The organism is Salinibacillus xinjiangensis, assembly GCF_009649735.1.
GTDB classification, from domain to species: Bacteria; Bacillota; Bacilli; order Bacillales; family Alkalibacillaceae; genus Salinibacillus; species Salinibacillus xinjiangensis.
The window spans coordinates 1-45,167 of record NZ_WJNH01000019.1 but is presented as its reverse complement, the minus strand read 5'-3'; the positions used below and the strand labels follow the sequence as shown (position 1 = coordinate 45,167).

Genomic DNA, 45,167 nt, shown 5'->3' with positions numbered 1-45,167 from the left:
TTCTACGGAGTTAGGATCTCTCTTTGACTTCCCCATCAAAATCACTCCTTTAGCTTTATATTTATTCTACCAAATAAAAAGACTGTGCAAGTAAGAAACCGTACGCATTTCTTACTTACACAGTTCATATTACACTCCCTTTTTTAGATTATTTCACTTCCACAACAATACTTTCAGAGAATTCCCTATTAATATAAACTAGTATATTCCATACGCCTGCAGATGGAAAATCCATGTTAGATGGCATATTGACACTATTTTCACTTACTTGTGCTCCTTTATCAAACGTTCCTGTATGGAGTTTGATTAGATCATCTGTACCTTTTTTCAATCCAATCACTTCTACCGATTTACGATAGACATTATCTTCTCCCCAATAAAACCACATGTGTTTTTTTGGTTCACTAGCAACTAACTCAGTATTTGTGAAACCTATTTTCCCTTCTTTTCCGATGATTGAATAGATGTGTTTATCCCCTTCCTTATCTGTAACTGTGTGCTCAAATATGGGTGATGGCTTCCAACTAACTTTTGGAATGTCATAATTATTCCATTCCTTTAATGTTTCTAACAATCCATTACCTGTTATTATTATTTCCTCTATTTTACCGTCTTCGTTTACATTCGCCTGACCTTTAATGAAAACAGTCTCTGATTCACTACTTTCTTGTTGGTATTGTATCTCTATCGAAAAATCATAAATGTTATTTTTTACCGATGACGGTTTCACATCGATATGCATAACTTTTAACTCAAAATCATTCCAGTAAGCAGGTCGTAAATAAGAGTATGCGTATGTTGAAATGTAATCCTGAAACATATCTTCCGTAAAATATTGTTTAAATTTTTCCTCGGAATACTCTTCTAAGGTAATTCCTACTCTTTCGCTCACATCCTCACCATTTTCAATAGCTTTCCATATGTCTTTCAACTGCTCGTCTGGACCTGTTAAAGTGTTCTCTAAAACAGTCTTGATTGTATTTATATTTTCGTCGCTTTGTTGATCAGGGCTTAGAGCTGTATGATCATCATTCGTAATTGTCCAAACTACAAATGAGAAGATAAGCAAAGCTGCAACACCAAACAATCCAGCTGAGACTCGGTTCATAAATGCACCTCTCTTTTGCTTCGATTTGATTCTTTCTGACGCCTTCATCAGGTTTTCATGGATTCTACTTTGTGTTTGCGAATCGAACTCTTTTTCATAGTTTGGTTCAGGTAAGGAATCTAGCTCATCTATTATTTCTTTATATTGTTCATTCTCCCTCATTTAGGATTACCTCCTTCCTTCTCATCAACGCTTTCAAAGCTCGATGATACGTAATACGCACTTTATTTTCATTCCAGTTTAAAATCGTTGCCGTTTCGGATACCGACATTTCTTTAATCGCCCTTAGTAAAATAACATCCCGATAATTGACTCTTAAAGATTGAATCGCTTGATAAAGAATTCTATTTTCTTCATTTAATTGAAGTATTTTTTCGGGACTTTGATCATCTTTTGGCTCATATTTGCCAACGCCTATTACATGTTTTACTTTGGAGCGCTTTCTTTTTCTCACTTCATCAATTCCAACATTTCTTGCAATAGACAATAGCCATGTTTTCGGACTTGATTTTTCCTGATATGAATCAAGCCCTTTCATGGCACGCAAAAATACCTCTTGAACTAGGTCCTCTATATCACCAGAGCCAACGTAGTATAACAAGAAATGGTAAATATCTTTGTTATATTCATAAAACCATTCTGAAATCCTGCTCGTATTCATCCATTCATTTCTCCCCTGTATCGAAAAATCTTAATAATTAGTCGAATAATTAACTTAATTATTTCACTTTATATAACCTTTTTACATTTTTTCAGAATAAACAAATAAAAATAGCCACCTAAATAAGATGGCTATTTGATCATATTTTTCCTTCAGTTTTACAGATGTACTTACAAATACCAAGCAAATTTAATTAACACTATACAAAGATACTAGCTGATAAATACATATCGTTTGATTATTAGAAAAGGTGATTTTATTCACAATGGCTGTTCCAATCTGGTCAGAATCCTCGTGACGCATGATATCGATGGGCGCGTCAATCGGAAACATTTTATAGCCAGGAAAGGTTATTTGAAAAATATTCTCCTTGGCATTAATCCGTTTCTCTTGTCCTTCAGTAATAATCCGCCACTCAATGGATAAAGGTACTGACATGATTATCCCCCCTATTATTAAATCCCTATGCTAAGACAACGACAGTGATACTTGTGAACCTGAATGCGAGGTTGTAATATTCAGTTTCGCCCTAATTTCTTCCTTTAATTTAGGTACGTGTGAAATAATCCCAAGCATTCGGTTTCCTTTTTGTAAATCGCTTAAGCAATTTAATGCCTGTTCAAGCGAAATCTCATCAAGCGTTCCAAATCCTTCGTCAATAAACAGCGTATCAAGCTCGACGCCACCTGAATGGGCTTGTACCACATCAGCCATCCCTAATGCTAAACTTAAAGCTGCTTTAAACCCTTCACCACCTGATAGGGTCTTTACAGATCTGTTTTGACCTGTGTAATTGTCAATCACTTCTAGGTCTAACCCACTTTGTGCACCACGTTTTGCAATTTGATCACTTCTTCTAAGCTGATAACGATGGTCTGTCATTTGATCAAGCCGAATATTGGCCTGAAACAAAATTTCATCTAAGAAGGAAGATAATACATAGCGTTCAAAAGATAAACGTAGTTGATTATCCCCACGTGCAAGCTTAGCTAATTCACCAATATCATAGAATACTTCCTCTAATTCTTTTTTCTCACTAGCTAAATCCTCAAGTCGTTGCGCAGTAGTTTCATGACGGTCAATCTGTACCTGTTGCTGCTGTATTTTCTTAGCATTTTCATTATACTCTTCATTTAATTGTTTGAGTCCAGCTTCGATGGATTCCAATTTAGGTCTTTCTTTTTCAGCCAATGTGATCGTTAATTGCTCATAACGGTTTTGAGTAATGGAGAGCTCCTCTTCAAAGGTTTTAATCTCCGTTTCTAGTTTTTGTTGCTGGAAATCTTCCATTTTCGCCTTCATATAGCCGTTATAGTCGGCAAATCCCTTCGCTTCCAGTTCCGCTTTAAACTCTTTTTGTGCTTGCTCATAAGCTATTTTGGCAGCCTCAATTTGTTCTGTAAGTGATTTCAGTTCGACTTCAATGGTTTGTTTTTGCTCCTTAATGGCTTCATAATCCTTTTGCAGTTGGTTCCATCGATTTACTTGACGCTGATATTCTTCTTCTGTCTTGGTAATCTTTTCTTTAAGCTCTTGCTCATTGGCCTTTGGATCTTCAATATTTTCTAATACACTTTCCAGCTGTGATTGAATTTTAACAAGATCCTCTTTAAGCTTTTGAACCTTTTCGAATGTTTTTTGCTGTTTCGTTTTTAGTTCAGCCAGCTCTTGTTTTCCGTCTTTAATCGTTTGTTGTTTTTTTTGCACTTCAAACAATCGTTGCTCCAACTGTTTACGTTTATCGCAAATGCCTTTCAACTCATGCTCCCATGCTTCTAGCCGTTGATCCAATTCATCATCATCTACACTTAAACCAGAAGCTTGAGCAATCTCTTGCCGCAGATTTTCAACAGACTTATTTTGCGATGTTCCGTTTGACCTGATTTCGACATATTGATTTTGAAGCTGATTTAACTGGTTTTCACTCTTTTCAAGTGTATTCCTTCGAGCTGCAATCAACTCATCAGAAATAGATGTATCATGAAATTCAGCCTTTTGTGGATGATGGTTGGACCCACAAACAGGACAGGCTTGTCCCTCTGCTAAGGTTTTCGCTAATACTGCCGCTTGTTCCTGGCGCTGTGCATCCTCTAGTTGCTGCAGCTCTTCTTTCACCTGTTTAACATATTGTTGTGCTTGCTCATACTCTTGTTTGATTTCTCGAAATCTTACTCGATATTTATTCAGTGTTTCTAATTCACTTTTTAATTGTTTACCCTTCGCTATATATTGTTCAAATTCCTTTTCTTTGTTAGCAAATTCATAAAATTGTTCTGTTGTTTCTTGACCTTGGCTTACTTCCTGCTCTAGTTTTTCAATGCTTTTCTCTTTAGCTTCAACTGTTTGATCCAGCTGCTCTAACTGTGGCTGCTCTTTTTTATAAACCATAGTAAGGTCCTGCTTCTGTTTACGGATAACATTTACTTGCTTTAGTTTTTCCAGCTGCTCATTAAGAATCCTGACAGAGTCCTTTAACGATTCTCGCTCTTTCTCCTGAACCTTAGCTGTCAAATACTCTTTTTCAATCGTTTCAAATTGATTGGTAACCTTACTTAACTGTTTATTTTTTGCCTGTAGAGAGTTTTGTAGCGTATCGAATTCTTGTTTTCTTTGTGTGACTTGTTTTTCATAGCCTTTAATTTGTGTTGCATCTTTAGCCTGTTTTAATTGCTGCTTTTTCGTTTCTATTGCAGATTGCTGAGCTTGAAGTTTTGTTCGTTTTTCCTTGAGTTGTTCAAATTCAACAAACAGCTTTTCAAGTTCCTTCGCGGCATAATAGTGGTCTTGCGCCTTTTGCTGTTTGTTTTGAATTTCCCGAAGCTTTTTTTCCTGTTGCTTTAGTTTTTCCTTTTCCTTCTCCAATAATGATTGAAGAAGCTGTCTTGCTTCTTTAGGTGATAGATTCTCCGCATCATAGCCTTCTGGCCATTGAATATAGGAAATTTCCTGGTTTTCCTGGCTAGTCATTTGCTCTAGCTGCTGCTGAATGCTTTTACTTTCCTCAGCGAGTCGCTTTGTCATTTGATCATAAAAATAGGTGTGAAAAATCTTCTGTAAGATTTCTTCTCGTTCCTTACTATTCTCTGATATAAGGCGTCGGAATTCCCCTTGTGGAATCATCACCATTTTACGAAACTGCTCATAATCTAGCTGCAGCATATCCTCTATAGCCTCATTTACTTCCTTCACTTTTCCATATCGTAAATGCTTTTCTCCGTTTATAATTTCATAGATTTCGGCCTGTGGCGGCTGTTCTGTGTATCCATCTCCTCGGGCTTTTCGTTTCATCTGTTTAGGGCGACGGATGATTTCGAACTCTTTTTGATGAATCGCAAATCGAAATGCAACCTCTGTTTGTTGATCAACAGGTGCAAAGTGGCTTCTAAGGGTATCATGATCGCGGTCATCCCCACTAGCCCTTCCATATAAAGCAAAGCACATGGCATCAAAAATCGTTGTCTTTCCAGAGCCAGTTGGACCTGTAATTAAAAATAACGTTTCCTCACCAAGCTGTGTGAAATCAACGGTTTGCTTTTCTTTGTAGGGTCCAAACGCACACAAATCTAGTGTTAAAGCTCTCATTTTATCGTCCCCTTTCCTCTTCAATCACATGTTGAACGACTTTTTCTACGATTCCCTTCCTATTTTCAGGAATGGGTTCACCTTTCATATTTTCATAGAAGGAAGCGAACAATTCTAAATGAGACATTTGCTGCCTTTCCTTAACACGTTTTAACTCATGAAGATGGGAAGCCCCAGTAACCTGTCTTTCTAATCGAAGAATATTTGGATACCACTTACGTAATTTACCAATAGGGTCCATAATCTCTCCATCATCTAACAGCTTAATGTGACAGTAGTCTTCGCAAACCTCATCTACATTAAGTAAATCGTCCATATATCCTTCCATCCGCATCATATCCCTTTGTCCTTGCATTGGCTGCAGTTCCATTCCTTCAATACCCTCTTTATTTAAATTCAGAACGGTAAAGGACTTTTTGTGATTCACTTCTGAGAAGGAATATTTAAAAATAGAACCGGAATAACGAATATGATCATACTTCACTTTTTGTGGTTGATGTAAATGGCCTAATGCTGTGTAGGTGAACGGTTTAAAAAGCTCAGCCTCCACATATGGAGTTCCACCAATCATCGTAAGTCTTTCCTCTGATTCAGTTTCCATCCCACCGGCCAAGAAGGCATGTCCAACAAATATATGTCGTTCCTTCTCCAAATCATATTTGTCCTGAATACGTTTTACAATCTCGGCCATGGCCTCATGATGTGAATGAATATCATCCTGTTGTAAAATCGTTTTTGCCTCTGCTGGCTCCATGTAGGGAACTAAATGAAAATAAACAGGACCATGCTCATCCTCTAAAACAACAGGCTTGAGCTCTGGGTCCAGTTTGGTTTGAAGGTACAACTGATTTTTTCTAAACAGCTCTGCTCCATAATTCATTCGTTCCGCACTATCGTGATTTCCTGTTATCGCTAATATTGGGATATTCAAATCATGTACAATTTTCGTTAAAATCCTATCTAATAGCTCAACCGCTTCTTTAGGCGGGATGGCTCGGTCGTATAAATCTCCGGCAATAATCATAGCATCAGGATTGATTTTTTCTACATCCTGTAAAAATTGCTGTAAAACATATTCCTGATCCTCTGTCATATAAACGTTGTGCACAATTTTTCCTAAATGCCAGTCTGCTGTGTGTACGATTTTCATATAATATACACTCCATCTCTATTTACTTACTTTTATTTTAGCATGAATTAATGGACAGGGATAATTGAAAAAATGAGGGATTTCGTGGGTTAAGAGTGTGGATTTTTCCATTTTAGGCTCTCCTTTTCTTCGGAATCATAGCTAAAATTTGCTCCTTTTTGAAGCTTCGATAATTTTTACGTAAATAACAATAGCCGAAGATCTTTGTTTTATTGGAACCATATACTTTTACGACCCGTTTTGTCAGCTCGCCTGTTTTACTTTGGTAAATCATTTCCACTAACTGATCAGCCTTTACCTTTTGATTGGTAAGCATCTCAAACACCTCCTACCATTATTATACACGAACATCTGTTCTTTATCCACTTTATTTTGAACATATGTTCGGTTATAATAAAAAAAGAGGTGATAGTATGTTAAGAGATCGCGGAAATATCAAGTGGACATCACTCATGCTCCCTGAACACGTCGAAGAGCTTAAGAAGCTCTGGAGTGAAAATGAAAAAGAACCGATGCCTATTTTGGATGAGCAAGAACTAATGGAGCTGAACCAGAAGTGTAAAATCGCCTATGATCAGCAACAGACTGTTCTGATAACGGTCCATGAGGATGGAGTGAGAAAAACATTAGAGGGAACCATTAAAAAAATGGACCAACACCAGCAGTTGATCCATTTAACGACCTCGGAAGGTATCCATAAGATTCCTTACCAAAGGTTAATTTATATTGAGATTTAAACTTGTATCCAACCAATAATGAAGGGTGAGACAAACAGAAAAATGGAACATCCAATTAGGGTACGAGTTATTCCTGGTGAGAGTTTTTCTGTTCCCTTCCCTTTATACCACCCAGAGATTTGAAGCTTATTGCGGTATAACACAAACAGCAAAACAAGGATGGCAACTCCACCTAGCCATTCAAAATCAGTATGGATAGCATCAGTCGCGTAGAGGTGATGAACCAATTCCCCGAGCAAACCACCCAAAATCGCAAAGATCAGGATAATCCGAAGCAACTCTAAAATCACTCTCACCATTCCCACTCCCTTTTAAAAACTATATACCTAGAATTCTTCTGCCTCGTAAACCTCCCACAATTGATCAAATAAATGAAGCGCAGACGAAAAGGGACTGTTCCACTCTAAATAGCGGCTAATTTCATCATAGGAAGTAGATTGTTTCGGAAAATCATGATCCTCAAACATCCAATCTGCAAGCCTTCTTTCCTCTGAGCCCTTCCCCATTCCTCTATACTTCATCATAAAATGGTAAAATGAACGCACAAAACTGTCTCTCCCTTTTCCACAACTAATAGTTCGTTTCCATCATTCTACTGCAAGTTCTTCCTCTTTGGCAATTTTTCTTTTATAAACAAGCTGCGACATCACAACCGCAACTTCATATAAAACGATTAACGGCACTGCTACGAAAAGCTGTAAAATAAAATCAGGTGGCGACAGCATCGTACCTAAAATCACTAGTACTAAATATGCATATTTACGAACCTTTTTCATTTTACCTGGATCAATGATGCCTAGACTTGTTAAAAACATCGCAATTAAAGGCACCTCGAAAAAGAAAGCAAATGGCAATGTCGTGGAAATTAAAAAGCGGAAATACTTGTCTGCCGTAAACATATTTTCAAACATGCCTTCACCAAGCGACATTAAAAAGCCGAAAATCAATTCTTGAATCACGAAATAACCAAACAATAATCCCCCAATAAACAGGAGAAGCACAGCTGGAACATAAATCAACGTTACTTTACGTTCCTTTGATGTGAGCCCAGGTCGAACAAATAACCACGCTTGAAAACAAAAGAATGGCAGTGTTGCCGAAATGGCAATTACGGTTGCAACCATAATATGAATCCACATAATTTCCCAAGGACTCAGTACAACGAGTTGAAAGTCAAGATTTCGCGTAAAAAATGTATATATGTCTTCTACCAAAACTAAACCTGCTGCAAAAAATGCAACGAAGAAGAACAGAATCCATAGGAGGCGTTTCCGTAGTTCGCCGACATGCTCCATGACTTCCATTTCTTCTCCTGTATAGGTTTGTTCATCCTGTGTCATCATCATTCACCTCACACACTCACACACAAAGAAGATGTAAGGAGGATGCCTTACATCTTCTGAAAAATCAAGTTAGCTTTTATCTTTTGAATCAATTTTTTGTGACTTTTGGTCTGATTCATCATCAGACATAATCCCACTGGCTGCTCGTTTAAACTCCTTTAACGACGAACCAACTGCCTTGCCAATTTCCGGTAGCTTTGACGGGCCAAAAATGACAAGTGCTACAATCAAAATTAAAATCAATCCTGGGATTCCAATTTGTCCCATATTCTCTCACCTCAAAGGGAATTAAGATTTTTTCGAATCATTTGAAGTGATGTCTTTTACTTCCTTCACTTCATCTGTTACATCTTCAGTAAGTTCACGGGTTGACTTCTTAAATTCCTTTAATGTTTGACCTGTCGCACGTCCTAGTTCTGGAAGCTTTTTCGGGCCAAAAATGACAAGAGCAATAATCAAGATTAAAATTAATCCTGGAATTCCAATTTGCATCATTCTGCTCACCTTCTAACCTATATTTTCGTTTATACTAAGTATTCGTCTCTTCCTACGATTGAAAACCTATGTCCTTATCTACACCCATTTTCTCGCAAATGGCCAAGGTTTGCAAATGTTTATTTAAATTGTGACAAAAAGTTCACGAAGTTTTCCTGTCGTACGTGCAATAATAGTAATCATACGGGTTTTTCTCGTTTTTGATTCCCTTTTCTTTATGGGTTAGTTCCCATTCAGATCGATCAAAGGCTGGAAAAAAGGTGTCACCTTCAAAGGCTTCATCAATTTCCGTAATATACATACGATCAGCAAAGTGAATGGCGTCATTAAATAAATGACTCCCACCAATTATGAACACTTCTCTTTCTGGAGATTCTTCATTCCACTTTTTAATTGTTTCCCATGAATGGATAACTTCACAGCCCTCTGCCTGATAGTCGGGGTCTCGTGTCATCACCACATTTTTTCGACCAGGTAGTGGACGTCCTATTGACTCATACGTTTTCCGCCCCATTACAATTGTATGTCCCATTGTTGTTTCCTTAAAAAATTTCAAATCATTGGGCAGGCGCCATGGCAAATCATTATCCTTGCCTATGAGACGGTTTCGATCCATCGCTACTAATAAAGAAATCATGACAAAACTCTCCTTTTACATCAAACAGCTACAGGAGCTTTGATGGCTGGATGTGGGGTATAGCCCTCTAATTTTATGTCCTCAACATCTAAGTCAAAAATAGACTTGTTCTGTAAATCAATTTGAATAGTAGGTAGTTCTCTAGGTTCACGACTAAGCTGTGTTTTAATTTGTTCAAGATGGTTCACATAAAGATGAGCATCTCCAATGGTATGAATAAAGTCTCCTACTTCAAGCCCACATTCTAATGCAATAAGATGTGTCAATAGAGCATAGCTTGCAATGTTGAACGGGATGCCAAGGAACATATCCCCACTTCGTTGGTAAAGCTGGCAGGAAAGCTTACCATCTGCCACATAAAATTGGAACATCGTATGGCACGGAGGTAGCGCCATGGACGGAACATCCTCTGGATTCCAAGCAGATACAATTAACCTTCTTGAAGTTGGATTCGTTTTGATTTGATCAATCACATTCTTCAGCTGATCAATCGTTTCCCCTTGTGTAGTTTTCCAGGCTCTCCACTGTTTTCCATAAACATTTCCTAAATCTCCATATTTAAGCGCAAACTCATCATCATGTAAGATTTTTTGTTTGAAATTGTCCATTTCATCTTTATATTGCTTATTAAACTCTTCATCTTCTAAAGAGCGCAATCCAAAATTAGTCATATCCGGCCCTTGATATTCAGGACTTTCCACCCAATTTTTAAAGGCCCATTCATTCCAAATATTGTTGTTATGCTGTAATAAATATTTAATATTTGTGTCACCCTTCATAAACCAAAGAAGTTCACTGACGATTAATTTAAACGGAACCTTCTTGGTCGTGAGCAATGGGAAACCCTTGGAAAGATCAAAACGCATTTGGCTACCAAAGACGCCAATGGTGCCCGTTCCAGTACGATCTTCACGTCTTGTCCCATTATGTAAAATATGTTCACTAAGTTCGAGATATTGTTTCATCATTTGTTCCCCACTTTTTTCACATTTTTCATTACATTATTGTAACATGTTTTTTCTTTGTACATAACCATTTTTAAATGGACATATAAATGTTTTAGCTAAATTGAAAAGGTGGTGTATTGGATGCCAGGAATCAATAAACACCCAGTTCTATTTGGAACACTTGCTAGTAGCTTAGTACTTACGCAGCCCTTTTCAGCTTATGTGGACGCAGATGTCCAAGAGCAAAATGAAGTGCTAACAAACAGTGAAACACTCACATATGGTACCCATAACGAGGCTGTTAGTGTTTTACAGAAAAAGATGAAAAATTTAGATATGTTTAAAGGTGAAACCGATGGTAAGTTTGGCGTCATCACAGAGCATTACGTAAAAAAATTCCAAGCGAAATATAATTTGAATGAAACTGGACGCGCAAATAAAGAAACGATTTATAAATTAATTGAAAAGGAGCGCGAGCATCATTTAGAACCCCTTAAAAACCTCGAGGAAGAATCCATTGATATTGGCATGTATAGTGAGGATGTCAAAAGGATTCAGTCAGCATTACATTATTTCGGTTATTATGATGCTGGCATTGATGGTATCTATGGTCCATTGACAAAAGAGGCTGCAAAGAAATTTCAAGAGGATCATGATATTCCAGTTAAGACAGAGCTTGACCGTCAATTTGTGCAAGCGTTGGAGAAGAACAGAACCGAAGAACAAACCGCTATAGTCCAAACCGTTAAAAAGACACCGAAAAAAGAAACCGTTAAGGAAACAGCTCCCATTGCATCTTCAAATGTTATTGAAGTGGCAAGGTCTTATTTAGGGTCCCCATATGTTTGGGGTGGAGAATCGCCGAGTGGATTTGATTGCAGTGGATACTTGCAGTTTGTTTTCAGTCAAACAGGAGTACAGCTCCCTCGCACAGTATCAGATATTTGGAATGCAACCGCCCCAGTAGAAAAGCCAAGTGTAGGAGATCTTGTCTTTTTTGAAACATATAAACCTGGGCCCTCTCATGCTGGCATATACTTAGGAAACAACACATTTATCCATGCTGGAAATAATGGTGTGGAAATTAGTGATATGGGGATTTCCTACTGGCAGCAACGATATCTTGGAGCAAAAAGAGTGTTAAAATAAGATTGTTTATAAGTGGGGATGACGGTCATTTAGCAGTCATCCCCTTTCCATTCAGTATAAAATTGTTGTAAAAAGTCCTCCATAAATTGGTGGCGGCTTTCAGCAATGCTTTTAGCCGTTTCAGTATTCATCAAGTCCTTTAATTTGAGTAGCTTCTCATAGAAATGGTATATAGTCGTTTTATTTGAATCACGATAGGCAAGGTGCTCATGCTGTTCGTCTGTTTGGGGTTCATACATCTTTGATCCCTTGTTTCCTCCGTAGGCAAAGGTGCGAGCAATACCAATTGCACCAATCGCATCTAGACGGTCTGCATCCTGGACAACCCTTCCCTCCACTGTCTCTGGGGTCGTATGATTGCCTTTAAAGGAGACATCTTTAATCGCCTTCCATATGGCATCAATTTTATCATCACTAATTCCTTGGTCATCTAAAAAGCTTAACACCTCTTGTTTAGCTGCATCGATATCATCCGTTAATTTTTCATCTGGTATGTCATGAAGGTAGGCGGCCATTTGACAGATAAAAATATCTGCCTGTTCTTCTCTTGCTATTTTATCTGCTAGTTGAACGACTCGTTTAATATGCCAAACATCGTGACCGGTTGCATCACCTGAAAACTTTTTCTGAATCCATTGTTCCGTATTCTTAAATATTTCCTTATGAACCATCAGAGGCCTCCATCAAATAAGTCCATTTGTCTTGGGTTTAAACCGTGATACTCAATTCCTAATAGTTCGATAAACTGCTTCGCATTATCAGCAGCATCTCCACCCGAATTGTTATTAAATAGAATAGTAATGTCCTTTGTATGTTTTCGTAACGCATGCAGTCGTTGCACCCATTCACGCAATTCGGTTTCATTGTACCTATATAGGAATCGGACCGCACGCCAGTTTTCATTGCCATTTTTGTTCCAACCATGAACATTCCTACCGTGGAAACGAATCAGGGTTTGGTCAGCAGTCGGTTCCAGTACAGTCGGCACAGACCCCTCTCCTGCTTGTGGTTCATCACAAATAGAGTGAATCCACTTCCCTTCTTTCATAAAGGCAATGGTGTTATCCTTATACTCTGACTTAAACCATGACTGATTCCGAAACTCTAAGGCTAGCGGATAGGAGGATAAATACTCACGAATAAACCGCAGATATCGAATATTTTCCTTACTTACCGCAAACCAGGGCGGAAATTGAAATAGAATCGAATTAAGCTTATTTGCTTCCAGAACTGGAGAAATGGATTGGGCGTATGCAGCTAGTAATTCCTTTAAATCCCCGACATTCCTCTCTATTCGATCATGCTGTGTTAAAGCATTAAAAGCCTTAATGACAAACGAGAAATTTTCCGGAGTTTCCCGCACCCACTTTTCATAATTTTTCTTAGCTTGGATGGCATAGAAGGCCGTATCCACTTCTACTACTGGAAAGTGAGAGGCATAGTCTGCAAGTTTACTTGTAGATGGATTATGTTCATAAAGTGTGGGATGGTCTCCCCACCCTGTAAGTCCGATATGTATTTTTTGCATGATAATTCCTCCAAGCGCACCATCATTCTTGGTATATTATAGCAAAAAATATAATTAGAATTGTAAGCAAACAACTCTCACTTGATCTATCTTCTACAAATTAGACGTTCAATCTCATCAAAACGTTACCTGTTTTCCTTATTTTTGTTCAATTAATCCAAACGCAAGCCCAACTGGATCAACTAAGTATGCAAGATAAAAGTCATCAAATTCCATCTTATCCCTGACCACTTGTGCACCATGTTCCTTAGCTAATGAAATAGCTTGTTCAATGGAATCTACCTCAATTTGAATTCGTGTCCCATGTGGATAATCATGAGGACCTTTATCAATACCACCGCTTAATCGGGAATCTGCTCCTTGTTTCAGATGGACTGGCCAGTAACCCCACCTCGGGTCACCCATTTCCCATCCGAACACATTTGAATAGAAAGTAACAGCTTTTTCAGGCTGTTGACTGCTTAATTCAAATCCTACTACTCTTCCCTTTATCATGTTCATCCCTCTTTCGATACATTTTTTTCATCAGGTTCTAAGTCCTCTGACACTTCCTTTTTACGCTGATAATCCTTGTATAAACTGAAGCTTAATATAAGTAAAAATCCCACCATTGTTAACGGAATGACCCACATATAATCAAGTGGCAGATCCCAGCCAATTACAACCAACAAAACGGACATAATTGGTGCACCAAAATAGTAAGCCTTTGCATTATAAAACCAGCCATATGGATAAAAGTGTGCACCCGTAATAACAGCAAAGAACAAAATCATTTGTTCTGGACTATTGGCGAACGCCCAAAAGATAATCGGAAAATACATCAACTGCGCAAGATTTAAATATAGTCCTAAAACTCCAAGCGGATTGTCATTTGACTTCCATTCCGCTTTACATAACTTGGACATTAGGACTGCCAAAGGGAACATTAATCCAACTGTCCAAAGCATAAAAATGTTTTTCTGGATGACTTCGTTAGGAAAAATAAATATAATCGTAATAATTGTCCAAATCACAGTGGCAGCAAGTAAAAATGATACGCCATTCTTGCTTTTGATTGATAGTTGATTTCTTAGTGCATCTATTTCCACCTTTTCCATCTCCTTCAAAATATTGCTAATGATTATAGTTTACCACATTGCAGAATTTTCCGATATTTATTAATAAGAATTTGAGTCCTTTGTTTGACTAGCGTTTTCAAACGCGCTATAATAAGTACTACAAATAGGATGTAAGGGTTCATGAAAGACAGGTAACTTCTATAGAAGTCAATGGATTTTGTGTCCTTTTACTTCTATCAGGAGTTACCTTTTTTCGTGGATGACCTAAATTCTTATTTGTGAAATACGCACATTTTTTGTGAAAGATTTTAGGAGGATTTAACATGCAAAACGGTGTAGTAAAATGGTTTAACGCAGAAAAAGGTTATGGTTTTATCCAAGTTGAAGGTGCAGATGACGTATTCGTTCATTATTCCGCTATTCAAGAAGAAGGATTTAAAACTCTTGAAGAAGGTCAAAACGTTGAATTTGAAGTAGTTGAAGGCGATCGTGGACCTCAAGCTTCTAACGTAGTTAAAAAATAAAAACAAACCATAGATGAAAACGGCGGCAATTGCTTTTATGCAATTGCCGTTTTTCATTTTTTGTCTTTTTCGTAATCTTCTTTGCTTGTTTTACTTTGCAGTAGATATAAAATGCGACATAACTTTTAGCTTAATTCGTTTTCAATATGATGAGTGCAAACCCATCGCTCCGGAAATACACTTCGCTATAGACAGTGCCTCATTCGTTTATTTAGAGGTAAACTATTGGTTGGTTAATTGAAAGGTTTTTACTGAGTAATCATCAGAACACTCTAATAGTGGAGGCAGAATACGGAGACTCCTATGGGAGGAAGCGTGGTGAAGACCCCGCAGGAAGCGGTCTTTGCTTCTAAGGAAGCTGAGGCCGCGCCCATGGAAAGCGAAGTATTCTGCCGGAACGGTATACATGCAGTCCATATTAATCAGAACGATTTAAGCAACACTAAAGAATCTACTTACGTCACAGTTTATACCTTTTAAGTCAAAACAAATTCTATTATATGTGAACATCCTTTTTATTTTAATTGCCTAATTCACCTCTATTAGGTAAACTATTATTATTGATTGTGAATGTAAAAGGGGTAAATCATATGGACGTAAGATTCTTACAGAGTTTGATGCAGCTTAATGCAATGTCAAACTTCTCATCCAATTCGAATTCAAATCAGACAAATATGTTAACTACTGCCTTTCAACAAATTATGGAAAGTCAATTGTCAGCTATATCTAATCAACCAGCAACCAATAAAACTACATTAGATTCCACCACTTTAAACAAAATGTACCAGACAAATAGCCTACCATATCGTCCTATAAACTCTATCTCAGCCAGTCCATCATCTGCAGAAATAGATTCATTGGTTCAAAAGGCAGCGGACTTATATGGGATAGATGCAAAGTTAATTCGTTCAGTTATTAAAACAGAGTCGAACTTTAACGTCAATGCTGTGAGTCATGCGGGTGCACAGGGACTGATGCAATTAATGCCTGATACTGCTAGAGGACTTGGGGTTACCAATGCCTTTGATCCTGAACAAAATATTATGGGTGGAGCCAAATACTTAAAAGAAATGCTCGATCGCTATGATGGGAACAAGACCCTAGCCTTAGCAGCTTATAATGCCGGACCTGGTAATGTGGATAAACATCAGGGTGTTCCACCATTTGAGGAAACGCAAAATTACGTAAAAAAGGTTATGGGCTCATATTTTGCTTAGAATTACGCTTAGATGCTTGCCATCTGGGCGTTTTTTTGTCAAGAAATGAATATAATAATTGTAAAACCTGCAAAAACGATATATAATATAGACTTCGCAGTTCGAAACCATCCTGCGTTATCAAAACTAGGGAGGAATTATTATGTTTAATGAATGGTTATGGGGCGGATTTGCCATCGTCAATTTCGCGATGATTTTAGCCATTTACAAAATCTTCGGCAAGCCCGGATTATTTGTATGGATTGGAATGTCCACTGTTGTGGCCAACATCCAGGTTTTAAAGACTGTTGAGTTGTTTGGCATCACCGCAACACTTGGCAATATCATCTATGGTACTGCCTTTCTAGCAACCGATATTTTAAATGAAAAATACGGAAAAAAGGATGCCAAAAAAGCAGTATGGCTCGGTTTTTTCACGTTAATTGCGATGACTGTTATGATGCAAATTGCTCTACAGTTTACCCCAGCTGAAAGTGATACTGTACAGGGGTCACTAGTGACATTATTTAGCTTAGTACCAAAGGTTGCGTTAGGTAGTTTAGCAGCCTACCTGATTAGTCAGTATTTTGATGTTTGGATTTTTTCGAAGCTGAAAAGCAAATTTCCTGATGATAAATATCTATGGCTACGAAATAACGGAAGTACAATGATTAGTCAATTGTTAGATTCGGCTGTCTTCTGTACCATTGCCTTTTCAGGTATGCCTTTAAATATTTGGTTAGAGATTTTCATTTCCACGTATGTAATTAAGTTTATCGTGTCCTTCCTGGATACACCTTTCTTCTATATTGCTAAGAAAATGAAAACGACAAACTAATGTAAAAAAGAGTATCTAGTTCTTATGGCTAGATACTCTTTTTGTATGATCATGTAGTAGTTTCAATAGGGTTAGCTGGGTTTGAGATCCAATCACTCCAGCTACCTACATATAGCTTCACATTGGGTAGTTGAGCTTCCCATAAACCTATGACATTAGGAGTAGCTGTAACGCCTGAACCACAATAAACGATGATTTCCTCATAGTTAACGAGTCCTTCAAAATGTTTTTTCAAGTCACTAGATTCCTTCCAATAGCCTTTCTCAGTAAATAAATTCACCCAGTCATAATGCTCAGCCCCAGGAATGTGGCCAGCTTTTGCGTCGATAGGTTCACGGTTTCCTGCATATCGTTCAAAGGACCTAGAATCAATGAGTGCAGTATTAGGATTCGTACGATTTTCCTTCACATATTGTTGGTTAACTGCTAGATTTGTCTGGATAGTAGGTTGAAAATCCCCTTTTTCTTTAGCCTTTGTTTCGGTTTCAGTTGGATAACCTTGGTCCACCCACTCTTGGTAACCTCTATTTATTACATAGGTTTTTTCATGCCCTAAATAGGTCATCAACCAACAAAAGCGACTTGCAAATGGGTGGCCTTGATCATAGGCAATCACAGTTGTGTCATTTGATATGCCTGCGTTTTGCACCTTTTGAACAAACTGCTTAATATCTGGTAGCGGGTGCCTTCCCCCTGTGCTTCTCACCTCACTGCTTAAATCCTGATCTAAATCAAAATAGACTGCACCTGGTAAGTGATCCGTTTCAAATTCCTGTTTTCCTTTGAGTGGATCCTTTAAATCAAAACGACAGTCTACAAAAATAACGTCTTCTCCCGTTTGCCACTTTTTGTAGGCCCAAGTGGCGTCTTTTATAAACTTCATTTTTTCTCCTCCCCCTTATTAAGTACTTACTCTTTCCCCAATGCCTTTAATGCTCTTTCCTCCAGCGGTATTCGAATTGACATTAAAGCAGCGTGTAAAATTGGAAATACGATAGCTGCTATATATGCGTGGAACAACAATGAAATGACGAAAAATTCCAGCCCAACAATGACATAATTCGGGTGCCGAACGTATTTGTAAGGACCTCTTTTGATCAACTCCACCCCAGGTATCACGATAATTTTGGTGTTCCAAAAGCGTCCAAGCGAGACCAGACACCAAACTCGAACCCATTGCAGCAATACAAAGGCCGTTAAAAAAAACCCATTAACAGAACCTGTCATTTGGTGACGCCAATTCGCCTCTAAAATGATAGCCGACAAGAAGGCTGTATGGGTCAACACAATCCAACGATAATGACCCTCTTTCACAATTTTGGCTCCATTTTGTTTCATCCAAATTTCATTTCGTTTCGCAATCAGAAGCTCTACCATTCTTTGCATTATGACGACGCACCATAGAGAAAGATAAATCATGATTTTTTCCACTCCAACATGACGATTTCTGAGCTGAATCCAGGTCCTAACGCGGTAAGCAAACTTTTCGTTCCTGTTGGTGGGCTTGATTCCATTGCCTCTTTTAACACGTATAAGACTGTAGGAGATGACATGTTTCCATGCTCTTCAAGAATCTTATAGGAATAGCGAAACTTTTCCTTTTTCGCTTCTAAAATCCTCTCCATAGCCTGCAATACTTTGGTCCCACCAGGATGTGCAGTCAAAAAGGGAAAGTCTGTTGTTTGATGTTGACTTTCCTGTAAAAAATCCTGTAGGTGTTCATACCAAAAGGTTTCAACTAACCTTGGAATGCTTTTGGCGAAAATGACATGAAAACCACTATTTTGAATATCCCATCCCATGACATCAAGTGCACCCTTTTTCGTTCGAGAGCTCGTTTTCATAATGTGAGGCCCTGTATGTTTAAGCCGATCCTGTAGCGGGCTTTGATCGCCCATGATTAAGGTGCAAGAAACTCCATCTCCAAACAAAGCAGAGCCGATAAAATTACTTTTTCGCCGATCATGCTTTTGAAAGGCTAAGCTACAAAACTCTAAATTAATGAGTAAAGTGTTTTTGTCAGGGTGAGCCAAAAGCCATTCTGATGCCCTTGCCAAGCCTGAAGCACCACCGGCACATCCAAGTCCCCACAAGGGAATCCGTGTAGTATATTCAGAAAAGGGCAATTCATTGATGAGATGTGCATCTATGGACGGTGTTGCAATTCCTGTGCTAGAAGCGAAGATGATGCAATCAATTTCTCGTGGTGAAACCTGTTCGTTTAAAAACTTGCTGTTATGTAAACAATCTTCGACGGCTTCTATGGTATATGGAATCGCTTCTTCAAGGTACTTTTGGTTGCGCTCGGCTAAGGTGTGAGCCTCTTTAAACCAATCAATCGGAACTACCATTTGTCTTTCCTTTATAAAAGCATGATCAAATACGGGTAATAGTCGTTCCAGTTGCTCAGAATCACGAGGAAAGATTTCACGGATTAATTCCTTTGCCTCTTCTTGAGGAATGCGATAGCGGGGTATTCCAACACCAACAGATGCAATCACAGGCATCAAGCATCATCCCTTTTTTCGCCTTAGCATCCCACCCCACTACCAGATTATTCACCCTTTACCCCTTTAAAGCGACGGGGGACAGACCCCAACTTCGCTAATGCGTTAAAGGGTTAAAATCCGTAGATGGTCATTCCGCCGTCCACAAACAAGGTTTGTCCAGTCATATAGTCGCTCGCTTCTGTGGCCAGAAATACGGCTGTACCTGCTAACTCTTTTAGCTCTCCAATTCGTTTTAGTGGTGTTTGGGCCAATATATCATTTACATAGTCTTCATCCTGCAATAATTTTTCCGTTAGGGCTGTTGGGAAGTACCATGGACCAATAGCATTGACTCGTATCCCATGCTTTCCCCACTCTAGTGCCAAGGTTTTGGTCATTTGTATTAAGGCTGCCTTTGTCATGGCATACACAACCCCTGTTCGTAGGGCTACATGACCTCCAACAGACGACATATTGATGATCTTTCCATAGCCCGAGGATTTCATTTTCTTCGCGGCATATTGAGAAAAGAAAAAAGCACTTTTCATATTGGTTTGTACAATTTGATTCCATTCTTCTTCGGTCACCTTTTCCGCTTCACTACGGATATTCATGCCGGCATTGTTGACCCATACGTCAATTGTTTTATCTTTGTACTGTTCTTCAATTTTTCCGATGATCTCTTCATATTTTTGAACGTCCCCTGCTACCGTAAAGACCTTGGTTCCCCTTGCTTCAAGTTCTTCTTTAAGTGATTCCAAATCGCTTTCTGTTCTGGATACGAGAATCAATTCTGCTCCAGCCTCTGCATATGCAATCGAAATGGCTCGTCCAATTCCTTTCGTCGCACCTGTAATTGCAGCTACCTTCCCCTTTAAATCAAATGATGGTAAATAAGATTCCATTCTTTAAAACCCCCTCTTTATGTATGTTCAGTAACCCTTTCATTGTACCATTTCCCACCAACACTTTAACACTTTAAAGGATGTGGGGTCTGACCCCACATCCTTTAAAGTGTTAAAGCAATTCTTATTTATGAACAAAATTAGTCGGTAAAATGAACAATTTGTGAATCCTCTTTGGATTATCTATCCAAATACATAGCTTATTAGTACTATGATATTGTAATCATTCTTATGAAAGGGGATGAAGGTTTTATGAGCAAACAATCCGCTCTAAAACAAAGCTCTGCACATGATGTTCATGAGGTTGAGGATATAGAAACTCACGAAGAACCGAACTTAAAGGGCACATTTGCTGCTGTTATGTTCATCGGAGTATTTATCGTCGTTTCATGGATAGGTGTTTATGCACTTTACATGTATCGTTAAAAACTTAATTGGTTAGGGGGACCAAGCTATGCATGTGCATAAGTATGAAAAAATCTGGCTGACTTTTGGTATCGGATCTCTACTCGTATTTCTTATTGTTTTAGGATGGGGAGCCTTCTACCAAGGTACACAGCCACCAAGTTGTTTAGTAACATTAAATCCACAAAACGTTCAAGCGCACAACTCCTTTAAGGAGGAAAATTTAGGAGTACAGCAGGTTGGAGAAAATGAATACGTCGTCAACGTATTAGCTAGTGCTTTTAATTATGATTTAGGAAAGGACGAAGAAGGTGCACCTGTTAAAAAAATCCGTATTCCAGCAGGGGCAAATGTTACCTTCCAAGCTACAACATCTGATGTTGTGCACGGTTTCCATCTATCTGGAACCAACGTCAACATGATGCTAGAACCAGGCTACATCAGTGATTATGAAACTACTTTAGATAACCCCGGAGAATACACACTCGTCTGTAATGAGTACTGTGGTGTAGGTCACCACATGATGTCAGCAATCGTGGAGGTGTATGAATAATGTTAAAAAACAAAATTCCAAAACCAGAATCTAAAATCGCGATGGCCCATATGTACGTTGCATTTATAGCTCTATTAGTTGGGGGATTAATGGGTCTTTTACAAACATTTGTGAGATCTGGTGAATTTACACTTCCATTTGGGATTGGCTACTATCAAATCTTAACTGTTCATGGTGTTGTTTTAGGCTTGGTATTAACTACTTTCTTCATTATCGGGTTCCAATATGCGTTAATGAGTAAAAGTGTTGGCATGTCAAAAGGTCATAGAAAATGGGCCTGGATTGGCTATATTGTTACATTAGCCGGTACAATCATGGCTGCTACCATGATTTTATTAGGGGAAGCTAATGTCCTTTATACCTTTTACGCACCTTTACAAGCACATCCACTTTACTACATTGGATTAGCATTATTCGTAGTCGGTACATGGATTGCTTGTTTCATAAACTTTAATCAGCTCTATCAATGGAAAAAACAAGATCCAGGTGAAAAGTCACCATTAATGGCTTTCATGGTTGTTATTAATATGCTCATCTGGTTCATTAGTACATTAGGTGTTGCTTCCACTGTACTATTCCAATTCATTCCGTGGTCACTCGGAATGGTAGATGAAATTAATGTGCTTGTAAGTCGTACCCTCTTCTGGTACTTTGGACATCCACTTGTATATTTCTGGTTACTACCTGCTTATATGGCATGGTATACCATTATTCCAAAAATTATCGGTGGAAAAATCTTTAGTGATGGCTTAGCAAGATTAGCTTTTCTCTTGTTCCTACTTTTCTCCATTCCAGTTGGTTTTCACCACCAGCTAACAGAGCCTGGTATTGATCCATTCTGGAAGTATATTCAGGTTATCTTAACCTTTATGGTTGCCATTCCATCTCTTCTTACTGCATTCTCAATGTTTGCAAGCTTTGAAATGGCAGGAAGAGCTAAAGGACATAAAGGATTATTCAAATGGTTTAAAGGACTTCCATGGAAAGATGTTCGTTTCCTAGCACCATTTATCGGAATGGTTGCCTTTATTCCAGGTGGTGCAGGTGGTTTGATCAACGCATCGAACCAACTAAATGGTGTTATTCACAATACCATCTGGGTAACAGGACATTTCCATCTAACTGTTGCAACAACGGTTATGCTAACGTTCTTTGGACTATCTTATTGGCTAATCCCTCACCTAAAGGGACGTACATTAACACCAAAGCTTAATAAACTCGGACTTATTCAAACATGGGTATGGACAATTGGTATGTCTATTATGTCTGGCTCCATGCACATTCAAGGCCTATTAGGCGCACCAAGACGTTCAGCTTTCTCTACTTATGGCGGAAGTGAGCAAGCACAAGAATGGGTTGGATACCAAATTGCACAAGCTGTAGGAGGATCCATTCTCTTTATCGGGATTATCTTAATGGTTTATATTTTCTTTAAACTATCTTTCGGTACGCCAAAAGGTGATCAAGAGTTTCCAGTTGCAGAATATGCAGATGTTAACGAAAGAACACCAATGGTCTTTGAAAACTGGAAGCTATGGATTGGAATTGCAGCAGTTTTAATTCTGTTTGCTTATACCATTCCATTTATTGATATCATTCAAAATTCACCTCCTGGTTCACCAGGATTCCAGTTCCCAATTGGAAGAGGATAACAAAAAAAGGGGCTAGCACACATCTCGTGCTAGCCCCTTCTATTCCCTTTTTACCACTTATAAATATCCTTGTATTTTTCCTCTAGATAATTAACCAAATAATCCGCGTTTAAACCTTCACCTGTCACATCCAGCAAAATCTCTAAAGGCTTCTTCGTCTTCCCGTATTGATGTACGTTGTCTTTTAACCATTCTTTAATTTTATTTAACTCCCCATTTTCAATTGCCTGGCTAACATCAAATTGCTCGTTCATCGCATTGTGCAGCTGTGCACCATACATATAGCCAAGGGCGTAGGAAGGGAAATAACCAAAGGCACCGCCAGCCCAATGAACATCCTGTAAGACCCCTTCACCATCATTTTCCGGACGAATACCTAAATATTCCTCCATCTTATCATTCCATAGCTTCGGCAAGTCCTTGACCTCAATCTCCTGATTAATCAAGCCCTTCTCCAGCTCATAACGAATCATGATATGAAGTGGATAAGTCATCTCATCGGCTTCGATTCGAATAAAGGATGGCTTCACTTCATTCACAGCACGATAAAACTCCTCTTTGGAAAGCTCGCCAATCTCTTTTGGAGCATATTCCTTTAGCTTCTCAAAATAGCGCTCCCAGAAGGCTCGACTACGTGCAACATAGGTCTCCCAGAATAAGGATTGTGATTCATGAATGCCGTTTGATGTACCCGTTGCGAGTGGTGTATCGATTAAAGACTCATCCAAATTTTGCTCATACAAGGCGTGCCCACCTTCATGGATCGTTCCAAACACTGCCATCCGAAAGTCATGCTCATCGTAGCGTGTAGTAACACGAACATCATTTGGATTTAAAGCAATCATAAACGGATGAACCGTATCATCCAAGCGGCCCGCCTCAAAGTCATAGCCCATTTCCTTAAGGATTTCAAGGCTAAACGCTTCTTGTTTTTCCTTAGCAAAAGGAACAAGAATATTTGACGTGTCAGGCTTGTGATTGGATTGCTCAACCTTTTCAATAAGTGGTGTTAAAGCATCCCTTAGAGCTGGGAAAACCTTGTCTAAGGTTGCAACTGTCATACCCGGTTCAAAATTATCAAGTAAAGCATCGTAAATGTTTTCTTTATATCCCCAATAATTAGCAAACTTTATATTATATTCTACTAATTTCTCTAAATACGGGCGAAACATTTCAAAATCGGACTTCTCTCTAGCCTCTTCCCATACTGATTCTGCCTCTGATTGTAAAATCACATACTTTTTGAACTCGTCTTCAGGAATTTTGGCATTTAATTCATATTCTCTTTCACTTTCTAAAACAGACTTTTGGATAATTTCATCGTCTGTATTGTCCTTTAACTGATCAATAAAGGCTTTCATTTGATCGGAAGTAGACAGCTGATGAACCTTTTGTGAAAGCATTCCAATGGTTTCAGAACGCTGTTTGACACCCTTTTTAGGTGCCTTTGTGCGCAGGTCCCAATACATAACACTAATCGCTTCATTGTAAGATTGGATTTCTTTCAAATAATCCAAAAATTGTTGCTCAGTTTGCGTATAGCTTTTAGACAAATTGTTCAACCCCTTAATATTTCTATATATGTTCTGAATCTATTATAACGTTTTATTCCCTTTTCTGCTTGTAAGAACTAGTAGAAAATGAAAATCCTTCCACGAGTTACTCGTTTGACTTTGCATCCACTTCAACTGCCCCATCATAAAATTCACTGAACACATCTGCAAATGCCTTAGCTGTATTCTTTAATTCCTCTTCGGTATTATCTATTCCACCAACTTCTATTAAGATAGCTTTTTCTGAAATATTTTGGTTGTAAACACCATTTCCATCGTATTTATCCTTCACGAATATCCCACGGCTAATGCCTGGATATTTCTCTTCAAGCTTTGTATTTAACTTTTTCATGAATTCGCGATTTTTCTGATAGTCTTTGTGCTCTTTCCCAACAATAAAATATAATCTTGCATAGCTTTTACCGTTTATTTTCTTGGTCGTAACATCCCTACCTGCTGCATCACGGTGCACATCAATAAAGTACTCTAGCTCATTATGTTTGGTTGTAGCGGTTTCTAATATATCTTTAGAGGCTTTATATGAATCAGACCATTGTAATCCTTTAGCATTTAATGCCTTAGCAATATTGGTTTGGTCATGAATAGTTGGTATACCGTGTTGTTCTAGTTCCTTAGAAATCATAGAGCCCACATGCAGTATATTTTCTTTTGGATCAACGCTGGAGGAATCACTAGGTTTTTCAGCATCCTCATCCATTAAAGGACGAAACGCCTCCCAACTATGACTGTGATAAATAAATACCGATGCGTTTTTCGGTTGATCCTTTGGCTCCTCAGGCTCTTCCTTAGGCGTAGATTCCTCATCCTTTAACAATTCATCAAAATCAGGCGGGGGTGACTCAATCGGTAACGTCGAATAATCCGTCCCTTCCCCAGCCACATAGATTTCGGTGCTATACCGATCAAAGCCAGGTAGACCTTTTCCTAGTATCGTTGATAATTCAGTCGGTTTAATCCCAGTTGTAATTTCAAAGGCTAATGTTGAAAGGGATGGTAGCTCGATTCTAGATTCAAATGAATGCTCAAGTTCAGGCATCTCAGTACTCATTGCCGTTAACAGCATATTAGTAATCGATTCTGAACTCGTCATTTGCTCTATCGAATTTAGATGAAATACTTTATTTTGAAATACTGGTAATGATAGTAGACTAATCACCAAAATAAACGCTAATAAAAATATATAAAACCTCATCAGTAAAGGGCGTATTTGACGATCCATGGGCTTCTTTCGGTTCAAGACTTTGTTTTTCATTTTCCACTTCATAGCTTTACCCTCCTCTACTAGTAAACCTATGATAGGAAATAAAATAATAGAATCACACTTTTGGTAATTTCTAAGAATAGGAGTATTAACATACAGGAAAGGTATCAGCTTTGTTCCATTTTCTCAAAGCTGATACCTTTCTACATACTATTTCTCTCTTTTCCCAAAGTACTGATAATAATCGGTCCGAATAAATCCATTATAAGGCTTACGTTTCTTCGTTTCTTTTTCCCATATATTTTTTCAAAATCCTCATAGGAAGTTAAAATTTAAACACTCCAGCTTGGATGCTGTTCTATAATCGAGCATAGGTCTTTTAAATACCAAAATATTCTTTTTCAGTATTAGTATATCAGTTATGAAAATGATTAAAGCCCCTCTACAAAAATAGAAGGGCTTTTTTAAATTTTAATATCGTTACAAAAGAACTAAAACTTAAACAAGATTAATATTTATTAATAAATGCGTTTAATTCATCTTTTCTAGCACCATTAAAAGTATTTAATGCCCATTCACGGTATTCACTATATTCACTATCTGAGTTCATATTATTAAACTCATTAATAATCTCGTCCTCTAATTTATCATAATCAGAAGAAATAATAGATGGAATAGCTACAAACTTATATTCATTATCTACTTCTATAAAACTCCCACTGGCTTGAGCATAACCTAATACTTCTCCATTTGGTTTAATAACCTCATATCCAAATGCAAACTTCACTAAATCATCAATCTGGTGATATGCAAATAAATTTTCATCAAACTTAAAACTATACCCATCCTCTTTAGCACTTACCGGATTGTACCCAAGGTCGACTTTACTATATTCCTCTTTTTGTGTTTCACTATAAAAATTAATATCAGACACATTACCTGTAAAAATGTTCTCAAACAAACCTACAACAGCTTGTTCAACTTCTTCGGTGTTATCACTCGTAATATCCTCTTTTTCTTGATTGACGACCTCTTCTTGATGTACTTCTGATTCTTGATTTTCCTCTTCTTGTGTAGTGCTTTCTTCATCATTACTACATGCTACTAAATAGATAATTGCAAGAAATAGTACTCCGAGTAATACTTTTTTCATGTTGTAAAATACCTCCAAATTATATGTATTTTAAATTTCTGTTTAATCATACCAAAAACAGGGTCTTTTGGCACCCTTTTTTTAAAGAATATGTTAGTTTTTGTCATGATTAAACCCATTTAGAATGAGTCTAATTATTCATTCTCTTATTCCGCTAATTCCTTTTTCAATTTGTTACTCATGGTGCTCCTGCCTGTTTAACGTTTTTTCCATACACCCGAATAACTGCAAAATAATTTTAACAACAAAAAAGACCACATCCTTTTCCTAATTTATAAAGAAAAGAATCTGGTCAACTTGACAAGATCTAGATAAATATTAAACAATTATTTTAATGCTTGTAACCCTTGATATAATGGGATTCCTACTTTTCTCTTTTCCCAAAGTACTGATAGTAATCCGTCCGAATAAACCCATTATAAAGCTTACGTTTCTTCGTTGCTTTTTTCCCATACATTTTTTCAAAATCCTCATACGAAGTTAAAATATAAACACTCCAGCTTGGATGCTGGTTCATGATTGAACCTAAGTCACGATAAATCTGCTCGACCTCATCTCGTTCTCCTAGGCGTTCACCATAAGGAGGATTTCCGATTAAATATCCATTGGGAACTTTGGGATTTAAGTCTTTAGCCTGCATTTGCTTCCAATGGATTAAATCAACAAGTCCCGCTTCTTGTGCATTGGCTTGGGCAAACTCAATCATACGATGGTCGATATCAAATCCCGATATATCTAATGGCTGGTCGTAATTCGCCTCATCTTCTGCTTCTGTTAAGGCCTCATCCCATATTTTTTGAGGTACAATTGGCCATTCTTCAGCCGCAAATTCCCGGTTAAATCCAGGTGCAATATTTTGACCAATTAGAGCAGCTTCAATTGGTATTGTACCAGAGCCTGTAAAAGGATCGATAAACGGATCATTAGGACGCCAGTTGGTCAGCTGAATGAGAGCTGCAGCTAACGTCTCCTTTAATGGGGCCTCGTTTTGTTTAATTCGGTAGCCCCGTTTATGTAGTCCAGTCCCTGAGGTATCCATTGAAATGGTCGCCCTATCCTTTAGTAAGGCAACCTCTACTCGATAAAATGGACCGTTCTCTGGTAGTCTTCCTACCATGCCATGCTTCTTGGTCATACGATCCACAATTGCTTTTTTGACGATAGCCTGACAATCTGGTACAGAATGGAGCTGGGATTTAACGGATTTCCCTATTACAGGTATTTGTCCATCCTCAGGTATGTAATCCTCCCACGGAAGTGCCTTTGTTCCTTCAAACAGTTCATCGAAGGTTTTTGTTTCAAATTCGCCCATGACTAGCTTTACTCGATCTGCTGTTCTTAGCCATAAATTACTTCTAGCAATACCAAGCGCATCTGTTTTATACATTACTCTTCCATTTTCTACTTCGACATCAGTATACCCTAATGCTTTCACTTCATTTGCTACAACTGACTCTAGTCCAGCAGCAGATGTAGCTATTAACGTAAATGTTTTCACCATTTAAGCGCACCTTCCCTTGCAGCATATAAAAAGCCTTTTCTAAACCATGGAACGCTCGTTTAGAAAAGGCTTCTGTAAGTCATTAAGTATTTGGACCAAATGAATGTTCTGTAAGCCATGTTTTGTACCATCGTACTACAAACGGCGGTCAGGCCTCGTACTCAGGTGGTAATCATCTATCTACAAGCGTTATCCGCTTGTCCCTCCCTTGGTTCATTTCCCGCTAGGAGAGTGCCCCTACCATTATTTGGGTTGCTCACTCGTGGGGTTTACCCGTTCCAGTTCAACTATTTCTAGCTGAAATACGTCTCTGTGGCACTTTCAAGGTACTCATCCCATATCCAGAATGGACGTAGGTGATTTTCCCTGCCGTTAGCCATAAAGGCTACCCTGACTTATGAATTCGTCAGGCACGAACACTACAGACATCGCAGTCTGTGTGAGCATGGACTTTCCTCTGCATGATTCAATCATACAGCGATTACCCGAACATTCATTTTTGTTTTTTCCACTTTTTAATCATGGAATGAAATTATAACATGATTCCTATACGTTGCAAAATGTAATTTTTGCCAGCCTTAATCGGCATATTTTTTTCCAAATACAGCTTTTTCTAAGTTTGACAAGCGCTTTAAGATATCATAGTTCACATGTCCAGTGTTTGCGCTTTGTGTTTGTCTCACTCTAGTTTGTCCATTTTGTGTACCTTTTAATCGGGCATTTTCTTGTTTTAAACGCTCGATTTCATTTTGTAATGCTTCATAGTCTTGAATCACAACATCTAAAAATTGATCGACTTCTTCTTGATTATATCCTCTAATTGCAGTTTTAAAGTCTTTTTCTAAAATTTCTTTACTCGTTAATTGAATACGCTCAACCATTTTTATTCACCCCATAACATACACTTATACTTATTTTTTCAAATTTCGACGTAATTGTCAATTTGCAAATGGATTCACTCCATAAATCCAGATGAACTTTCCTGAATTTCTCGCACGGTTTCTTCTAAATCAAAGGAAGTAATGTAGTAAACCGGCAAGTCCTTCTTTTGACTTTTTTCCACCTCCTGCAAGAAAAAGATAGGTGTACCTTTGTTTTCTTCATCGTAAAGAACTAAACAAGCATCACTTTTTGCAATCAACCATCGATCCTTTTGTTTAAACTGATATGGTCCCTCATATTCTTTTTCAACTAGTGGACGAAAAAAATCAGCCTGACTGACCACGGATTGGTAAAGCTGTTGCTGGTCTTCTTTCCACCTTTGTTCTTGGTTCATAAATGGAGGAATTACTCCTAGCTTTACATCATACTCTTCTTTAAGATCCAGCACGATTTGGCCTGTCCAAAGCTCGACACCAGCTTGTCCTGAAATTAAAATCCATTCAATGCCCTCTTCAATTAAGGGAATTAACCGACGTTTGATAGCTTCTTTAATAAATTCGATTCGTTTGTCACTGTTATTAAATATGTTTAATTCCATTGGTTTATAACCTGTTACAGCTAAATTCTTCATCTAATCACTCCAATATTTTAGGAGAGGCCTATGTGGCCCCTCCATACAGGTATGCCTTAGCACCCATGGTAAGGCTTTTGGTTCATGGTTGCAGGAGAAACAGCTTGTGGTGGTCTGCCTGGCCCCATTGCTGCAGGTGAAACAGCACTAGGTGGTCTACCTGGCCCCATATTGACGTTTTGCTGATTCACTGTATTCACAACTGATTGAGTATGAGGATAAAAGTGTTTATTTTTCACCATATGATGATTCTGTATTGTTGTATGAGTTGGATGGATATGATTCACTTCATGTGGTATATAGTTGTTCTTCACACAATGCTTTGTTGGATAGACCACATTTTGTGCAGGGCTAACCATGTTTTGAGCTGGACTCACAGCAGATGGGTGACAACCCTTATGGTGATGGTGATGATGACGATGATGCATCGTATCCTCTCCTTTCATTTACTGTACACTACTACTATATTATTGCGGAGGGAGACATGTACTAAGTCATCAACCTAATTTTAGGTATAAATTTAATAACGTAAAAATGTCCCCTTATTTAATAACAAGGGGACCAAGCATATTACTTCGATTGACCATCTGATAAATCATCTGGTGTGAATGAAAAAGGCAATAACTCTTCAACCGTCATCGTCTTTACATCACCTTTTAAATTCCCAATATGTACCTCCATATTCGGGTTAAAAAATTCACTCATCACTTGGCGACAGGAACCACATGGTGGCACAGGACGGTCCGTGTCCGCTACTACCGCTAAACTGGTAAATTCTCTTTCCCCTTCTGAAATGGCTTTAAAAATAGCCACTCGTTCCGCACAGCAAGTTACAGGATATGCTGCGTTTTCAATGTTACAGCCCTGATAAACCTTTCCACTTTTCGTTAATAACGCGGCACCAACATTAAAATTTGAATAGGGTACATATGCTTGATGCCAGATTTCTTTCGCATGTTTCATAAGGTCTGTTTGCATCAATAGACTTCCTCTCAAAAAGTTTCTACTCTTATCATCATTCATTTGATCAATTTTAAAACATAGTCAATGGAATGATATAATTCCATAAATCGTTTTCTTCTCACATCTATATAATAGCTGTGAAGAAGAAGTAATTCCATATTTTCTTTTGTGTTCTGAACCTGATTTGGAAATATATCAAGGCGATGAATATTTTCCATCACCTCATCCTCCCATTGGTCAATAAGCTTAAAAACGTGCTTTGTTTCTCTTTTTACGCGTTCAAATCCTTCTCGATCTTTTTTATCTACCGCATCTCCTTGATTATAACGCTCAAGTCCATTATTTAATATTTGATCATAAATTTGGTCAATCATTTGATGTAATTTCTCTGACATTTTGGACATCCTTTTACACAAACTCGTAATTACGAGTGTTCTTTACCTATATTTTAACATTCTATGTCCACATTTTCACCCATTGCGTAAATCTTGTGACAAAAGGAAATGAACGCTCTCGAACTTTCGGCTCCTCCTTTGCCATCCTATTTTGTCGCTTTTGAATCACATCAAGCTTTTCATAGATTTCCGCTAAGCTTAACTGCATTTTACGAATTTCTTTTTGCTGTTTATACATTAAACTTTCTACCGTTTGATCAGCCTTAACGGATACGTTCTGATCGATCACACGTACTTTTTCCTCTAGTTCCTCCAAGGCCTTTTCCACATGCAATCTCGATACCTTTCTATCCATCTTACGCTCAACCTTTTTATATGCCAAGTTCATTTTCATTTCCTCCTTTAAAAGAAATACTGCCCATTTTATACCGTCTATTTCTTCCTAAAATAAAAAACTCCTTTACGTCCGACAAAGAAAGAAGAAATGTTACAACACATTCGATTTATTTCAAACGAAGAATAGAATTATCGACATGTTTCAAAATAGTAGTGAAGGAGGTTTTGTAGATGAGTAAAAAAAATAAGCAAAAGAATCGTAAAAATACGAATGTAGAGGAACAACCCGTACGTAAAGGATGGAAAGGTGACGGAGATCCGAAGCTCGACGGACCAAACCGTCCATCTACCTGATACTTATGCTTAGTCATGGTGGCTGATAATCAGCCACCGTTTTTCATGTATGATATCTTTTCTCGTAGATTAGCAACCCTTTTAAGAAGGTTTCGCTTCTTATAAAAATGTTCCCCTATTGGTCTAGGTGTGATGGATACATTGTTCCACCATTTCTCTTTCATACCTGAATGAACATACCAATCTTTTCTCACATTGTTTTCATGCTCGATAGTCGGGTAGCTCTGTTCAAGGGAAGGAGCACCGATTTGCTTTTGCCCTGAGAATTGTTCATATTCAAATCTCGTTCCCGTTGGATTAACAGTCAAGGCAAAATCCTTAAATTCCTCATATAGCGAATCAGAAAATAATATCGCCGCTAACATTTTGCCTGTTTCAATTCGTTTTGTAAGTTTCGTGAATTTTTTAATGGACAAGCCATATAATTTACCGGTAATAGTTGGAAATAAAACTGCATTAAGGTGAATTTTTTCTTGTAATACATAAGGAATATTACGAAATACCCTCCATTTAAAAAAAGGTTCTTCGATAACCGGTTTTTGAATCAGGTTTTGTTCATTAATAATTAAAGCCGTTCGAAGTCTTTTTTGATTTTGGTGAAACCAAAAATGCATCCATTCGTCTATCATAAACGTAGAAACATAAAAGTACTTTAATAAATGGAAAAGTGGTTTTTGCTGTTCAACAGAATGTTTATACAAAAGTAATTGGGGAAATGCATCAGAAAAAATAAACCAATTGGCTCGTTCGTACGTCATAAATAAGTAGTCTAGCATTCGACTAGAAAGAAGGTTTTGATACGTATGTGTCTTTAAATCAGTCATGTTCCACCCTGCATTTCGTGACACCATACTGGCTAGAAATGCCCATTCAATTTCTGGGAAATGCTGATAATAATCAAGATAGGCGATAGTTCGTGTTATATTATTCTGATTATGCTGTAAGGTCTTTTGTCGGATATCATTTATCAATTGATCCATTCTAAATCCTCTTTCTTAGAAAAGATTTTCTTTTTTCTTATCTTTTTTGCTAAAAGTTTGGTATGATACTGCTTGATAGGGGAGGATTTTATGCGTTATCCGAATGGAAGAAAAAAGACAAGATACAACAATCAACTCAAGCAGAGAAAAACAAATTTTGGAAAGCGTGGGATGACCCTCGAAAGCGAAATTAACGAGACGAATCTATATTACTTAGAAACGAATCGCGCTGTTGTCCATAAAAAGCCGACGCCAGTGCAAATTGTTCAAGTAGACTATCCCAAACGTAGTGCCGCAGTTATTCGCGAAGCCTATTTTAAGCAAGCATCAACAACTGACTACAATGGATTATATAAAGGAAAATATATTGATTTTGAGGCCAAAGAAACACGAAATCGAACCTCACTACCCTTAGCCAACATTCATCAACACCAGGTCGATCATATGAAGTCAGTCATAGAGCATGATGGCATTTGTTTTTTGATTATTCGTTTTAACCATCAAGGGGAGAGTTATTTATTACCTGCTGAACATTTCCTTGATTTTTGGAATCATCAATATGATGGCGGACGGAAATCCGTACCCTTAGAGTCCATTCAATCAAAGGGCTATAAAATACCCTTTAGTCTACAAGCAAAAGTTGATTATCTTAAAGTATTAGATCAGGTCTATTTATAGACGGGAGGAGATTACAATGGCAGAACAAGGCCAATCTCGCATGCAACGAAGGCAAGCAAAAAAATCAAGCAACAATAAAAAATCAAAAATAAACTGGAAAAAAATATGGATCGCATTCGCTATTATTGGTGCTATTTTATTTACTGGTGTTACCGGTACTTTTATCTATTATGTCTCAGGAGCACCAGAATTAGACGCTGCGAAATTATCCGATCCACTTTCTTCAAAAATTTACGACCGAGATGGGGAACTAATTGCTGATTTAGGTGCGCAGAAACGGACGAAAATTGAATATAGTGATATCCCACAAGTTTTAGAGGATGCCGTCATTGCGACCGAGGATTCACGATTCCGTGATCATATTGGAATCGATTTTAGACGTATTCTAGCGGCCGTTTGGGCAAACGTAACAGAAGGATTTGGTGCACAGGGAGCAAGTACCATTTCTCAACAGGTTGTTAAAAATGCCTTTTTGGAATTCGACAAAACAATCAAACGTAAAGTTCAAGAACAATGGCTAGCTATTAAGCTTGAACAAAAATACTCTAAAAATGATATCTTGACCATGTATTTAAACAAAATTCACTATGGGAACTCTACCTATGGTGTGGCAAAAGCAGCAGAAGTATACTTTGGTAAAAAGAATCTAGATGACTTAACCTTACCTGAAGCGGCACTACTTGCTGGTATACCTCAGCTTCCAAATGTGTATGATCCCCTACAGCATCCAGACAATGCTGAAGAACGTAAGGATATTGTGTTAGACCTAATGGTTCAGCACGGGAAAATTACCGAAAAAGAAGCTGCTGAGGCGAAAGATGTAAAAGTAGAAGATATGGTCGTTGATAACTATAAGACGAATATTCCTTATAGTGATTTCTTAGAGCACGTTGTAAAAGAAGTCCAAAATGAATTAGGCGAGGACGTCGATATCTATCAGGATGGACTGAAAATATACACTACCTTAGATACCAATGCTCAAGAATATGTTGAATTATTACTGAGTGACAGTGAAGATAACCCAATTAAAGGCTTATACCCGGATGATCAATTAGAAACAGGGATTACGGTCTTAGACACCAAAACAGGTGAAGTACTTGCCATTGGTGGTGGTCGTAATGGAAAACCTGGTTTAGGCGCAGATTTTAACCATGCTATACAAGGTGGAAGTCAGCCTGGTTCTACGATGAAGCCATTGATTGACTATGGTCCATTGATCGAATACCAGCAAAAATCCACTTACTATCAGATTAATGATGAACCATATAACTATAGCCAAGGTAACAAGCAAGAGATTAAAAACTATGATCTAAGCCATACGGGATGGCAATCCATGCGCTATCATATTTATCGATCTCGAAATGTTCCTGCTCTAAAAGCACTTCAAGAAGTTGGCCTTGACCAAGCAGCACAGTTTGTGAAAGGACTCGGAATCCCGGTACCAGAAAGTGGAATTGTTGAGTCTGACTCAATTGGTGGCGGTCATATTCAGGTAAATCCTTTCCAAATGGCTGGGGCATTTTCTGCATTTGGTAATGGAGGTTTCTATAATGAACCACATACAGTCCGTAAAATTGAGTATAGAAATAAGGTTGTTGAACTAAAACCAGAACCAACAGTAGCTATGAAGGATTATACAGCTTATATGATTACTGACATGTTAAAAGACGTAGTAACCTCATATGGTACTGGTGGAAATGCTGCTGTCTCAGGACTACCTATCGCGGGTAAAACAGGAACGACAAATGATGATAAAGACTCCTGGTTTACAGGTTATACAACGAACTTTACAATATCGGTTTGGACTGGTTACTCTCAAGAGGAGAAACCGATTGAAGGCAATGGAAAGGCTATTCCGCAAAGTATGTTTAGACATGTGATGCAGCATATTTCTAAAGGAGTAGAAACGAAAGACTTTGCAAAACCTGACTCTGTTGTAGAAGTTGGCGTTGAAAAAGGCACTCGACCAGCAAAACTACCAAGTGAATATACACCAGATGACGAAATTGCTTATGAACTATTTGTAAAAGGACATGAACCAGAGAAAACATCTGAAAAATACGATCAAATTGACCCAATCGAAAATCTTCAAGCAGAATATAACGAAAAAGAAACTGCAGTCAACTTGAGCTGGGATCATAAATCTGAAAACGACAAAATTAAATACGAAGTCAAAGCTGGGTTTGAAAATTCAGATCTAACGACAATTACAACGACCGATAAACGTAAGGTGAAGGTTACACAAATTGAACCTGGTCATAATTATGTATTTGAAGTGACCGCTGTGGATTCCGAAGACCCGGAAAACAATCGAAGTGAATCTGTGAGAGTAAAAATTGAAGTTCCTGAAGAGGAAACGGAGCCAGATGACCTGTTGCCTGGTGAAGGGGAAAACGAAAACGAGAATCCTGAAGAAGATGATGAGAACTCTGAAAATAACGACGGAAGTCCTGAAGATGAGGGCAGGAACCCCGGTGAAAACGGCGGAGAACCTGGAGATGATGATGAAAACCCCGATAATAACAACGGAAGTCCTGAAGGTGAAACGCCCAATAATAACAACGGAGGCCCTGAAGATGAGGGTGAAGCGCCCGATGAGGGTGGCGCTGCAGGTAATATATTAGAACGTCAGGCAGGATAGCCAAGATAAAAAGCCAGACCCAAATGGGTCTGGCTTATTTTTTGGCCGCCTTTTTCATTCGTTTCTGACCTTCTCGACAAATATCTAACAGCGGGCATATTTCACATTGTGGATTTTGTGCCTTACAGTGATAACGGCCAAAGAAAATCATGCGATGATGTGTATCTCCCCACTCATCCTCTGGAACCTTTCGCATTAACGTTTTTTCAACCTCTAATACTGAATCTTTCCACCTACAAATACCTAGGCGCTTGGAAACTCGTTCTACGTGGGTATCTACTGCGATAGCTGGCTTTCCGAAAGCAACAGATACGACCACATTTGCAGTTTTTCTGCCTACGCCTGGTAAATCCACTAGTTGTCCATGTTCATCAGGAACCTGTCCATCATATTTTTCAATTAAAATTTCACAGAGCTTACGAATATTTTTGGATTTATTACGATATAGTCCAATTCTCCGGATATCATTTTGAAGCTCCTCCAACGAAACGGCTAGGTAATCCTCAGGTGTTTTATATTTCTGGAATAGATCCTTTGTCACCTTATTGACAAGTGCATCTGTACATTGCGCCGATAACACAACCGCAATTAATAATTCAAATGGATTTGTATGAGTCAATTCACATTCTGCCTCTGGAAACATTTCATCCAATGTGTCCAAAACACGTCTTATTTGCTTTTGATTTAACACGACCTTTCTCCTCCCTATTCTCCTTCTTCATCCAGCCAATTATAATAGACAGAAGTGTCACGTTTTTCTTTTTTCGGTTGGCCTGGTTTCACATTCTGTCTAAAGGATTGACTTACTTTACGAGCGTCCTCTACGGTTTTTACTCCCTTTTTTGTCCATTCAATTAAAATTCGATCAACATACCGAAAATTTAATTTTCCCATTAAGACAGCTTCACGTAGAGCTGCTTTAATAAGTGCTGGTACAAGTCGATCATCGTCCAGCCAGTGGTTTATAGTTTCAATTTCAATTGGGGACAAAGCTCGTCCAAATTCCTGTTCAAACAAGAGAAATAAATTCCCCTCATTTTCTGCGTGCTCTTCTATTTGCTCTGTGTTATATAGTTTTTTCCATAACGGCTCCAGAGAGTACCATTCATTGATAATATGGTCCTCCTGATATTGCTCAATTTTTAAGAAGCCATTTTTCATCAGTTTTTTCAGGGATTGTGCCACCTCATGCTCCTTCAAACTCATATATTGGCTAATATCCTGAATCGATGGCAAACGGCTTCCTTCAGACTGAAGACGATATATTTGTAAAATGACAGCAAGTTCATTTTCGTTTAATCCCAATGATTGATACTGTAATAAAATACTTTTTGGTAATGTCATTTGATCAAACAGTAATTGATGATAAAAAAACGATTTGTCTGGCATTATAATCCCACCTTAAAAACCATTATAACATCAAGTGTTGTCGAATCGTGCATGAAACGCATTTGGGAAGTAAAAAGCTCCCCATTCAGGGAGCTTTCACCATTATGGATATAAGCGATTTAACAAACGAGGGAATGGAATTGTTTCACGAACATGCTCAATTCCTGCAATCCATGCCACAGTTCTTTCAAGTCCTAATCCAAAGCCAGAGTGTGGCACACTACCATACTTTCTAAGCTCTAAATACCATTCATAGGCTTCACCAGATAATCCGTGCTCTTCATAGCGCTGTGCCATTAGGTCTAGATCATCAATACGCTGTGAGCCTCCAATGATTTCCCCATAGCCTTCAGGTGCGATTAAGTCTGCACATAATACTACATCAGGGTTATCTGGGTCAGGCTGCATATAAAAAGCTTTTAATTTCGTTGGATAGTGCGTAATAAACACAGGCTTGTCATAGCTTTCTGCAATTGCTGTTTCGTGTGGAGCACCAAAGTCATCTCCCCATTCGACATCATCAAAGCCTTGTTCCTTTAAGAAGGCTAAAGCTTCGTCATATGTAATGCGAGGGAATGGTGCTTTAATTTTCTCAAGCTTTGATGTATCTCGTTCAAGTGTATTAAGCTCAAGCTTACAATTTTCCAATACTGATTGAACAACGTAAGAAACGTATTGCTCCTGTAGCTGTAAGCTCTCTTCATGGTCCATAAAGGCCATTTCTGGTTCAATCATCCAAAATTCAATTAAATGACGTCTTGTTTTGGACTTTTCCGCTCTAAAGGTTGGTCCAAAGGAAAAGACCTTTCCTAATGCCATCGCAGCGGCTTCCATGTAGAGCTGTCCACTTTGAGATAGGTAAGCATCCTCATCAAAATACTTTGTATGGAACAGCTCTGTTGTACCTTCTGCTGAAGCTCCTGTTAGAATAGGTGGATCAACCTTTACAAATCCTTGGTTATTATAAAATTCATAGGTCGAACGAATAATTTCATTACGAATTTTCATAATGGCATGCTGTTTTTTGGAACGTAGCCATAGATGTCTATGATCCATTAAAAATTCTGTTCCATGATTTTTTGGTGTGATTGGATAGTCTATCGCCTCATGAATCAATTCTAAATCTGTAACCTGAATTTCATAACCTAAAGGTGACCTTTCATCTTCCTTCACTACTCCAGTAACATATAAAGATGATTCTTGGGTTAGTTGCTTTTTGGCTAAATCAAATACACTTTCATCAACATCTGCCTTAACCACAACGCCTTGAATAAAGCCAGTGCCATCACGTAATTGTAGAAAGGCAATCTTTCCACTTGAACGCTTATTGGCTAGCCATCCCCCTATTTTCACTTCTTCTCCTACATGTTTATGAACTTGATTAATTGTTGTTTTCATAACCTTTCCTCCTGTTACGCTGTATGGTTCGCGATAAAACGTTTGATTCGTTTTGCCGCTTCTTCTAGCTGGTCTAATGATGTTGCATAGGAAAGACGAACGTTTTCATCTGCTCCAAAGCCTGATCCTGGGACTAAAGCGACTTTTTCTTCTTCCAATAACGCTTTTACCCAATCATCTACGTTGTTGAAACCGCAATTAGTTGCTGCCTCTTTTACGTTTGGAAACAAATAAAAAGCTCCCTTTGGCTTGACACAGCTAACACCAGGTAAATCTGTTACCCACTCATATAACTTATTTAGTCGTTCTTCAAATGCCTTTTTCATTGTTTCTACCTCTTCTTCTGATGAAGAGTATGCCTCTAAAGCCGCATATTGTGCAATTGAGGTTGGGTTTGATGTTGAGTGTGAAGCCAGGTTTGTCATTGCCTTAATAATAGCCTCATTTCCAGCAGCATATCCAATTCTCCAGCCTGTCATAGAATGAGATTTTGACACGCCATTGATTATGACTGTTTGATTCTTTAAATCCTCAGACAGCTGTGCAATGGACGTATGCTCCACATCACCGTAGATTAATTTTTCATAAATCTCATCAGAAACAATAAGAATGTTGTGACGAAGACATACATCACCGATTGCCTGCAGCTCATCTCTACTGTAAATTACACCAGTTGGATTACTTGGTGAGTTCAGGATGATAGCTTTTGTTTTATCGGTAATCGCTGCCTCAATTTGGTCTGGCGTTAATTTGAATTCATTGGATTCTTTTGCTTCAATAACAACTGGTTTACCTTGAGCTAATTTGATTTGCTCTGGATAACTGACCCAAAATGGTGCTGGAACTATCACTTCATCACCAGGATTTAATAATACTTGAAATAATGTATATAAGGCATGCTTAGCCCCAATAGTTACAATGACTTCGCTTTCCTTAAAGCTAAGCTGTTGGTCTCGTTTAAATTTAGCTTGTATCGCTTGCTTTAATTCGACCATTCCACCTGATGGGGTATATTTGGTTTTCCCCTCATCCATGGCCTTTTTAGCCGCATCTAAAATATGCTCTGGTGTATTAAAGTCAGGTTCACCTGCTCCTAATCCAATCACATCATGCCCCTCTTGCTTTAAGGCTTTTGCTTTTGCTGTAATGGCTAACGTACTAGAGGGGGTTAAGGCTTGAACTCGTTCAGCTAATTTCATTATTTAAGTTCCTCCTCTTACTTATTTTCTAAATTTAAATTGCTCGTATAGCTCTCCACTTTTAAATAAATATGATTCAAATACATATCGCTCATCTTCATTTCGGTAAACAATTTCCCATATGATATGCCCGTTATCGATTCCAGGTGTCACACTTATTAACTCACAAGACGGACAATTGGAGCGCCAGGAAGACGTGACTTCTTCTTCGGTGACACCATCACTCTCTTTGACGTATGTAATCTTCTCCTGATTTTCATCTTTAGCTTCATCTTTTAAAATGGGCACAAAGGCTATTCCCTTACTATCATCCTCAGATTGACCGAACACAACATCATAGGACTTTTCCCCATTATACCTTACTACTTCATCAACACTTTCAATTGGTGTATTTTGGATTGTTTTTTGTTTGGATGTGGAAAATGTTTCTTCTTTATCATCCATCGCGACCTGATAAATATAGATAAATGCAATAGCGATGAACAAGAAAAGGATTAAAAGAGCAATGCTGCCCCATTTTATTACCTTACGTTTGGTAGATGGTAAATACGGCTGTTTTTTCATCATTTTGATCCAACGATAACCCAAACATTAAATCCTTTTCTTTTAAGGTACGATTTAAACAATCCACAATTTTATAAAGGTCATCCGTTTTAGAAACACGAACCGTTGAGAGTGTTTCTACTTTATCTTGCACCATAGTTAACCTCCTAGACTTGCCTTCAAAACCGGAAATGAAAATTTTACCCAGTATATATAGATGGATGATTCGCAAACTAATGAATGTCTGAAACCTCCACGTTATATATTATAACAATAAATTTCAGTCGCAATAAACCAAAACCATGAAAACAGTAAAAAAACAATCACCCTAACCCATACCAAAATGAAAAGTCTTACCTTTAAACACCTTTTTCAATTATGTAAGGGTCGTGTTTACACAATGTAAACACGACCTTTTTTATGTTAGAACATAGAGCAGATGAAGGTCTTAACACAGTAACCTATGATTGTAGCTCATAATCCTCGGGTGTACAAATAATCTGGATCGTCCCTACTCGTTTTAAATGGTACACATCAATCCAAGATTCCCCAAGACGCTCAAGCAAGCCTGCATGAATATTGGGCTCCTTTAGATTATAAATAATCGCTATATGTGGGTCTAGTTGCGTTAAGAGCTCTTCACTTGGAAAATCCTTTGATGCATACTCAGGGATTTTAATCATTTCTGTTTGGTTAGGGTACTTTTTGATAACTTCTTCAATTTCTTCACTACCCTCTGACATAAAAACAAGAGAGTTCTTACCATACGTAATGTAAAGTGACATGATGTCTGAGTCTTCACTTACCTTTAGGGTTCTGAGTTGTAGTCCTGGACTCAGCTCATATGCCTTTTCCTTCTCCCACACAACTGACTCAACTGAATCACTCTGAATATTTACACATGGTTCTGAAGTTGGACTAATTACATTTGTTACATGAAATTGGTCAATGACTTGGTCTGCGTTCCCACAGGCCTGTTCTGTTTTATCGGTTAAAATCAAGTAATCCACTTTGTCTGTGATTTCTTTTATCTGATTCATTAGTTCTTCTTCACTTTCGTCAGAGCCTGTGTTAATTAAAATATTTTTATCGTTTCCGGTGGTAATAAGAAGTGATTCACCATCTGTTAGAGAAAAGAAGGTAAAGCTTACTTCATCCTCAGATAATCTGTCTTCAACGGCCATGGTTTGAGGATTATCCATTCCCCAAACAAGAATAAATATTAATGCAATTCCTAACGTTTTAAACTTCCCCATTTCAAGTCACATCCCATCTTCATCTTAAAAACACGTTTCAGTTTTACTCGTAAAGTGTATGGAAAGCATCAGGAATAGAATGTGCTACTACAGAGAAACTTATTAAAACCACTCATTAGCTTTTTTAAGTATATTTTCAGTATCTTCATAGCTAACTGGAACGGTTGGGATTGAATCCATAAAGTACTTCCCATATCTTGCCCTCATCAATCGTCCATCACAAACAAAAACAATTCCCCTGTCCTTACTGGAACGAATCAGACGCCCAAATCCTTGCTTAAAACGGATCACAGCATTAGGAAGCGCTAGGTCCATAAATGGATTTTTCCCTTGTTTTTTTAATAGCTCAGAACGTGCACTATAAACTGGATGGTTTGGTGGCTCGAATGGTAGCCTCACTATAACAACGGCAGATAAATCATCCCCTGGAATATCCACCCCTTCCCAAAAGGAGCTTGTCCCTAAGAGAATGGCTTTATTAAACGACTGAAAATTCTTCTGTAGCCGTGTTCGACTTCCACTGGAAACCCCTTGACCAATAATAATAAAATCATCCTGATCGGCTAAACCCTTTAACATTTGATAGGATTTTTTTAGCATTTGATACGAGGTGAAAAGCACAAGCATTCGTCCACTTGTCACTTTAGCCAGTTCGTATATGGAGTAGCTAATGGCCGATATAAAATCGTCCTCTTCTTCCTTTATATCTGGTAAATCATTAGGTAACAGCAATTGAACCTGTTCTTCATAAGAAAAAGGTGAAGGAATCTTTTGTGTTGTGACCTCCGATTGCTGTAATCCATTCCTGGCTAATATATAAGAAAAAGAATTTCGGACGGTTAGGGTGGCACTCGTCAGCACGATGCTTTCTTTTTCATCATAAAGCTTTTCCTTTAATAAAGGCCCTATCTCAATTGGTTCAGCGTATAAATAGACTGCATTTTTCGCACCATGTGCTTCAATTTCGATCCACTTAACCAATGTTTGATCCTTTTCAAATAAGAAAACTTTCAATTTTTGAATCAAGGACTCCAGCTGATCAGTTAATCTCATAATCTCTTCTTTTCGTTGTTCATCTTCTGCGGTTTCTTCTAATTTTTCCTGGTCTTGGTCAAGCTCCACTATTAAGTCCTTCAAACTAAAAATTAACCGGGAAGTTAAATCTCCAAGGTTTGTGCCCGTCTTCTCATCCAATTTGTCCAGCTCAAAAATCGATTGTATACGGCCAATATCATTGTAGGAAGTACCCCTGTTCCTTTGAAAACGAACAAAGTCAAATAAAAATCGAAATAGTACATCAGCTTTTTCCCTTGTTTCTGTCAGTAAGTTGACACGTTCAATATCCTGTTCAAACGTCTCTAACGCTGCCATATCATTCAATAAATATTGGATAGAAACATAGTCCAGCTGCATCCCAAAATGCTTGGAGGCAGTTTGATCTAAATGATGTGCCTCGTCAACCACTAGGAATTGGTACGAAGGTAGTAACTCATAATCATGGATAATGTCTGTACAGAGTAAAGCATGATTAGTAATAATTAAATTAGCCTTTTGCGCCCTTCTTTTTGCCCGTTGATAAAAGGTTCGAGAAAACCATGGCGACTTTGGATCCTGTACTTCTGCCTCTGCATTGATTTTCCGCCAAAAAATTTTACCGCTTGAAGGTAGTTGTAATTCATCTACATCACCAGTATGGGTTTCCATTAGCCAAATTAAAAGCATCGCCTTCGTTAAAATGACATCATAATTATCATCTAATGGCGAATTATTTAACTCAGTCACAAATCTTTTTAGACTTAAATAGTGGCTTTTCCCTTTCATTACAACGGCCTCAAAGGTATCTGGGAACAACCTTTTCATCAAAGGTATTTCCTGCTCTAATAGCTGAGTTTGCAGCTGTGTTGTATATGTACTAATGACAAGACGTTCTCCTTGTTGCATGGAAAAATATAAGCTTGGAAGCAAATAGGCTAGTGTTTTCCCTGTTCCTGTTTCAGCTTCAATAAGGGCATGGTTTTGCTCATGGAAGGCCCCATAGATCATTTCCGCCATATCCTTTTGACCTTCTCGGGGTTCATAATCCTCCATAGCCTGATGAAGTCCGCCTTCTGTTGAAAAAACATCGTCCATAAAGTCACCAAATGAGGATGTGATTTCACTTTTCACTCTATTATGCTGATGTTGTTTCTTTAAGGCTAGTCCGCGATAAATCTCAATTCCTTCATCCTGGTCAATCGAGTATCTTTTTTCCTCAGTCCACTCTGATAGTAATCCATACAAGTCACTTTTGAGTTTGGATTCGAGCTTAATTAATTGCTCTAATACTTCGATAGGAAGATTTTTTGCTTTATTTAACAATTTCAGCAAAATCTCTGCTGTTACATAAGCATCGGATAGGGCTCTGTGTGGATGCTGATGATTAATTTCAAAATATTCAGCGATCTGAGCTAATTTGTAACCGGGTGAACGCGGAGCCAGAATTCTAGCTAATTCGACTGTATCAATAACTTTTTCATGAAGCGGTGATAAGCCTACTGCCATTAAGGACTCATTTAAAAAACCTAGGTCAAACTGAACATGATGAGCGACAAAATAAGCACCCTCACACAATGCCTTAATGTGTTCAGCCACTTCATGAAAGGATGGGGCATGCTCCACTTCTTGAAATGTGATTCCGGTTAAATTAGAAATAAAAGTGGGTATTTCTTGGTTAGGATTTACATAGGTTGCATATTTTTCTTTGATTGTTCCGTCTTCAACAATGACAATTCCCACTTCAATTATTTGTGCACCTTTAGTAGGAGCTTGCCCTGTTGTCTCCAAATCAACTACAGCAAATTTCGTCATGTCTTCACCTTCTTTAAGTGGCCCTATCTATATTGGATATGTATCATTATATTATGTATACGCTCTTTTCTAAGAGTTTGTTGTTTTGACTTAAAAGATATAAAATGCGACGTAATTAGCTTTCTTTAATGTTGCTTAAGTTGTTCTGATGAATATTGAGTGCATGCAAACCGTTCCGGCAGAATACTCCGCTTTCCATGGGCACGGCCTCAGCCTCCTCGGAAGCAAAGACCGCTTCCTGCGGGGTCTTCACCACGCTTCCTCCCATAGGAGTCTCCGTATTCTGCCT

At 38.2% G+C, this 45,167-nt stretch carries 52 protein-coding genes, 1 other RNA gene and 1 pseudogene; 12 read left to right on the top strand and 42 right to left on the bottom strand.

The features are described 5' to 3' along the window. Positions 1–148: 148 nt before the first annotated feature. The 6 genes from GH754_RS18795 to GH754_RS18770 form a co-directional block, all read right to left on the bottom strand. The gene (locus GH754_RS18795; RefSeq protein WP_153730193.1) at positions 149–1,270 is read right to left on the bottom strand and encodes a DUF4871 domain-containing protein; all 1,122 of its coding nucleotides are present in this window, start codon (positions 1,268–1,270) and stop codon (positions 149–151) included. Further along, on the bottom strand, positions 1,257–1,769 hold the full coding sequence (locus GH754_RS18790; protein WP_153730192.1) for an RNA polymerase sigma factor: 513 nt from the start codon (positions 1,767–1,769) through the stop codon (positions 1,257–1,259). The genes GH754_RS18795 and GH754_RS18790 overlap by 14 nt, the downstream gene beginning before the upstream one ends. Positions 1,770–1,958: 189 nt before the next feature. Continuing rightward, complete coding sequence (locus GH754_RS18785) at positions 1,959–2,207, bottom strand: DUF2584 family protein (RefSeq protein WP_153730191.1); 249 nt, start codon at positions 2,205–2,207, stop codon at positions 1,959–1,961. 30 nt (positions 2,208–2,237) lie between these two features. Next, a complete protein-coding gene (locus GH754_RS18780; protein WP_153730190.1) occupies positions 2,238–5,351 on the bottom strand; it encodes an AAA family ATPase in 3,114 nt (1,037 codons plus the stop codon). Position 5,352: 1 nt separating this feature from the next. Beyond that, positions 5,353–6,501, bottom strand: a complete 1,149-nt coding sequence (locus tag GH754_RS18775; RefSeq protein WP_153730189.1) for an exonuclease SbcCD subunit D — start codon at positions 6,499–6,501, stop codon at positions 5,353–5,355. A gap of 112 nt (positions 6,502–6,613) precedes the next feature. Continuing rightward, positions 6,614–6,817 (bottom strand): WYL domain-containing protein, encoded by a 204-nt coding sequence (locus GH754_RS18770; RefSeq protein WP_153730188.1) that lies wholly within the window; start codon positions 6,815–6,817, stop codon positions 6,614–6,616. 97 nt (positions 6,818–6,914) lie between these two features. Here GH754_RS18770 and GH754_RS18765 point away from each other — a divergent pair, with 97 nt between their 5' ends. Further along, positions 6,915–7,238: a YolD-like family protein gene (locus GH754_RS18765; protein ID WP_194841412.1), complete on the top strand. Its 324-nt coding sequence runs from the start codon at positions 6,915–6,917 to the stop codon at positions 7,236–7,238. On the opposite strand, the gene GH754_RS18760 is transcribed toward GH754_RS18765, so the two are convergent. From GH754_RS18760 to GH754_RS18730, 7 genes are all read right to left on the bottom strand, one after another. Continuing rightward, positions 7,235–7,534, bottom strand: a complete 300-nt coding sequence (locus GH754_RS18760) for a hypothetical protein (RefSeq protein ID WP_323742114.1) — start codon at positions 7,532–7,534, stop codon at positions 7,235–7,237. The genes GH754_RS18765 and GH754_RS18760 overlap by 4 nt on opposite strands. A gap of 30 nt (positions 7,535–7,564) precedes the next feature. After that, positions 7,565–7,783 (bottom strand): YozE family protein, encoded by a 219-nt coding sequence (locus GH754_RS18755; protein ID WP_323742113.1) that lies wholly within the window; start codon positions 7,781–7,783, stop codon positions 7,565–7,567. A 42-nt stretch (positions 7,784–7,825) separates the two neighbouring features. Further along, on the bottom strand, positions 7,826–8,581 hold the full coding sequence (tatC, locus tag GH754_RS18750; protein WP_323742112.1) for a twin-arginine translocase subunit TatC: 756 nt from the start codon (positions 8,579–8,581) through the stop codon (positions 7,826–7,828). A 69-nt stretch (positions 8,582–8,650) separates the two neighbouring features. Beyond that, positions 8,651–8,848, bottom strand: coding sequence for a twin-arginine translocase TatA/TatE family subunit (locus GH754_RS18745; protein WP_153730185.1), 198 nt, complete (start codon positions 8,846–8,848; stop codon positions 8,651–8,653). A 21-nt stretch (positions 8,849–8,869) separates the two neighbouring features. After that, entirely contained in the window at positions 8,870–9,076 is a 207-nt protein-coding gene (gene tatA / locus GH754_RS18740; RefSeq protein ID WP_228550314.1) for a twin-arginine translocase TatA/TatE family subunit, read from the bottom strand. Positions 9,077–9,218: 142 nt separating this feature from the next. Next, positions 9,219–9,713 carry a dihydrofolate reductase gene (locus tag GH754_RS18735; RefSeq protein WP_153730184.1) on the bottom strand — a complete coding sequence of 165 codons (495 nt, stop codon included), beginning with the start codon at positions 9,711–9,713 and terminating at the stop codon, positions 9,219–9,221. Positions 9,714–9,733: 20 nt separating this feature from the next. Further along, on the bottom strand, positions 9,734–10,678 hold the full coding sequence (locus GH754_RS18730; protein ID WP_153730183.1) for a thymidylate synthase: 945 nt from the start codon (positions 10,676–10,678) through the stop codon (positions 9,734–9,736). 123 nt (positions 10,679–10,801) lie between these two features. Here GH754_RS18730 and GH754_RS18725 point away from each other — a divergent pair, with 123 nt between their 5' ends. Then, positions 10,802–11,809, top strand: a complete 1,008-nt coding sequence (locus tag GH754_RS18725) for a C40 family peptidase (RefSeq protein WP_153730182.1) — start codon at positions 10,802–10,804, stop codon at positions 11,807–11,809. A 29-nt stretch (positions 11,810–11,838) separates the two neighbouring features. Here GH754_RS18725 and GH754_RS18720 read toward each other — a convergent pair whose 3' ends face one another. From GH754_RS18720 to GH754_RS18705, 4 genes are all read right to left on the bottom strand, one after another. Continuing rightward, positions 11,839–12,480: an HD domain-containing protein gene (locus tag GH754_RS18720; RefSeq protein WP_194841411.1), complete on the bottom strand. Its 642-nt coding sequence runs from the start codon at positions 12,478–12,480 to the stop codon at positions 11,839–11,841. Then, entirely contained in the window at positions 12,480–13,337 is an 858-nt protein-coding gene (locus tag GH754_RS18715; protein ID WP_153730180.1) for a DUF72 domain-containing protein, read from the bottom strand. Before GH754_RS18715 ends, GH754_RS18720 begins: the two co-directional genes overlap by 1 nt. A 138-nt stretch (positions 13,338–13,475) precedes the next feature. Beyond that, positions 13,476–13,832 carry a VOC family protein gene (locus GH754_RS18710; RefSeq protein ID WP_153730179.1) on the bottom strand — a complete coding sequence of 119 codons (357 nt, stop codon included), beginning with the start codon at positions 13,830–13,832 and terminating at the stop codon, positions 13,476–13,478. Positions 13,833–13,834: 2 nt separating this feature from the next. Next, positions 13,835–14,425: a DUF7010 family protein gene (locus GH754_RS18705; RefSeq protein ID WP_228550312.1), complete on the bottom strand. Its 591-nt coding sequence runs from the start codon at positions 14,423–14,425 to the stop codon at positions 13,835–13,837. Positions 14,426–14,718: 293 nt separating this feature from the next. Here GH754_RS18705 and GH754_RS18700 point away from each other — a divergent pair, with 293 nt between their 5' ends. The 4 genes from GH754_RS18700 to GH754_RS18685 all read left to right on the top strand — a co-directional run bounded on the left by GH754_RS18700 (position 14,719) and on the right by GH754_RS18685 (position 16,953). Beyond that, on the top strand, positions 14,719–14,919 hold the full coding sequence (locus GH754_RS18700; protein ID WP_153730177.1) for a cold-shock protein: 201 nt from the start codon (positions 14,719–14,721) through the stop codon (positions 14,917–14,919). Positions 14,920–15,237: 318 nt separating this feature from the next. Next, entirely contained in the window at positions 15,238–15,399 is a 162-nt protein-coding gene (locus GH754_RS18695; protein ID WP_153730176.1) for a hypothetical protein, read from the top strand. Between the two features lie 110 nt (positions 15,400–15,509). Continuing rightward, the gene (locus GH754_RS18690) at positions 15,510–16,136 is read left to right on the top strand and encodes a lytic transglycosylase domain-containing protein (protein ID WP_153730175.1); all 627 of its coding nucleotides are present in this window, start codon (positions 15,510–15,512) and stop codon (positions 16,134–16,136) included. 142 nt (positions 16,137–16,278) lie between these two features. Continuing rightward, the gene (locus GH754_RS18685) at positions 16,279–16,953 is read left to right on the top strand and encodes a queuosine precursor transporter (protein WP_153730174.1); all 675 of its coding nucleotides are present in this window, start codon (positions 16,279–16,281) and stop codon (positions 16,951–16,953) included. Positions 16,954–17,002: 49 nt separating this feature from the next. On the opposite strand, the gene GH754_RS18680 is transcribed toward GH754_RS18685, so the two are convergent. The 4 genes from GH754_RS18680 to GH754_RS18665 all read right to left on the bottom strand — a co-directional run bounded on the left by GH754_RS18680 (position 17,003) and on the right by GH754_RS18665 (position 20,347). Further along, positions 17,003–17,836 carry a sulfurtransferase gene (locus GH754_RS18680; protein WP_153730173.1) on the bottom strand — a complete coding sequence of 278 codons (834 nt, stop codon included), beginning with the start codon at positions 17,834–17,836 and terminating at the stop codon, positions 17,003–17,005. A 26-nt stretch (positions 17,837–17,862) separates the two neighbouring features. After that, positions 17,863–18,339 carry an isoprenylcysteine carboxyl methyltransferase family protein gene (locus GH754_RS18675; protein WP_228550311.1) on the bottom strand — a complete coding sequence of 159 codons (477 nt, stop codon included), beginning with the start codon at positions 18,337–18,339 and terminating at the stop codon, positions 17,863–17,865. Between the two features lie 29 nt (positions 18,340–18,368). Then, positions 18,369–19,460, bottom strand: coding sequence for a type III polyketide synthase (locus GH754_RS18670; RefSeq protein ID WP_153730171.1), 1,092 nt, complete (start codon positions 19,458–19,460; stop codon positions 18,369–18,371). A 113-nt stretch (positions 19,461–19,573) separates the two neighbouring features. Continuing rightward, the gene (locus tag GH754_RS18665) at positions 19,574–20,347 is read right to left on the bottom strand and encodes an SDR family NAD(P)-dependent oxidoreductase (protein ID WP_153730170.1); all 774 of its coding nucleotides are present in this window, start codon (positions 20,345–20,347) and stop codon (positions 19,574–19,576) included. 252 nt (positions 20,348–20,599) lie between these two features. Here GH754_RS18665 and GH754_RS18660 point away from each other — a divergent pair, with 252 nt between their 5' ends. From GH754_RS18660 to GH754_RS18650, 3 genes are read left to right on the top strand one after another with little or no spacing between them, the layout of a single operon-like run. Further along, positions 20,600–20,773: a cytochrome c oxidase subunit 2A gene (locus GH754_RS18660; RefSeq protein WP_153730169.1), complete on the top strand. Its 174-nt coding sequence runs from the start codon at positions 20,600–20,602 to the stop codon at positions 20,771–20,773. A gap of 28 nt (positions 20,774–20,801) precedes the next feature. Next, complete coding sequence (locus GH754_RS18655; RefSeq protein ID WP_153730168.1) at positions 20,802–21,305, top strand: cytochrome c oxidase subunit II; 504 nt, start codon at positions 20,802–20,804, stop codon at positions 21,303–21,305. Then, positions 21,305–22,957 (top strand): b(o/a)3-type cytochrome-c oxidase subunit 1, encoded by a 1,653-nt coding sequence (locus GH754_RS18650; protein WP_153730167.1) that lies wholly within the window; start codon positions 21,305–21,307, stop codon positions 22,955–22,957. The genes GH754_RS18655 and GH754_RS18650 overlap by 1 nt, the downstream gene beginning before the upstream one ends. A gap of 50 nt (positions 22,958–23,007) precedes the next feature. Here the strand turns inward: GH754_RS18650 and GH754_RS18645 are convergent, their stop codons facing one another. The 12 genes and pseudogenes from GH754_RS18645 to GH754_RS18590 form a co-directional block, all read right to left on the bottom strand. Further along, positions 23,008–24,510: a carboxypeptidase M32 gene (locus GH754_RS18645; RefSeq protein WP_153730166.1), complete on the bottom strand. Its 1,503-nt coding sequence runs from the start codon at positions 24,508–24,510 to the stop codon at positions 23,008–23,010. A 106-nt stretch (positions 24,511–24,616) separates the two neighbouring features. Further along, positions 24,617–25,795, bottom strand: a complete 1,179-nt coding sequence (gene spoIIP, locus GH754_RS18640) for a stage II sporulation protein P (RefSeq protein WP_153730165.1) — start codon at positions 25,793–25,795, stop codon at positions 24,617–24,619. A gap of 147 nt (positions 25,796–25,942) precedes the next feature. Beyond that, positions 25,943–26,064: pseudogene (locus tag GH754_RS18635) on the bottom strand (class I SAM-dependent RNA methyltransferase); the annotation flags it as partial. Positions 26,065–26,240: 176 nt separating this feature from the next. Beyond that, the gene (locus GH754_RS18630; RefSeq protein ID WP_153730164.1) at positions 26,241–26,885 is read right to left on the bottom strand and encodes a hypothetical protein; all 645 of its coding nucleotides are present in this window, start codon (positions 26,883–26,885) and stop codon (positions 26,241–26,243) included. A 364-nt stretch (positions 26,886–27,249) separates the two neighbouring features. After that, a complete protein-coding gene (locus GH754_RS18625) occupies positions 27,250–28,386 on the bottom strand; it encodes a THUMP domain-containing class I SAM-dependent RNA methyltransferase (protein WP_153730163.1) in 1,137 nt (378 codons plus the stop codon). A gap of 106 nt (positions 28,387–28,492) precedes the next feature. Beyond that, an RNA gene (rnpB, locus tag GH754_RS18620) (RNase P RNA component class B) lies at positions 28,493–28,879 on the bottom strand. 85 nt (positions 28,880–28,964) lie between these two features. Beyond that, positions 28,965–29,267: a cell division regulator GpsB gene (gene gpsB / locus GH754_RS18615; protein ID WP_153730162.1), complete on the bottom strand. Its 303-nt coding sequence runs from the start codon at positions 29,265–29,267 to the stop codon at positions 28,965–28,967. A gap of 74 nt (positions 29,268–29,341) precedes the next feature. Then, positions 29,342–29,899 carry an SLOG family protein gene (locus GH754_RS18610; RefSeq protein WP_153730161.1) on the bottom strand — a complete coding sequence of 186 codons (558 nt, stop codon included), beginning with the start codon at positions 29,897–29,899 and terminating at the stop codon, positions 29,342–29,344. Between the two features lie 56 nt (positions 29,900–29,955). After that, positions 29,956–30,327 carry a CotD family spore coat protein gene (locus GH754_RS18605; RefSeq protein WP_228550310.1) on the bottom strand — a complete coding sequence of 124 codons (372 nt, stop codon included), beginning with the start codon at positions 30,325–30,327 and terminating at the stop codon, positions 29,956–29,958. Positions 30,328–30,469: 142 nt separating this feature from the next. Beyond that, positions 30,470–30,877: a cytidine deaminase gene (locus GH754_RS18600; RefSeq protein ID WP_407690681.1), complete on the bottom strand. Its 408-nt coding sequence runs from the start codon at positions 30,875–30,877 to the stop codon at positions 30,470–30,472. A gap of 41 nt (positions 30,878–30,918) precedes the next feature. Continuing rightward, complete coding sequence (locus tag GH754_RS18595; protein ID WP_194841410.1) at positions 30,919–31,257, bottom strand: DUF1798 family protein; 339 nt, start codon at positions 31,255–31,257, stop codon at positions 30,919–30,921. 61 nt (positions 31,258–31,318) lie between these two features. Continuing rightward, positions 31,319–31,645, bottom strand: coding sequence for a hypothetical protein (locus GH754_RS18590; protein ID WP_153730158.1), 327 nt, complete (start codon positions 31,643–31,645; stop codon positions 31,319–31,321). 179 nt (positions 31,646–31,824) lie between these two features. Here GH754_RS18590 and GH754_RS19870 point away from each other — a divergent pair, with 179 nt between their 5' ends. After that, positions 31,825–31,947: a hypothetical protein gene (locus tag GH754_RS19870; RefSeq protein ID WP_267206727.1), complete on the top strand. Its 123-nt coding sequence runs from the start codon at positions 31,825–31,827 to the stop codon at positions 31,945–31,947. Positions 31,948–31,976: 29 nt separating this feature from the next. On the opposite strand, the gene GH754_RS18585 is transcribed toward GH754_RS19870, so the two are convergent. Beyond that, entirely contained in the window at positions 31,977–32,927 is a 951-nt protein-coding gene (locus tag GH754_RS18585) for a DUF2515 family protein (RefSeq protein ID WP_153730157.1), read from the bottom strand. 90 nt (positions 32,928–33,017) lie between these two features. Between GH754_RS18585 and recU the strand changes: the two genes are divergently transcribed. After that, positions 33,018–33,605 (top strand): Holliday junction resolvase RecU, encoded by a 588-nt coding sequence (gene recU / locus GH754_RS18580; protein WP_153730156.1) that lies wholly within the window; start codon positions 33,018–33,020, stop codon positions 33,603–33,605. Between the two features lie 16 nt (positions 33,606–33,621). After that, entirely contained in the window at positions 33,622–36,246 is a 2,625-nt protein-coding gene (locus GH754_RS18575; RefSeq protein WP_153730155.1) for a transglycosylase domain-containing protein, read from the top strand. A gap of 34 nt (positions 36,247–36,280) precedes the next feature. Here the strand turns inward: GH754_RS18575 and nth are convergent, their stop codons facing one another. The 8 genes from nth to dinG form a co-directional block, all read right to left on the bottom strand. Beyond that, the gene (nth, locus tag GH754_RS18570; protein ID WP_323742111.1) at positions 36,281–36,937 is read right to left on the bottom strand and encodes an endonuclease III; all 657 of its coding nucleotides are present in this window, start codon (positions 36,935–36,937) and stop codon (positions 36,281–36,283) included. Positions 36,938–36,951: 14 nt separating this feature from the next. Further along, positions 36,952–37,635, bottom strand: coding sequence for a DnaD domain-containing protein (locus tag GH754_RS18565; protein WP_153730154.1), 684 nt, complete (start codon positions 37,633–37,635; stop codon positions 36,952–36,954). 102 nt (positions 37,636–37,737) lie between these two features. After that, positions 37,738–39,033: an asparagine--tRNA ligase gene (gene asnS, locus GH754_RS18560; protein ID WP_153730153.1), complete on the bottom strand. Its 1,296-nt coding sequence runs from the start codon at positions 39,031–39,033 to the stop codon at positions 37,738–37,740. A gap of 14 nt (positions 39,034–39,047) precedes the next feature. Continuing rightward, positions 39,048–40,232, bottom strand: a complete 1,185-nt coding sequence (locus GH754_RS18555) for a pyridoxal phosphate-dependent aminotransferase (protein ID WP_153730152.1) — start codon at positions 40,230–40,232, stop codon at positions 39,048–39,050. Positions 40,233–40,253: 21 nt separating this feature from the next. Beyond that, positions 40,254–40,820 (bottom strand): cell wall elongation regulator TseB-like domain-containing protein, encoded by a 567-nt coding sequence (locus GH754_RS18550; protein ID WP_153730151.1) that lies wholly within the window; start codon positions 40,818–40,820, stop codon positions 40,254–40,256. Further along, entirely contained in the window at positions 40,759–40,932 is a 174-nt protein-coding gene (locus tag GH754_RS18545; RefSeq protein ID WP_153730150.1) for a YpmA family protein, read from the bottom strand. Before GH754_RS18545 ends, GH754_RS18550 begins: the two co-directional genes overlap by 62 nt. Before the next feature lie 304 nt (positions 40,933–41,236). After that, positions 41,237–42,031: a ComEC/Rec2 family competence protein gene (locus GH754_RS18540; RefSeq protein WP_153730149.1), complete on the bottom strand. Its 795-nt coding sequence runs from the start codon at positions 42,029–42,031 to the stop codon at positions 41,237–41,239. 102 nt (positions 42,032–42,133) lie between these two features. Beyond that, a complete protein-coding gene (gene dinG / locus GH754_RS18535) occupies positions 42,134–44,878 on the bottom strand; it encodes an ATP-dependent DNA helicase DinG (RefSeq protein WP_153730148.1) in 2,745 nt (914 codons plus the stop codon). Positions 44,879–45,167 lie beyond the last annotated feature (289 nt).

Bases quoted from the DNA above. Each gene is read 5' to 3' on its own strand.
- GH754_RS18795 (WP_153730193.1), bottom strand. From the start codon at position 1,270: ATGAGGGAGAATGAACAATATAAAGAAATAATAGATGAGCTAGATTCC.
- GH754_RS18790 (WP_153730192.1), bottom strand. From the start codon at position 1,769: ATGAATACGAGCAGGATTTCAGAATGGTTTTATGAATATAACAAAGAT.
- GH754_RS18785 (WP_153730191.1), bottom strand. From the start codon at position 2,207: ATGTCAGTACCTTTATCCATTGAGTGGCGGATTATTACTGAAGGACAA.
- GH754_RS18780 (WP_153730190.1), bottom strand. From the start codon at position 5,351: ATGAGAGCTTTAACACTAGATTTGTGTGCGTTTGGACCCTACAAAGAA.
- GH754_RS18775 (WP_153730189.1), bottom strand. From the start codon at position 6,501: ATGAAAATCGTACACACAGCAGACTGGCATTTAGGAAAAATTGTGCAC.
- GH754_RS18770 (WP_153730188.1), bottom strand. From the start codon at position 6,817: ATGCTTACCAATCAAAAGGTAAAGGCTGATCAGTTAGTGGAAATGATT.
- GH754_RS18765 (WP_194841412.1), top strand. From the start codon at position 6,915: ATGTTAAGAGATCGCGGAAATATCAAGTGGACATCACTCATGCTCCCT.
- tatC (WP_323742112.1), bottom strand. From the start codon at position 8,581: ATGATGACACAGGATGAACAAACCTATACAGGAGAAGAAATGGAAGTC.
- GH754_RS18745 (WP_153730185.1), bottom strand. From the start codon at position 8,848: ATGGGACAAATTGGAATCCCAGGATTGATTTTAATTTTGATTGTAGCA.
- tatA (WP_228550314.1), bottom strand. From the start codon at position 9,076: ATGATGCAAATTGGAATTCCAGGATTAATTTTAATCTTGATTATTGCT.
- GH754_RS18735 (WP_153730184.1), bottom strand. From the start codon at position 9,713: ATGATTTCTTTATTAGTAGCGATGGATCGAAACCGTCTCATAGGCAAG.
- GH754_RS18730 (WP_153730183.1), bottom strand. From the start codon at position 10,678: ATGAAACAATATCTCGAACTTAGTGAACATATTTTACATAATGGGACA.
- GH754_RS18725 (WP_153730182.1), top strand. From the start codon at position 10,802: ATGCCAGGAATCAATAAACACCCAGTTCTATTTGGAACACTTGCTAGT.
- GH754_RS18720 (WP_194841411.1), bottom strand. From the start codon at position 12,480: ATGGTTCATAAGGAAATATTTAAGAATACGGAACAATGGATTCAGAAA.
- GH754_RS18715 (WP_153730180.1), bottom strand. From the start codon at position 13,337: ATGCAAAAAATACATATCGGACTTACAGGGTGGGGAGACCATCCCACA.
- GH754_RS18710 (WP_153730179.1), bottom strand. From the start codon at position 13,832: ATGATAAAGGGAAGAGTAGTAGGATTTGAATTAAGCAGTCAACAGCCT.
- GH754_RS18700 (WP_153730177.1), top strand. From the start codon at position 14,719: ATGCAAAACGGTGTAGTAAAATGGTTTAACGCAGAAAAAGGTTATGGT.
- GH754_RS18690 (WP_153730175.1), top strand. From the start codon at position 15,510: ATGGACGTAAGATTCTTACAGAGTTTGATGCAGCTTAATGCAATGTCA.
- GH754_RS18685 (WP_153730174.1), top strand. From the start codon at position 16,279: ATGTTTAATGAATGGTTATGGGGCGGATTTGCCATCGTCAATTTCGCG.
- GH754_RS18680 (WP_153730173.1), bottom strand. From the start codon at position 17,836: ATGAAGTTTATAAAAGACGCCACTTGGGCCTACAAAAAGTGGCAAACG.
- GH754_RS18675 (WP_228550311.1), bottom strand. From the start codon at position 18,339: ATGCAAAGAATGGTAGAGCTTCTGATTGCGAAACGAAATGAAATTTGG.
- GH754_RS18670 (WP_153730171.1), bottom strand. From the start codon at position 19,460: ATGCCTGTGATTGCATCTGTTGGTGTTGGAATACCCCGCTATCGCATT.
- GH754_RS18665 (WP_153730170.1), bottom strand. From the start codon at position 20,347: ATGGAATCTTATTTACCATCATTTGATTTAAAGGGGAAGGTAGCTGCA.
- GH754_RS18660 (WP_153730169.1), top strand. From the start codon at position 20,600: ATGAGCAAACAATCCGCTCTAAAACAAAGCTCTGCACATGATGTTCAT.
- GH754_RS18655 (WP_153730168.1), top strand. From the start codon at position 20,802: ATGCATGTGCATAAGTATGAAAAAATCTGGCTGACTTTTGGTATCGGA.
- GH754_RS18650 (WP_153730167.1), top strand. From the start codon at position 21,305: ATGTTAAAAAACAAAATTCCAAAACCAGAATCTAAAATCGCGATGGCC.
- spoIIP (WP_153730165.1), bottom strand. From the start codon at position 25,795: ATGAAGTGGAAAATGAAAAACAAAGTCTTGAACCGAAAGAAGCCCATG.
- GH754_RS18630 (WP_153730164.1), bottom strand. From the start codon at position 26,885: ATGAAAAAAGTATTACTCGGAGTACTATTTCTTGCAATTATCTATTTA.
- GH754_RS18625 (WP_153730163.1), bottom strand. From the start codon at position 28,386: ATGGTGAAAACATTTACGTTAATAGCTACATCTGCTGCTGGACTAGAG.
- gpsB (WP_153730162.1), bottom strand. From the start codon at position 29,267: ATGGTTGAGCGTATTCAATTAACGAGTAAAGAAATTTTAGAAAAAGAC.
- GH754_RS18610 (WP_153730161.1), bottom strand. From the start codon at position 29,899: ATGAAGAATTTAGCTGTAACAGGTTATAAACCAATGGAATTAAACATA.
- GH754_RS18605 (WP_228550310.1), bottom strand. From the start codon at position 30,327: ATGCATCATCGTCATCATCACCATCACCATAAGGGTTGTCACCCATCT.
- GH754_RS18600 (WP_407690681.1), bottom strand. From the start codon at position 30,877: ATGCAAACAGACCTTATGAAACATGCGAAAGAAATCTGGCATCAAGCA.
- GH754_RS18595 (WP_194841410.1), bottom strand. From the start codon at position 31,257: ATGTCAGAGAAATTACATCAAATGATTGACCAAATTTATGATCAAATA.
- GH754_RS18590 (WP_153730158.1), bottom strand. From the start codon at position 31,645: ATGAACTTGGCATATAAAAAGGTTGAGCGTAAGATGGATAGAAAGGTA.
- GH754_RS19870 (WP_267206727.1), top strand. From the start codon at position 31,825: ATGAGTAAAAAAAATAAGCAAAAGAATCGTAAAAATACGAATGTAGAG.
- GH754_RS18585 (WP_153730157.1), bottom strand. From the start codon at position 32,927: ATGGATCAATTGATAAATGATATCCGACAAAAGACCTTACAGCATAAT.
- recU (WP_153730156.1), top strand. From the start codon at position 33,018: ATGCGTTATCCGAATGGAAGAAAAAAGACAAGATACAACAATCAACTC.
- GH754_RS18575 (WP_153730155.1), top strand. From the start codon at position 33,622: ATGGCAGAACAAGGCCAATCTCGCATGCAACGAAGGCAAGCAAAAAAA.
- GH754_RS18565 (WP_153730154.1), bottom strand. From the start codon at position 37,635: ATGCCAGACAAATCGTTTTTTTATCATCAATTACTGTTTGATCAAATG.
- asnS (WP_153730153.1), bottom strand. From the start codon at position 39,033: ATGAAAACAACAATTAATCAAGTTCATAAACATGTAGGAGAAGAAGTG.
- GH754_RS18555 (WP_153730152.1), bottom strand. From the start codon at position 40,232: ATGAAATTAGCTGAACGAGTTCAAGCCTTAACCCCCTCTAGTACGTTA.
- GH754_RS18545 (WP_153730150.1), bottom strand. From the start codon at position 40,932: ATGGTGCAAGATAAAGTAGAAACACTCTCAACGGTTCGTGTTTCTAAA.
- GH754_RS18540 (WP_153730149.1), bottom strand. From the start codon at position 42,031: ATGGGGAAGTTTAAAACGTTAGGAATTGCATTAATATTTATTCTTGTT.
- dinG (WP_153730148.1), bottom strand. From the start codon at position 44,878: ATGACGAAATTTGCTGTAGTTGATTTGGAGACAACAGGGCAAGCTCCT.